We start from the raw sequence: 57,671 nt of genomic DNA, 5'->3' as shown, positions 1-57,671 counted from the left end.
ACCGAACAGGATCCAGAGCGGCAGGGCGAGAGACAGGATATGGAGGATGATGAGCCCCTGGATTACCATGAAGACCCCCATTCCGGACACCGAGACATAAAGCGGCTTGATCCCTGACCTGCTGAGGCGGGCGGCCAGGGCCCCGATCAGGACAAATCCCACCACCATTGACGCGGCAATCAGCAGCAGTCCCCGGGCCATGGCCATCCGGCCATAACCTGCCACATCCCGCAGCCAGGGACCTGCCCACAGCGTCTGAATTGCCATAAACGTGGCCTGGGACGTTACGGACCAGGGGGCGATGCGCCAGAAAACAGGGCTTTTATATACGGTGCCGATGCCGCGCACCTGTTCCTTGAGGGTGGCGCCGCTCCCCTCGGCCCTGCGCTCAGGGACAATGAAAAAGATGGCCACCGCTACCCCGAGGGTGAGTACGGCCAGGAGGGTGAATACCATTCTCCAGTCGGTGATCTGTAACGCCGCCTCCACGGGCATCGTGCCGGTGAGTGCGCCCAGCCCCCCCACCGCCACCTGAATCCCGTTGACAAGAGGCAATCGTTCTTTGGGAAACCAGATCACAAATGCAGTAAAGGCGCCCATCAGGCATGAGGAGACCCCAAAACCGATGAGGGCGCGACCGATAATGAGGCCCGGCACGCTGTCGGCCGTCGCAAAGATGAAGGCGCCCACCGCGGCAAAGAGGAGGAGGGAAGCCTCGGTTTTTCGCGAACCGAACCGATCCAGGAGCACCCCGAGGGGGAGTTGAAAGGCGGCAAACGTCAGGAAATAGGTGGAAGTGAGAAGCCCCAGATCACCGGGATTCAGGCCGAGATCCGCCACCAGGTTGGGGGCGATGACCGCATTCACCACGCGGTAGAGATACGAGAAGAAATAGCCGATGGCAAAGGGAATGAAGACACGCAGCAAGGTGGTTCGTGAAGGGGCCAAAGGGGGTGTTGAGTTCATTGAGTTATTGGGTTTATTGAGTTATTGGGTTTACTGGGTTGTTTCTAAGATGTTCAAGCCGTTGAATGCCGGAACATTCAATCCCTCGTTCCAATGCCCTGCGCAGGAACAACTTAAGCGATGCGCTGCTTGGTCCGGGGTTGTGGATGTCGCCTAATGAAACCCGATGGCCGCCTTGGGCGCCTCTGCAAGCTGGATTTCACCAAACATCTTCTCATATTTTGAAACATTTTCCTGAAGGGCACCGAGGATTCGTTTCATATGACCCGGACTCACAATCACCCGTGAGGTGACGCTGCCTGCGGGCGGCGCTACCATCAGAAAGTCCATGACAAATTCCTCTTTGGTGTGGGAGACCACCATATTATTGGCATAGGCGCCCGGCTGCAGGTGATCCGGGAATTTTACCTGCATTTCCTTTTTTCCATTCGGCATTGACCATCACTCCTTATTATGTGCGGTTGAATCGATTATAAGATACGTGGATCCAATTTGCGAGTCATTATTCACCCCGGCCGCTTCCCTCCGGGAGAAAGCCCCTGCTCACCGGAGATCAGTCCGGATGTTCCGACAGGCGATCCTCTACTTTTCCGAGGATTTGTCCACGAAGGAGATCCAGGGCCTCCTGGATGCCGGGAGTGGGGATCATGCCGCATCCCTTGGCGGGCCGGATATGCCAGCCCGTGGCCTTCCGGACGATCTCGATCCAGATATCCTGGGAAAGATGCGTTTCTATGACGATCACCCTCACCATTGCACGCTCCCGGACCGGGTCATAGAGGGTCTCCTTCGGGACGACAGTGGCTTGTCCCCTCATGGGCGTCAGCTTCAGATCCTCCATGCAAAAGGATGACACAACGCGGGTCTGCAATTCAACTTCCTCCTTTTCGGGAATAGGGATATGCGCCACCTTGTTAAAAGAAATCCTATAGAAATGATCCTGCCCCTTCTTTTGCCACTTTTTTTCGTACATGGTGCCGAATTGCGGAGGGATTATCTCGCTGCCGATCCGGAAACCCGTTTTCATTCCTTCTTTACATATCCATCGGGCATGGGCCGGATCATCGGTTATCACAAAGGCCTCGCCTTCCGGGACCAGTCTACTGTTGAGAAGGCAAATAAAGGATTTTGAAAAGAGGCGCTTTTTCCCATGCCGCACCTTGGGCCACGGGATGGGGAACATGGTCCAGGCCTTTTCGATGGATTCCTGCCTGAAGAGGCGGTCCAGGGCCATGGGGGCGCCCGCCTGAACCAGGGCCACGTTTTTCACCCCGGCGGTGGTGAGCTTCTGAAGGGTGCGGCGAATCACAAACCAGTCTATTTCCACCCCGACAAAGTCCTTATCCGGGCTTTCAGCGGCCGTACGGATGAGATAGTCCCCTAACCCAAACCCGAGTTCTACGGCGAGGGGGGCCGATCTCCCGAAGACCCGCTCCCACAGGATGGGTCTCGAAAGGGCCCGCCATGGGACCAGCGGGGCGAGGGAGAAGTGGTGATCCACTGGACGTTTATACAGCATAGGATGCCATTTATCCCCTTGACCTCGAAAGGGCGGATTGGAACCGTTTCATCCGGTAAAGATGGGTCTGGTCCGTCATTCCGGCCCCTTGAGCGGGATATCCCATTTTTTCATGTACTTCCAGACGGCGGTCCTGCTCACGCCCAACCGTCTTCCCGCTTCGGCCTTGTTCCAGCCGCATTCATGAAGGATCTCCATCAGCATGTCGCGGGAAAGCCTTATATTTGAAGAAAAACGGTCAGGGGGAGGATGGGGTGCTTTGGATGAGGCGCCGGGCTGGTAGGGGAGCTGGCGGATTTCAACCGGGAGGTCAAAAATATCGATCTGCTCGCCGACGCAGAGGACAAAGGCATGCTCAATGGCATTTTCCAACTCACGCACGTTGCCGGGCCAGTTGTAATCCATGAGGATTCCCATGGCCGACGGCAGAACGCCCTTGATCCGCTTCCCGGTTTTTTCATTCTGGCGCCTGATGAAATGGCTTGTCAGGAGCGGGATATCTTCTCTCCGCTTTCGAAGGGGCGGAATATGGATGGGAAATACCTTCAGGCGGTAATAGAGATCTTCCCGGAAATGGCCGCTCTTGATGAGACCGTAGAGATCCTTGTTGGTGGCCGCAATGATCCGGATATCGATGGTCCGCTTTTGGGATTCGCCGACCCGCTCAATCTCCCTCTCCTGGAGCACACGAAGCAGTTTCACTTGAATAAATGGGCTTATCTCACCGATTTCATCGAGGAAAATTGTCCCCCCACTCGCCTCCTCAAAACGACCGACACGGTCCCGAACCGCCCCTGTAAATGCGCCTCTGGCATGTCCGAACAATTCGCTCTCCAAAAGCGACTCCGACAGGGCGCTGCAGCTTACGGGTACAAACGGCATGCCGGCCCGGTTGCTGTTGTAATGAATGGCGCCCGCAACCAGTTCCTTGCCTGTGCCGCTCTCCCCCTGCACAAGAATGGTTGCATCGCTCGAGGCCGTGGCCCGAATAGCTGAGAATACCTGCTGCATGCCATGGCTCTTTCCGATGATGTTGTCAAACCTGTGAATTTCCCCAAGACGCAGGTTGGCTGCTTCCGCCCTTCGTCTGGCCTTTTCAAGTTCCGTGAGATCGGTGACCGTTTCAACGACGCCCTTTATGGAACCATCACCGTCCGTCACAAGTCTTGCGCTCTTTACAACAGGTACGTCATCCCCGTTTTTGTGCCGCAGAAAGCATTCCTGGGCCTGAATCGGTCCATTTTTGTAGATGCCGCACTGGCTGATGCCCGATGGACAGCTTTTGGAAAAGCAGAGGCTGAAATTAAGCATACTGCAGGTATTTCCGACGGCCTCTTCCGCGGTGTAGCCGCTGATACGCTCCATGGCCGGATTCCATGATGTAATATGACCCTGGTCATCCAGGGTAAATACGCCGTCCGCCATGCATTCCAGGAGCAGGCTCGCAAAATTGGGGTCTAATATGGTTTTTTCTGCCATGGCAGTTCTATGTTGCTTGTATTCCTGATCCCAACACACATGGAGAAGGTATTCTCACCGAGCCGCAAAGACACAGGATTTTCCTGAAAAGTCTGGCACCTATCCAATCTGTTATTTCTAAGTTCTCTGCCTCTGTAGCGGTGTTGAGGCATTCTCTGTTTAGGCGCCATATTAAAGATGATCACCTGACAATCACTAACCACTGAAAGAGATCACATAACGTTACCGAAACGTTACCAACCAGTATAAGTAACGCTCTCAGAATTTGTCAACCGGTATTTTTTAGGGATAGCCGTGTCCCGGTCTCCTGTAATATTTGGATTTGTATAATATAATTAATGACTTATTTGAATTCCCACATGACATGGACCCAGGAGCGCCATGATATCACAAGGTGGCACGATTATTGATTAAATGAGGTACAGGCCTCTGTTACGGGACAATCATACAAACGAAAATCCGCTTCAATGGCAAAGGAGATGACTGAAATGGAAGTTAAACAGATCGGATCGGCCGATGGATTCCAAAAGACCATCGAGGATGGGGTTACGCTTATGGACTTCAATGCGCCCTGGTGTGCACCCTGTCGGTCGCAGGAGCCGATTCTCGAGATCCTGGCCCAAAATTTTGAAGGCAAGGCAGTGGTGGCCTCCATGAATGTGGATGAAAACCGGGACGTTGCGGCCAGGCTGGGGATAATGAGCATTCCTACTCTGGTCATTTTTAAAAACAGCAAGGAGATTCAACGGTTTGTGGGGCTTCAGCCCGAGACGACCCTATCAGAGGCCCTGAACAGGCTGGTGAAATAGGGGTGCCGGGCAAGCATAACGTATCGAGACAGTGAATTGTGACTGGGGTGGTCCCATGGTCGAAGGGACGGCCGATGGATGGGCAAGCTCTGTGTTGTCTGGCCGGGATAAACAGTGGGTGACATCGCGCGAACACGCACGTCTGAACACATTCAAAAAGGGAGGATTCCATGGAAAGGATGTTTGAGAAATTCAGGTTGGGGAGCGTGGAACTTGTAAATCGGTTTGTCTTTCCCCCGATCAAGCTCGGGATTGGGAACCCGGACGGAACCGTGACAGAAAGACAGATTGCCTCTTATCGTCAGATCGCAACAAACGGGCCGGCCGTCGTGATCCTGGAGCCTGTTTCCGTAACCGCGAACGGGAGGGAGCATCCCAAACAGCCGTGCGTGCATCTGGATAACAGCGTCCATGAACTCAAGAAGATTGTGGACCTTATCCATGAGCAAGGCAGGCTTGCCTGCCTCCACCTGAATCATGCGGGTGCGGCCGCCCTCCCCAAGATTATCGGGGGCCCTCCCAAGGCGCCGTCGGTCATGACATGTGTGGCCAGGGAAGAGACGGTGTCGGAGGCCCTGAGCGAGGAGGAGATCCAGAAGATCCTCGAGGGCTACGGATCAGCGGCTGCAAAAGGCTGGGAGGCGGGTTTTGACCTGGTAGAAATTCAGGGGGGCCATGGATATCTGATATCGCAGTTCCTGAATTCTAAGCTGAACAAACGGGACGATCGTTATGGCCAGGATCGCACCCTCTTTGCCGGGGAGGCGTTTTCACAGGTGAGAAAGGGGGCCCCCGACCTTCCCTTAATCCTTCGCATATCAGGAAATGAGATGTCCCCTGAGTTCGGCATCAGCCAGGAGGATCTCCTGCCGGTGGTGGAAGGGGCCGCTGAAATGGGATTTTATGCGATACATGTGGGTATGGGAAATGCCTGCTTCAGTCCCCCCTGGTATTTCCATCATGGCAGTCTGCCGGATAAGCCCCAGATGGATGCCCTGGCCTGGGTCCGTCAGCACACCCAGCTCCCCCTGATTGTTGCAGGCAGGATGGGGAGAAAGGAAAAGATCATGCGCGTCCTCGAGGCCGGGACCGCGGATCTGGTGGCCCTGGGGAGGCCTCTTATCGCGGATCCTGAATTGATAGAGAAGTGGCGGAAGGGAAAAGATGAGGAGGTCGTTGCCTGCGGGTACTGCCTCCAGGGATGCCTCCACCGTATGAAGAGCGGAGAGCCCGTAGGGTGCAATCTGAATCCGGGGCTGGGACTGCCTGAACTCGAACAAACCCCAAGCGCCTTGAAGGTCCTGATCGCAGGAGGCGGGCCGGCAGGGATCAGTGGGGCCCTTTATCTGACCAAGAGGGGACATCGGGTAACGCTGGCGGAAAAGGCCGACCGGTTGGGCGGGCAGTCTGCCCTTGCATGGCAGGCCCCTGGAAAGGGGACCATGAAAGAGGGACTGGATGGATTGGAGCACGCTGTTAAGGCAAGCGGGGCCACCATCCTCTTGAATCGTGAGGTGGATGCGGGGTTCATTGAGAGGGAAACGCCGGATCTACTGGTCTGGGCCACTGGGGCGGTTCAGAATGTTCCTGACATCGAGGGGCTTTCGGATCAGTACGTCATGACATCCCTTGAGTATTTTCAAGGCGAAAAGCCGGTGAAAGGCCCAAGGGTTCTGGTCATCGGGGCTGGAAGGACCGGGGTTGAGATTGCCGAGAAGCTGGGAAAAGATGGTTACGAGGTAGTAGCCACCAAGCGGACCGACCCCATCGGCAGCATGATGGAGATGATCACCAAGAAACTGGCCCTGATGCGGATCAATAACATGGAGAAGGTGACCCTGATGCCCCATACCGCGGTAAAGGCGTTTAAGCCCGACCGGGTAGAGGTGGAAAAAGACGGTGAAAGCCTCTCTCTGGCGCCCTTCCAGACCGTGATTCTTTGCTCGGGCATGCTGTCGGCGCCGGGACCGGATGGAGATTGGGTGAAAGGGATCCCGAAAATAGAAGTGATCGGAGACGCCAGGGAGGTCCAGGATATCTTCACCGCCGTACATGCGGGATACGACATGGCCCTCATGTATTAAGCGTCGTAACCATCTCACCAGATTCATTAAAAGAAGGAGATATCTATATGACTTCAATATCATTTGCTGATATTGCCATTGTATCATGCGGGACGTTGAGCATGGAACTGAACCACCTCAGAGACGAAGGCTTTCTGGATACGTCCCATCTTTTTTTGACCACCCCTGGACTTCACGAGGATATCCGTGAACTGGAGCGACAGCTGATCGCTCGGATCCAGAAGGCCAAGGAAAAGGCGGATAAGGTCCTTGTGGTGTACGGCGGCAAGTTCTGCTACGTGAATGCGGATGAGCCTACCCGGACCATGCGAACGATCATTGCCGAGCAGGGACCGGGGGTGACGCGGATCGAGGCGACCCATTGCATGGACATGCTCGCCAGCCAGGCGGATCGGGACAGGATCGCGCAGGAGGTGGCGGGCGGTGAAAAGGTCTGGTGGATGACGCCGGGATGGGTCAAGTTTCGTCATCAGGTCTTCAAGGGGTGGGACAAGGGACTTGCCAATGAGAATTTTCCCAGACACACGGGGGGGGCCGTGGTGCTGGACGGCATCGGATACCTGGACCGGTATATGAATGAGCAGCCGGAGGAATTCCTGGAATACTGCGATTGGATGGGAATCCCCATGCAGGCCTATCCGCTGACCCTGGACCGTTTCAAATCACTCCTGCTGGATCAGGCCAAAATTCTGCTGGGGGCTTAAGCAGGGGGTCGAACCATGGATTCCATTTGGGGAAGGGGAGACTGCAGAAGACAACAGGGGTAAGGACAAAAGCCCATGGCAGGAGGGTCTTCATGTTCATTACAAAACCGGTACTGTCCCTCCCCGCGAAGGGACATTATCGATTAGGCCCGGATGCTCCGGCAAACAGCAGAAGAAGGGAGGAGGATCGCAGCTTACGACCTGAATGAAATGACCAGCACTCCTTTTCACCCCGTAGCCCCCTTTTTGCGGATGGCATCGCCGGAACGTTTTGAGGCTGTGATCCAAAGTATTAGCGATGGGGTCTTTACGGTTGACAGGCATTGGCGGATTACCTGCTTCAACCGGGCTGCCGAGAAAATCACCGGTGTGCCAAGGTCCGAAGCCATGGGAGGAAAGTGCCATGAGGTTCTCGATTCCAATATTTGCAGGAGTGCCTGCCCCATCCAATATACCATTGAAACGGGCCGTCCGGTGGTGGATCTGACGGCAACCTTTACCAGCAGAAATGGTAAACAGATTCCTGTGAGCGTATCTACGGCCCTATTTAAGGATAACGAGGGCGAACTCATCGGAGGCGTCGAAACGTTTCGGGACCTTCGGCGGGTTGAGGCCTTGCGCAAAAAGATTAAAAGGAGCTATTCTTTTGAGGATATTATCAGTAAAAACAAAAAAATCAGGGAGATCCTGGATGTCCTCCCAACGGTTGCCATCAACGAAAGCAGCGTGTTGATCACAGGAGAAACCGGGACAGGCAAGGAGCTGTTCGCCAGGGCGCTTCATAACTTGAGCGGGCGTTCCGGAAAGGCATTTATCGCAGTCAATTGCGGCGGTTTCCCTGAGACCCTGATTGAATCAGAACTGTTCGGCTATGAAGCGGGGGCCTTTACGGGCGCTGTCAGGGCCAAGCCGGGGCGTTTTCGATTAGCAGAGGGAGGGACTCTTTTCCTCGACGAAATTGGTGAATTGCCTTATCCCTTGCAGGTCAAACTTCTGAGAGTGCTCCAGGAAAAGACCTATGAGCCGCTTGGGAGCATACACCCCCGGAAGGCGGATGTCCGGATAATTGCAGCGACCAACCGCAACTTAGAGGGAATGGTGGCTGAGGGCACGTTTCGGCAGGATCTCTTTTATCGGGTCAATGTTATTAAGCTTCAAATCCCACCGCTCCGCGACCGTATGGAGGATGTGCCCCTGTTGATCGATCATTTTATCAAACATTTTTCGGCACTTCATAACAAGGATGTGGTCGGCATTTCTCCCCGGGCCATGAAACTTCTTATGAGCCATGACTATCCCGGGAACATACGGGAGCTGGACAACATCATCGAGCATGGTTGCGTCCTCTGCCAGGCCGGATTCATCAGGACGGAGAATCTGCCGGACTGGATACGTCAACCCACCGAAAATCCGGACCCCGGTGGAAGCCTAAAGGAGGTGGAAAGACAATTCCTCTTGTCGGTTCTGAAAAAGAATGAGTGGAACCGGCTGGCAACCGCCCATCATTTGAAAATTCACAAAACCACCCTGTTCCGCAAGATCAAAAAGCTGGGGATAGAGCTCCCCGAACAGGATGGCCGTTCCTCCAGAAACAGCAGGAGTCGCATATCCGCATCTGAATAAGAGATATTGAGTAGCACTTTTGTTTCAATCTTTCGAATCGCATTTCTTTCTTATCGTTTCATTATATTCCAACCATATAAAAATATTGACTAATTAATTTTGCTCGACGAAATGGAGGGGCCTGGCACGCGTCATGCCTATACAGATCAGTAAAGGGCACATTGGTTTTAACCCATTCATACGAAAGGAGATCCTAATGGCTGAGAATGAGAACAGGGAGATTATGTCAACGGATACCCATACGCCAGCGCGTCCCCTGAAATTCTTCAAGGATGCGGCAGGAAATGGGTGGCTCTGCGACAAGGATATTGATCCTGGGAAGGACTTCAGGATGCAGGGTTGCTGGAGCTGTGATGAAATGGCATTTCCGGATGGTGGGCGGTGACCCATGGGTGGACCTTTCCTGAGAAATGCACGAGGCCCGGCAGATTCCCTAAAAAAGGAAAGGTCTGCCGGGTCCCCGGTTCGGTTATGTGGACGGATAAGTAATGAGTGGCTTTACAGACTTTTTCGGGATGCCAGGCGTATGCTCATAATGGTATAGATCAGAAATGAAATAAGCAGAAGTGCCCCGAGCATCTTGGGATCCTTTACCTTTATCAGAAATGAGATGGTAAAGACGACGACAAAACCGAAAATAACCACGAAGATCCTGGGAAAGTGGCGCAATATGACCCTTCCGAAATGGACGAATCGGATACTGCTTACCAGCAGATAAGAGGTCAGCAGAATCACGGCCCATACAATCCATACATTATCCCAGAATAGAACGGCCCCCAGAGAGACCATGGCGCCGGCAGGACTGGGCAATCCTTTGAAAATTCCCGGGCTCAGCGTAGCATCCTGCTTGTCACGGGCAATAAACCGCCACAGCCTGAAAGCTACTGCGACAAAATAGGTGATGCCGACAGCAAAGGCCAAAATGCTCCAATTGCCTTTTTGGAGAATCAGAAACGCAGGACATCCTCCGAAACTGACCAGATCGGCGATATCGTCCAGCCACGGCCCAAAACGGGTGCCGCCGTGTTTGTCGGCCATTCTCCCGTCGAAAAGATCGAATATCTGGCCGGCCAAAATGGCGATCGCCGCATAAACCGGACGCATCTGAAGGGCGAAGAATATTCCAATGATGCCGCAGCATAGATTGAGGAGGGACAGGATGTCGGCATAAAACCTGTTGGCGATGAGCTTGAAGACAATGGACGAAATCGAAAGGATGATACAGAGGTAGAGTATTTGATTTGCGAATTTGGGAAGGCCGATATCATCGGTCAGCAATGCACAGTAGATGATCAAGGCGAAACAGAGGACCGCTTTGATCTTTCCGAAATTGTTGGCCGCCACGGAGAAATGAGTAAACCGCTTAATAATGTATCGAAATAGAAATTGTCCGCTGGCTTCCACAGCCACAAGTATCCATACCGAAACGACATCCAAACGACCTGCATAGGCAAAAAATAACATGGGCGGGAGATAGGTCAGCTTGTCGCAGAGGGGATCGATTTCTTCTCCAAAAGGGGTCACCAGATCGCAGTTTCTGGCGAGAAGACCGTCCACGCCGTCCATGACTGCAGAGAGGGTGAAGAGGAGAATGCCCAGAAACTGTTGCTCGGTCCGGAAGTAGAGGAGGATGCCTGACAACCCGATCACTACCCGCCACACGCAAATGGCGTTTGGATGGTAATACCAATGTTCACAGAGGTGTCTCTTGCCCCTTTGAGTCTTGAGGGCGAAGACAAAACCGAGGTACATGCCCAGCGACACGACAAGAGAAATAAGAATGGCGATGGTGTTATTCATGGGGAGAGTTTCGCATGATCACGTCAGGTCCTGAAAATGCAGGCGCCTGGTTTTTATATATCCGGTAACGACAATGCCTATGGTCACGCCGGCGCTGTTTGCAAGAATATCGAAGAAGGAAAACTCTCTGCCGGGCACGTAACATTGGGCGAATTCAAGTCCAATGCCGAGAAGTGCCATCAAGAGCGCCCCTGTGAGGGCCGTCCGCCTTCCTGCAAATCCGAAAAAAGGAAGCATCGCCAGCCAGGCATAGGCCGCAAAATGCGCCAACTTGTCTGCACCGCTGAAGTGATAAGGGATTTCCATGCGGGGCGTCAAAGAGAGACAGACAACCAGAAGAATAGAGATAACCCAGATAAACTGAATGGTCCATTTCATCATGTTTTTGAATTATCTCATTTAATATGTATGGGAATGCCGGCCACGCTCATGATCACTTTGTCGGCCAGTGCAGCCAGTTTCTGGTTGAGGGTTCCGGCCAGATCCCGGAATTCTCTCCCTAAGGGATATTCCGGGACAATACCGGTGCCAACTTCATTGGATACCATGATCACCGCCTGTCTTCTTCGGGACAATACCTTCAGCAGCCGATCTTGATAGGCATTCACGGCCTCCCGCCCTTTCTGAAGAAGGATGTTGCTGAGCCAGATGGTCATACAGTCGATGAGCGCGACGTCCGCATCGCCGATGTCGGACTGCAAGGTCTCCGCAATGTCCAGAGGTTCTTCGATCAGACGCCATCCGGGTCCGCGGGATGCCTGGTGCAGTCGTACCCGTTCGGCCATTTCATCATCCTCCACCTGGGCGGTAGCCACAAAGAGACAGGATGCGTAGGTCTCTTCGGCATACCTGAGGGCCCAGGAACTTTTGCCGCTCCGAGCGCCGCCCAAAACCAGAATGATTTCTTTGTCAGTCGATGGGTCCATGTCGGGTCAAGTAGCGTGGAAAATGCATTAACCAGGAAAATCTGTTGAGATACGGATCAAAGCGTGAACTCGCTTCCCTCTTTAGCCGCATCAATGACGATGTCGTGGTTGCCGTCCATCGCGGTATGGCGGCATTCTTCAACGACGGCCGATAGATCCGCATCTTTTCTGGCAGGTGCATGATGAAAGAGAATGAGTCGTTGTGTGCGGGCCTTCAAGGCCAGATCCACTGTAGAGGCGCTGTCTGAATGGCCCCAACCCCGGTGACGGTCGATTTCTTCAGGCGTAAATTGGGCATCGTGAATCAGAACATCCGCTTCTTTGCAGAACCGGACATAATCATCCATCTCTTTTCCCGCCGGGCCATCTGTTACCAATTCGTTGTCCGTTATGAATACCAGTTTCTTTTTTCCCTCTTGAAAGCGGTAGCCGAGGGCGCCCTGGGGATGGTTCAGGGGAATGGCATCGATGCGTGTATCGTCTATGGTAACGGGGCCGCGGCTCAATTCCCCAATATAGTCGATCCGGGCCTTGAGGTCCTCGAAGCTGACGGGGAAAAACCCATCGCCCATCTTGTTGTCGAAAATCACCCTGAGCCCTTTCATCCCGGCAGGAAACCCATCCACTGCGATTCTGGAGGAGGGGTTGAAAATCGGCTCGAAGAATGGGAATCCCTGCACATGATCCCAATGAATATGTGTCATCAGAAGGAGGATGTCGACGGTTTCTCTCTTCGCAATAAAGTGTTCCCCCAGGGGCCGCATTCCGGTCCCTGCATCAATGATGATCCTTCGACCCGATTCAAGAGTAATCTCGAGACAGCAGGTATTGCCGCCATATATGATGGTATCTTTTCCCGGAGCTGCAATGGAGCCCCTCGTCCCCCAAAATTTGACTTTCATTTTAGTAGTCTTACCTGTCTACAGGGCCTCTGTGGAGGCATTCAATTGCCGAAAATAAATATGGACGCATCTGGGTGCGGGTTCGCAGGTTACGTGATCTCGTCAAGTGTGTCAATCCAAAAAGCCACGGGGCTGAAACGGTTCATAGGCGCTCTCTCCACTATTTACCATGAAAATCTCACTGGGGCAGTCATCGGTTATTTGTTATCGGGTGTAGGTTTGTGAGTCTTTCTGACCCCGCCTATTCGCGGGATTAACCGGTAACGGCCAACCCACTCTCATTTGAATCTCCGTGGGGGCGAGGTCTTCCTCATGCGTATTTGCCCTGATACAAAGAGGCAAAGACCTTTGCATCCGTCATGATATCCGAAATCCGGCAATATTCATTGGGCTGATGCGCTGTATCGGGGCAGGTTGACCAGACAGCAGCCGGAAGATCCTTTTCACGAAAAAAGGCGGCCACCGTACCGCCGCCGATCCCCATCGGTCTTCCCTGATTGCCTGTGACCGCCTCGATGGCCTTCGCCAGTTCAATTACCACCGGGGCCTCCGCAGAGGTAGGCGGCGCAGCGTCCTGACGATGAACCGTCTCCACATCGATCTGGAGCCCGGTTTGTTCTGCGATCGGCGCCACGATTTTCTTTGCCGCGGAAATGACATGGTCCACACGGTATTGCGGAAGGATCCTGCAATCCATATAGAAGATGTCCTTTCCAGGGATGGTATTGATGTTGGGGACGTTCTCTTCCTTTCTGGTGGGCGCAAAGGTGGATCGCGGGGGGCTGAAAAGGGGGTCTGAAAGATCGAATCGATTATCCAGATCCCCCAGCGCGACAATCATTTTTGCAGCGCCATAAAGAGAGTTTTTTCCCTTTTGGGGGGTGCTCGCGTGACACTGATGGCCTGTGACAGTGAATTTCAGCCAGAGCATGGACTTCTCCGCCACCTCGATCATGGTGCCCTCCTCATTGCCGCTGTCGGGCACCACGATGAGATCTTGGGGAGTGAAAAAATCCTTATGATGCTTCAGGAGATAGCTCAGCCCAAAATGGCTTCCGGTCTCTTCATCGGCAACAACGATCAGTCCCACCGGCCTTTCCAGATTCTGACCTGAATCGAGGACCGCCTTGAGGGCCAGATAGGAGCTGACAAAGCCGTGCTGGTTGTCTTCGACCCCCCTTCCCACAATCCGGTCTCCATCCACGATAACGGTATAGGGATCGTTGTTCCACAAAGAAAGGTCGCCCGGCGGCACAATATCCGAGTGACTCAGGACCCAGACGACCGGACCCTTGTGCCGGCCTTCCCATTTGGCGATCAGATTGGGACGATACCCGTCACGGGCCCGCTCATCCGGGGCATTGATTTCCAGCACTGAATCGGGATTCAAGTCTTGGAGAAGACCTTTTATGTAATCGGTCTTTTCGTGTTCGCCCGAACCCCCGTTGTCCGGCCCCAGTGCTACGCGGGCCGTCAGCTCCCGCTGAATTTGTATGATCTCGTCTTTACTGCCGTCGATATGCTGAAAGACGCTTTCCGGATCGGACATGTCGGTTTCTCCTTTTGCCGGTCGAAGCGAAACGCAGATCCCGCGACACGCGGGATTGCTGGTTTCCGGTTACTCCTTGTTGCCCACTCCTTGCTGCCTACTCCTTACTGGTTGCTGGCCCCCACGCCCCACGTCTATCCCAAGGCGGCCTGACGGCCGCAACCAAAAAGGTATGGGTGCAAACCCTTTTCTCTGTGTTCTTTGTGGCTCCGTGTGAGTCTATAGAATAATGCGTGCTGAGATACAAACAGATTTTCTTGTTCTTTGTTACAGGGTTATTGGAAATAGGGGACTAAGGGCCTAATCCCGAGAGTACGGCAATCCTCTGCATTACCGTATTGAGAACCGACTCGGGCGGGATGTTGTTGTCCGGATAAATCGGGGTGCCGAAAGAAACCCGGACTGCGGTCCTCAAATACATTCTTTTGTAGTGGACCCCTGTGGGAATCAGGGGGAAAGACATCCGTGAGATGATCAACCGCAGCATTCCGGATTTGCCGGGACCCATCCTGTTTTCATAGTAGGTGCCCTCGGGAAAAAGCACGACCCCCTCACCACCTTTCAGAAACGCCATCATGGCCTTTATGGACCCTCTGCTCTTCATCGGTTGTTTCCGATTCAGGGGAATTCCCCCGAGGGATTCCAGTAGCCAGGCAGCCAGCCGGTTGGTGAACAACTCATGTTTGGCGATGTAATAGAGGGATCGGGGCGTGGCAAGGGCAATAATGGGGATATCCTGCCACCGCTGGTGCTTGGGGAGGAGGATAAAGGCATCTTTTAGAGGCAGTCGTTCCCGGCCTTCGATTTTAATGTCGTAGAACGGATACAGGACGATCCTGATGAACCCCGTTACAAATCGGCACATGCGGTCTTTCCTTTGGAGCACCTGGTATTCCCCAAAAAAATTCAAGAGGCGGTCTGTTTAGCCATTCGATGTCCACCTTGGATATTTCTATCCCATAAGTGCACCCTCTGGCGGGGCAGTCAGACTGAGACAGTCATCTCCATATGAGTGCCCGAATCGGGTCCGGCATCCACCATCGCGCCGCTGTCCCATATCTTTTTCGTACAGGGCGTCGCTTTTGTTCTGAATTCAAGAAAATATGGAAAAGGGATTCGGGTGTCAAGTGGATATTGACTTGACACATCTCCGGATATTCTTTTAGAGTGACCCACTATTTCTTCTCACATGATGATAACCCAAGTTACCCCCTACACAGAGCATCTGATGACGCGAAGAGAATACCTCGAGGAACAAAAAGAAAAAGGCCGCCGTCTTATCGGCGTTTTCCCTGCACATTACCCGAAGGAGATCCTTTGGGCCTTTAATTGTGTGCCTGCGGAGATTTGGGATCCGCCGCTTGAGGTTTCCGGCGCCAATGCCCACCTTCAGCCGTATATCTGTTCCGTGGTCAAATTGGGACTGGAGCTGATCCTTCAGGGCAAGGGCGACCTATTGGACGGATTTCTGTTCCCTCACACCTGCGACTCTATCCAGAATATGGCATCCATTGTCTATGATTATCTGGGAGTGGATAAGCCCTGCTATTTTTTTTATCACCCAAAGGCCCCGTATCGGCCATCGTCCCGCCGCTATTATCTGGAACAGCTCAAGTCCCTGGTCTCCCGACTAGAAAGCGATCTAGGGCCCATGAGCAAAACCGAGCTGAAACGACGGGTGGATGAGGGGTATCATTTGGCGTCCCTTCTGAGAGAGATCTATGATGAAAGGCGTCATGGGATGCTTTCAGCCTCTAATGCCGATTTTTATCGCATGATCCGTCAGGGGGAGTATCTCCATCCCGATGATTTTATCCCCGTGTTGGAGGATTTTCTAAAGGCGTACAGGGGAGGAGACCGGAGGGGACCCGGTGTGATTCTGAGCGGTATTCTCCCCAATCCACCGGAGATCCTGAACCTTTTGGATGAACTGGGGGTAAGGGTGGCGGATGACGATCTCTTATGCTGCGGTAGGAGGATTCCGCTGAATTCAAACATGGATCAGGACCCCTTTGAAGCGCTTGCGGACAGCTATTTTAGCATGCCGCCTTGTACCACCAAGGACTCGCCGTTGGAGGCGCGGATAGATTACCTCATGGAAAAGATAGCGGTCAGCAAGGCCAGGGGGGTGATTTTTTATCTGGTAAAATTTTGCGAGCCCGAATGGTTTGATGTCCCCCGTATGGCAGAGGCCGTGAAGAAAGGCGGTGCAGCCGTGCTGACAATGGATGTGGACCTGAACCAGGGATTGAGCGGTCAATTGACCACACGGATTGAAGCGTTCGTGGAGATGATCGGCCGGCGATGAGAGGCGCAAGGCGTGAGGTAGAAAAGTGCTCCGTGAGGCGTTGAGGGTTTAAATCGGAATTCTTCCTCTTCAACTTCAGGCACCCTAAACGCTTAAGTCCAAATTTGGAAACACCAGCATCCAGCATCCAGAATCCAGTATCCAACAACCAGAGAGAGATTTCACCATGTCGCTTGCCAAGCGTGTCCGTTACCATTTTATGAAAGATGTCGGGGCCCCCGCTGTCATGCGTCTTTCCGCCGCCGGAAAAAAGAAAGGCCATAAAAGGTCCAAACCCGGTTTCGGTCCCGGGCTCAATTGTGCCACCCGGCTGAAGGAGATCATGACCCGCCACTACTTTCTCTCCCGCTACGCGGAAGGGGCAAAGCCGGTGGCCTGGGTCACCAGCGGCGCGCCCGTGGAAATCCTGAGACCCTTTGGATTTTATACCATCTATCCTGAGAATCACGGCGCCCTCTGCGGGGCACAGAGGCTTGGACCGGAGCTTTGTGCAGAGGCGGAGGCGCGTGGCTACCACCAGGATCTTTGCTCCTATGCCCGCATTGACCTGGGTCATTTCCTTTCGGGCAAGACGCCGGTCGGCAGGTTGCCCAGGCCCGACCTCCTCTTTGCTTCCAACAACATCTGCCAGACCGTTGTTTACTGGTACCGGGTCCTGGCCCATCAATTGAAAATCCCCCTCCTCCTTTTTGACACCCCTTATAATTTTGAAGATATTGCTGAGATGGATGTGGTCTATATGGTGCAACAGTTGGAGGAGATGATTCCGGTCCTGGAACAGGTATCGGGGCGCCGCTTTGACCATCGCAAATTTCAGGAGATGATTCGTATCGCGAGGGATTCATCGTTTGCCTGGGGCGAGGTCCTTGCCACCATGAAGACACACCCTGCGCCGATGACCATCTTTGATGCCTTTATCCATCTGGCGCCGATCGTCTCCCTTAGAGGACTTCCGGTGGCCCTGGACTACTACAATATACTACTGGAAGAACTGCGGGAAAGGATTGAGAAGGGGATCGGGGCCATTCAAAATGAGCGAAAGCGATTGATGTGGGACAACATCGCCATATGGTACAAAGTCCGCGAGTTTTCAAACCTGTTCGCCGATCGGGGGATGAACTTCGTTACGGCCACCTACACCAATGCCTGGGCGGAAACGACTTCCCTCATGGATGCAGATCGTCCGTTTGAATCCATGGCCAGGACTTACAGCCTTGTAGTGCTCAATAACAATCTGGACCACCGTCTGCGGCTGATGGAAAGACTCGTCAAGGAGTATGATGTGGACGGACTGGTCATCCATTCGGCCAAAAGCTGCAAACCCTATTCCGTAGGACAGTACGACCTCAAACGGCTGCTGATGGATCGCCTGCAAATACCTTCAGTGATCGTTGATGCGGATATCACCGATTTTCGGGCGTATTCCGAAGAACAGACGAACACGCGTCTGGAGGCCTTTTTCGAAACCCTGGAAGGATGACGTCAAAAGATCAGGAAGCAGTATGCAGCAGGCAGTAGGCAGTTACAACCCAATGACCACAGTCTGGCGCGGAGCATGGCGGCCCAAGGTATAATGACCGATGACTGATGACCCCCTAACAAGCATCAAAGGCGGTATGAAAAGCCGGGACTATGTTGCAGGAATAGATGTCGGCTCGCTCAGTACGGAGGCCCTTATTCTCGATAGGGAGGACGGAACCGCGGGTTACGCGATTGTTCAGACCGGCGCCAACAGCACGGATGCGGCGTCCTCCGCCTTAAAAATGGCACTCACCGCATCGGGGATAGCGCGTGAGCAGATCCGGCGAACTGTGGCAACCGGTTATGGACGCGTCTCCATCCCATTTGCTGATAGGCGGGTCACCGAAATTTCTTGTCATGCCATGGGGGCCTTTCACCTCTTTCCGGACACGGGGGTCGTTATCGACATCGGCGGCCAGGATTCAAAGGTGATCCGCGTTGGAGAGGGAGGGAGGGTCCTGGATTTTGCCATGAACGACAAGTGCGCGGCCGGCACGGGCCGTTTCCTTGAGGTTATGGCAGATAAGTTGCAGGTTGAGCTGGAGGATATGGGGCCCCTCTCCTTAAAAGCAGGGGGAGAGGTGGGCATCAGCAGTGTCTGTACGGTCTTCGCGGAAAGCGAGGTTGTATCCCTTGTGGCACGGAACCACCCCAGAGAAGAGATTATCCGGGGGCTCCACCGCGCCATCGTAAACAGGGTATGGTCAATGGTGACGGGGATCGGCATTCACGGCGCGGTGACCATGAGCGGCGGAGTTGCCAAGAATACCGGCGTGGTGAGGCTCATAGAGGAAAAACTCGGCCAATCGATTCATGTTTATTCCGAACCGCAGATCATCGGCGCTCTGGGTGCGGCACTTATGGCCAGGAGAGATCTTCAGGGCCAGCAGCAATAGGAAATATCCGGTGTACCTGCTTTAGTCAGACGACAACATCTTCTTCGTTCCCTTCATTATCTTCTGTAAAAATCAAGAACCAAAAGGTATGCTTTTTTTTAACGATCTGCAATAAATCGATTGACAACATGCGGAAAAGACTATAATAGAAGCCCAATATACGGGTATGTCATGTTCATGTTTGTTTTTGCCGCCTTCTGAGCTGTTCCGATGCTCAGAAAGGAAAGTATGTAAACTTCAATCTTCAAGGAAAGGAGCATTTAATGGCTGCCAAAGAGACGGGCAAGAAGGATGCGGGCAAGAAGGGGAACACCAGAAAGACCACGGCGTTAAAGAAACCAATGACCAAAACGGAGCTGATGAGTGAGATTGCACAAAACACCGAGCTTACCAGAAAACAGGTATCATCGGTATTCGAGGAATTTGCTTTCCTCATCGAGCGTCATATCAAGAAGCGGGGTCCCGGTCAGTTTACATTTCCCGGTCTTTTCAAAATTGAAGTTAAGCGTAAACCCGCGACCAAGGCGCGCAAAGGGATCAACCCTTTCACTAAAGAAGAGACCGTGTTCAAGGCCAAACCGGCTCGCCGGGCGGTCAAAATCCGCCCCTTGAAGAAAGTCAAGGAGATGTCTGCCTGATAGAATGGTCCACGTTTCATCAGGGTCCTTGTGCCCGTATAGTTTTCTTTGATGATTGTGTCAGACGTTGTTGAATAACACAAAAGCCCCATAGATCCAAACCGGTCCATGGGGCTTTTCTATTCACTTCGGCCGTCAATCGCTTTGGGCCGGTGCTTTGCGTGGGAGGGTGTCTCGAAAGCGCTTTCAAGAGTACTCATCATCATATTGTGATATTTTCCCTTACCGCGCACAACACGCTTGATATGGATGTGCAGAGAGCAAGAGAGCTGATTCACACCCCCGGATGGATCGTAAATGCCTTTGCATGCCTCAGCGTGCCGGAAGGCGTCTTCAAAGATAATCTACGAATTGCCGGCTGAGGCGGGCGCTCCGTTCTTCCCATCCCAGGGTCTCGCCGCCTTGTTGAAAAAGCGATTCTCCGGGATCTTCTTTCCACCGTTCCTCTCGTTGTCAGGTCAATCCCTCGAAAAAATTACTGTCCGGCACGGTTCAATGCATCCAGCTTTTCCCTTGCCTTTGCTGCATACGCGCTTTCGGGATGTTTTTGGATTAATTTGCGGTAAAGTTCTTTTGCATGAGCATGGTTTTTCTGCAGCTCCTCCAACTGAGCGGTTTCAAAAATTTCCTTGGCGTTCTCTCCCGAACAACCGCCAATCATCAGTGCGGCAAACATCGTGAAAATCATGATGAGTCTCTTCATCGCTAAACCTCCAGTCTTGGATTCCGGTGTCAGTGGGAGAAACAATAAAAACAGTGTGGGATCGGCTCATGGTGACTCTGGAATAATTTGCCTATAATCTCATAAATCCATGCAGGAATGTCAATTCAAACCTATAGGATTGAATGTTCTAAAGCGGATACCCGCAACCAATTCCGCCCAGGCGGGGCTCACACAGAGACACAGCGCACACAAAGGTTTTTTTGTAAATAAACGGGAACATGCCCTTTTCTCTGTGTTCTTTGCCTGCCCGGTGAAACTTTTTCTGTGTTGTTTCACTCGGGGTGGCTCCGTGTGAGTCTATAAAATAAGGCGTACTGAGAAACAAACAGATTTTCTTGTTTTTTGTTACAGGGTTATTGGAAATAGGGGCCTAAGGAGCAGAGATGGTATTTAAACAACGCAGGAATGAGGTTGCCAGGAAGTTCAGAGCTCTCTATAAGACAGCGCGCCCCCGAAGAATTATAGGGGCGCCTGGTTCGAATTAACGTCGAAGCTTGAAATCTGAGATTTGGCCCTTAATATTGGGTTTTGATGAAAGGACGCGTGAGGGAGGCAACATGAAAACATCAGATAATTCTTCTCGTCAGTTGGCACTCTGGATTTTGGTTTGGTTTCTGGTTTTGGGGATGGTGCTCGCCGGTGTCGGGTATTGGGAATTGGGACTATTCAAGGAGAGTCTGGATACACACCAACAGAAGGTCCTGGATCCTCAATTGTTGGCTGAAATTGAACTTTCCTGGCGGCATATAACCCTGAGAGTTGCTTCGGTTCTGGCAGCAGGTCTCGCGGTTATCGGATTTCTTGTCTGGTTGAACCTTCGTTCGGCGATTCGGAAGGGGAGGACAGGAGATACCCGGGTCGCACCGTCACCACCGGTCAGGGCAGGGAAAGAGATGGCAATACCCCCTGAACAGTCATCCGAGGAGAAGAAAGCGCAGGCAAGGATCGATCAGCGGAGATCTCTTCATCTCCTTTCTCTTTTGCAGAGGGAAGGGCGGCTGGTGGATTTTTTACAGGAGAACCTTCAGGCCTATGATGACGCTCAGATTGGGGCTGCTGTCAGGGGGATACAGGAGAGCTGCCGGGAAAGTCTGAATAAATATGTGGCCCCCAAGCCCGTCATCGACAGGGACGAAGGGGAATCGATAATGGTTGACGCCGGGTTTGACGCCAACAGCATCCGGCTCACAGGCAATGTGTCCGGCCGGCCCCCGTTCAGAGGGACCTTGCAGCACCGGGGCTGGCGGACTACCGGTCTGAATCTCCCTACCCTGTCAGGTTCTCAGGATCCCACCATTATCGCACCGGCAGAGGTGGAAATTGAGTAAGGAGTATTCCATGTCTGAACCCGTTTATGTGATAGGGATAGACCTGGGCACCACCAACAGCGTGGCAGCCTTTGCCAAAATCCCGGTCGATGAATATGATGAACCCGCCATAAACATTTTTAAGATTCCTCAACTGGTGGGGCCCGGCTCGATCGGAGAAAGCGCGGTGTTGCCGTCTTTCCTGTTCCTGCCGGCTCCCCACGATCTTCCGGAAGGGAGTCTTGAATTGCCCTGGGACAAGGGGAATTCCCTGGCAGTGGGAGAATTTGCGCGGGACCGGGGAGCCGAAATTCCTTTACGGGCGATTGCCTCCACCAAGTCATGGCTTTGCCATACCGGTGTAGACCGAAACGAGGCGATCCTCCCGTGGGAGGCCCCCGAGGACAGCCCCAAGCTGTCGCCGGTGGAGGCCTCTGCAGCCATTCTGAGGCACATCAAGGATAGCTGGAACCACGTCATGGCCGAGCATGATGAGAGGTTGCGTCTGGAGAACCAGGAGGTGTTCCTGACAGTCCCCGCGTCTTTTGATGCGGTGGCCAGGGACCTGACGGTCAAGGCGGCAGAACTGGCGGGTTTCCCCAAAAGCACCCTTCTCGAGGAACCCCAGGCCGCCTTTTATGCATGGCTGAACTCTGCAAAGGAAGGGTGGCGGGAACTGGTAAGCGTGGGGGATCGAATCCTGGTGGCGGACATAGGGGGTGGAACCACGGATTTCAGCCTGATCGAAGTCTCCCAGGAAGAGGGAGGACTGGCATTGGAACGGGTCGCCGTGGGGGACCATCTCTTGGTGGGCGGGGATAACATGGATTTGACCCTGGCGTATACCGTGGCCAACCGGCTGGCTGTGAAGGGGCAAAAGCTGGACGCCTACCAGATGAGGACCTTGTGTCACAGTTGCCGTTCAGCCAAAGAGCACCTATTCAGGGAGGAAGGGCTTGATGTCTGGCCCGTTACGATTCTGGGCAGGGGAAGCCGGTTGATCGGCAATACGATCAAAACCGAGTTGACATGGGGAGAGGTGGAGGAAGTCTTGACCCGCGGTTTTTTTCCGGAGTGCGACCGGACGGTTCGTCCACGGGAGCAGCTTCGCACCGGGATGAGGGAGATGGGCCTTTCGTATACGTCCGACCCGGCCGTTACTCACCATCTGGCCCGGTTTCTGGGCCAACAGGACGCTGCGTATGCCGAGGCCGGAGAGGGGAGGTTTGTATGCCCCACTGCGGTTCTTTTTAACGGGGGCGTTATGAAGGCCGGGGGCTTGAGAAGACGTGTGCTCGACCTCCTTTCATCATGGGCGGACAGCGAGAAACAGCCGCGACCTTCGGAAATTGAAACCCATGATTTTGACCTGGCCGTGGCAAGAGGCGCGGCATATTATGGCCTGGTCCGGCGGGGTAGAGGGGTGCGCATCCGCAGCGGGCTGTCAAGGACGTATTATATCGGGATTGAAGCCGCCATGCCGGCGGTTCCAGGGGTCCCTACACCGGTCAAGGCCTTATGCGTCGCCCCTTTTGGCATGGAAGAGGGCGCCGAGGCCCGGATCCCGGACAAGGAGTTCGGTCTGGTGACGGGCGAGCCTGTCAGGTTCGACTTCTTAGGCTCCACCACCCGCCGTCATGACGCCGTCGGTACGGTGGTGGAGGACTGGGGCGGAGAAATTGCACCGGTCGCCACCCTTGAAACCCGGCTGGAAGGGGAAACCGGGGCCGTTGTTCCCGTAACCCTTCAGATCAAGGTCACAGAGGTGGGGACCCTGGAGCTGTGGTGCGTCGCCCGGGAGACGGATCGGAAATTCAAGCTGGAGTTCAATGTGAGGGAAAGGGGAGGGCGTTGAGACTTGAGCATTGAAAATCGAGTATTGAAAGGCCCGCGGCCGACCACTGAACGCCAACGGAGTGACCGTCTCCGGGACGCGGAGCTCGGAACGCGGAGTGGGGAGATCGAAAATAACCTCATGACAATGAAGCGAATGACGGCCCCAGGCCTGATGACCCATGACCACTAACTACATCGTAGGAATCGATTTAGGCACCACCAACTCAGCAGTCAGTTATATTGATCTATCTCGTGCGGACCGTGAAGCCCCTCCCCGCATAGAGGGCTTTGAGATCCCCCAGCTTACCGCTCCGGGTGAAATCTCAATGCTCAAAGTCCTCCCCTCGTTTTTGTACCTCCCCGGCGATCATGAACTGGACAACAATGGACTGCAGGCGACCTGGACCTCTGAAAAAAAGGGGGTTGCAGGCGCATTTGCCAGGAACCAGGGGGTAAAAGTCCCCAAACGGCTGGTCTCCTCAGCCAAGAGCTGGCTCTGCCACGGCAAGGTGGATCGCAGGGCCCCTATCCTCCCCTGGGGGGGGGACGGTCAGATAGCGAGGATGTCCCCGGTTGCTGTAACCGCCGCCTATCTGAGACATATCAAAGAGGCCTGGAACCAGGATAAAAGGGAAGACAAAGGGCGCTATCTGGAAAATCAGAATGTGCTTATTACCGTGCCTGCCTCCTTTGATGAGGTGGCCCGGGATCTGACCATGGAGGCCGCTGCCCAGGCCGGATTAAGACATATCACCCTTCTGGAAGAGCCGCTGGCCGCCTTCTACTGCTGGCTGAGCATGCATGAAGGTGGGTGGGACCGGTTTGTCCGGCCCGGAGAATTGATTCTGGTGTGTGACGTGGGGGGAGGAACCACCGACTTCACCCTCATCACCCTTCGAGAGAGGAACGGCCATCCGGTCTTTGAACGGATTGCAGTGGGCGATCACCTGATCCTGGGGGGCGACAACATGGACCTTGCCCTGGCCCATCGGTGTGAAGCACGTCTCCAGGGAGAAATGGGCAGGCGGTTAAGCCTGGACCGCTGGCAGGCCCTTTGCAGTCAATGCCGCCAGGCCAAGGAAAGGCTACTTAACTCCCTTTCCGAGTCAGAGACCATCACCCTGTTAGGCGAAGGGAGGAAGTTGATCGCCGGTACGGTATCCACGCGATTGTCTAAGGAAGAGGTGGAATCGGCCATCCTGGACGGCTTTTTCCCCCTGATCGCGCCGGGGGAATCCCTGATTGAGAAGCCCCGGCAGGGGATGATCGAGTTCGGGCTGCCATATGCCCAGGATCCGGCCATTACCCGTCACCTGATCCGATTTCTGGAACACCACAGGGAGGATGTCAGGGAGATGCTGGGAAAAGCGACGCCGAGGCCGGACCTGATTCTTTTTAACGGCGCCGCGTTGAAGCCTCCCCCTGTTCAGGAACGGATCCGAGAAGCGGTTTCAAGATGGTGTGGTGTGGAAGAGGGACCTCTGCCCCGTATCCTTCAAAATCCTGACCTGGACCTTGCCGTATCCGTGGGGGCCTCTTACTACGGTCTGGTCAGAAAGGGTCAGGGGGTCCGGGTAGACAGCGGCAGCGCCCGGGCCTACTACCTGGGAGTTCATCTTGAGACGGATATGCCGGAGGAGGGGATTGCCCACCCCTCTCTCCCGCAGACAGCCGTCTGTCTGGTGGAGCGTCACATGCCGGAGGGGACCGCGAACGCGCTGACAGATAGAAAATTCCATGTACTTGCCAATCAACCGGTACAATTTTATCTATACAGCTCCAGTTACCGGACAGGAGACCGGGTGGGGGAGTTCGTTCCTGTCGATGATACCCTCACCCCGCTGCCCCCCCTTTACACAGTGATCAAGTTCGGCAAAAAGGCCGGGGAGACTGTGATCCCGGTGGAGGTGGAGGCTGATTACACGGAGATGGGGACACTGGCCGTCTGGTGTCGATCTGCTCGGAGTCCCCACCGGTGGCGGTTCCAGTTCCGGTTGCGGCAAACGGACCCGCCACCTGAGGTGTCGGACAGAGAGGTTTTTGAGGAATCATTGGTGAATGAGGCCTTGGAAGCAGTGAGAAAGGCCTTCTCTGCCAAGGACGGGAACAGAGAGACCACCCGCCTCATCAAGACGCTCACCGCTGTAGTCGATCGCCCAAAGGAACTATGGCCCCTCGGTTTGATACGCCGAATCGCCGATGAACTCCTGTCTCTCAGATCGGCCAGGGGGCGAAACCCGGACCATGAGGCCCGGTGGTTGAACCTGATCGGATTCTGCATGCGACCGGGATTCGGGGACCCCCTGGATGGGCACCGTCTTGAAAATCTCTGGAGGATCTTCCATGAAGGGTTGGTTCATGACAAACATGCCCAGATCCGGTCCGAGTGGTGGGTGTTGTGGCGCAGGGTGGCAGGGGGACTTTCCGCGGGTCAGCAGGTTAAGGTATTACAGGAAATTTTGTCGCGGATCAAGCCCGGCAAGGGGGACAAAAAGAAGAGGCTGGCTCCGCAGGAGCATATGGAGATCTGGATGACTGCGGCCAACCTGGAACGAGTCCCGCAGAATGACAAGGTCGTCTTGGGAGGCCTTCTTTTAGAGAGTCTTCGGCCCGGCAAAACCCGACCTCAATACTGGTGGTCTCTTTCAAGGATCGGCGCCAGAGAACCCCTTTACGGGCCTGTTGACAGGGTGATTCCGCCGGACGTGATTGCCTCCTGGGTTGACAGAATTTTAAAATCCGGATGGCGGGACCTCAGGCCGGTGGGCGCTGCTCTGGCCCACATGAGCCGCCTCGTCGGGGACCGGAAGCGGGACTTGGATCCGGAACTTGTGCAACGCGTAATAGCCTGGATCGCCCCCCATGAATGGTCAGAACAGTACATAACGCCTTTGAAGGAAGTGGTTCCTCTGGACCGGAACGAAGAGAGCGTAATCTTCGGTGAATCTCTCCCCTCGGGAATACAGTTGCGGATGGACTGACACGGATCACTGATCAGAAGGGCGGGATCTGTTGGTGCATGATTTTCGTTCGAGGATTTTCAGGAAAGGGAAGGTTAAGTGTACGGAATTCCCTTCATACAAAATATCTCGTATGTTCAGATAGTTAGGCATTTTCACCCCTCCTGCTGCGATTCTCTCCCTGAAGGAAAAACCCTTCACAACAGTCTTTCCCCTCGCTGCAAATATTAGAATATATCTCCATATATCAATAAGTTAACCTCGTCATCCAAGGGTGGCACGCCAGTTGCTTAAAGGAGGGCTAAAGGCTGTCTTATAACTAACGCCGATAACCGCAACAAAAACAGCCGTGTGCTGTCCCGTCATTCCGGCATGCCCTCAGCCGGAATCCAGTCTGCCGGTCTTCTGGATTCCGGCCGGAACCGTGCCGGAACGACAAAAGGGTAAACGTGCAGTGGAAGGATGGCCATATTTTCTTGTCTTTCATGACAGAAGACCGGCGAATAGGATATTAACATCGCAAGCTCCTTTCCTGGACAGGGATGGATGGGATTGCGGCGAAAGGGTGAACACGGAGATCTAATGATGAGGATATTGATTGTTGATGACAATGAAGCCTTGACCGTTCTCATGAAGGAGATGCTGGAGACAGAAGGGGTTTATGATGTGGAGACGGCGGAGAATGGTGAAGATGGCTATTTAGCCTTTCTAAACTTTAAACCTGATGTCATTCTCACGGATATCGAGATGCCGGTTAAGAACGGTATTGAAATGGTAAGAGACATTCGGGTGCACTATCCCAGCGTAAAAACCATCTATATGAGCGGTGACTTAAACAGATACCGAATGCTCCTTGAAAACGAAGAAACCGAATACAAGGCAGATCTCCTAAATAAGCCCTTTTCGTTTTCAAAGGTAATGGGTCTGTTTCACGAATATCAAAACGAAGCAACTGATATGAGATGCCACTCTCAGGGCGATCTTTGTCAGTAGGTGCACCACGGGGACAGACCACAGCGGTCTCAGCAGCGGTCACCCTTTATTGTCAGTGGCAAACCCCAGTCTTTTCAACCTACCGGCGATTTGATTCTTCATGATCCAGTCCCTTGAAAGGGGATGAGTCGACAGGCACCCCGATCACCGGCAAAGTCGTGTGTGCCGCAATGGCCCCGGCCAGATGAGCGGCCCACCCGGCACCCGCGATAATCACTTCAATTCCGCGATCGGCCGCAGAAACGGCATACGCCCTGGTCAGATCAGGGGTCCGGTGAGCTGAGAGCACCTTTACCTCATGCGGCAGCTCCAGTTCTCTGAGGAGTTCCAAACATCCCTTCATCACTTCTGAATCAGACGCGCTTCCCATGATTACAGCCACTTGTGGTTTGCCTTGCACCATCGGATTCTTGGCCCTTCGGACAAAGGCGTCCAGATAGAACTTGCCGTCCGGTACCTCCTGATAAGCGATCCATTGGTATCGATCGAATTTGAAAAGCAGTACAAAATTGTTTGACAGGTTAATAAACATGCTTATAGTTGCTACGAGATGGACCATCATGCAACAATGTGAACACATGCAAAACGCTTCTATGGAAGAGACCAAGGAACGAATGCCGTGAAAGGAACGTCTAAATGGGTGACTCGGGAGAACTGCGGCAGGGTTCTCAAGGAACTGCGACAAAGGTTCGGCAGCATGTCAGTGGCCGAGCTTGCCAAAACGCTGGGCGTTGCTCGCAGTACGATCATGAGGATCGAGGCGGGACAGACGGCGCCCTCAGACGACATTTTGAACAGATTGAAGGCGATCCAGGTGATTGGAATATCCAGATTTCAGAGTTTGTCAGAAACAGACAAGGACCGGTTTTCACAGATTATCGAGGAGTTGGGCGAGAATCCGGAGTTGTTTGCCACCAGTGGAATGTTAAGGGAACTGACGCCTGCGGGGATACTTGCCGGTCTGGGGACCATCGCAGGCGCGTCCCTAAATGTATCGTCATCCGTGGTCAGTTCCATTCCGATCCTGTCCAGTCTGGCCGGGTACGGTCTGGTGAAGGGACTGAAATCGGTTCTGGAGGCGAACAAGCTGTTGTGCGTCGAGAATCGGGGGGTCTGGGAGATTCAAACACCAAGGGCCGCAGAGCCAGAGAAGGAGGCAAAAGAAATGGACGGAAAAAGGAAAAACGAAGAGAAGAATGGTGGGGTCGGTTTTGATTTTGGGCTTGGCGGGTTGTTCAAGGGCCTGGGCAGTCTGATCGATGCCGCGAACAAGCTGGCGGAAAAGGGCGAAGAGCTGTCCAAATCGGGTGAAATCGATTTCAGCGGACTGGACAAGATCAGGGGGCTAAAAGACCTCAAGGGCGTCTACGGGGTCAGGGTGCGCACCCTGGCTGACGGCAGGCCGTCGGTGGAACCGTTCGGCAATATCAAGCGGACGCCCAAAGGGCCGGTGGTCGAAGAGGTGCGGGAGCCCATCGTGGACGTGTTCGACGAATCCGATGGGATTCATGTGGTGGCCGAGATGCCTGGGATCGACGAAAAAGACATAACCCTCGGTATTCAAGGGGACATCCTCAATATCAGGGCGGAGGACCCGAATCGAAAATACCAGAAAGAGGTGCTCCTGTCTCGAGAGGCCAATGTAGAGGATATGAGGTGGACGTACAAGAATGGGATCTTGGAGGTCAAGATAGCGGCGAAGGGTAATTAGTCATTTGACCTTGGACGTTGGACTTCGGACCTTGGAATACCGCATCATTGGCTTCACTGTCATTCAATAGTCATTCAATAGTCATTCGGTGGTCATTTGGCCTGCGGCCGTCATTCCATCGACATCGGATTTTGGACTTTCAACATCTATGAGAAGCCTCCTTTACATCCCAATGATTCACGCGGACGCCGATCTGGGAAGCATGGCCCCATCCCTTAACAGAAGAAGCCTCGAAATATGCGGGAGGGAGAGGTGGCTCAGACATAAGGAAATCGTCGCGCAGTTCTGGGAGAGGATCCGTGACTATTTTAAAGGGATGGATCCAGCAGGCCTGAAGATTTACCAGGACGGGCTGATGGCCGACGGCGAATTCGGGAGAAGGATCATCGAAGAGGGGGCCAGAAGGGGGAGCCCGAATCATCAGATTGTCCTCGATTTGATCACGCGGGGCGCCATGCTTCGTAAAACTGAGGATGTCGAACTCCTCAAAAGGGAATTCGATCGCATCCTGCAACTTGCGGGAACCGGGTCCGAACCGGAAGAGGGGCTCGTCGCCTCCTACAGGAATGAAGGAGCGCGGCTCATGGCGGAAAGGGACCGGTTCATCGCAAGGACCATCAACCAAACCCTGAAAGAAGGGGAGACGGGGGTGCTTTTTATCGGCGCTTTTCATAACGTCATTGCCGAACTGGAGGATGACATCAAGGTCAGCGAGCTGAAGCGTTTGGATACGGTGAAGGCATATTTTGAGACCGTGCTGGCCGGTGGCGATGACGATGCGTTCGAGCGGTTGGCCTTGTATATGGTTTCAGACAGTCCAAAGTCCGAGGTCCTAAGGCCAGTAGGCAGTAAGCAGTAGGCAGAAAGCAGTAAGAAACGAGTGACGCGTTGGTCCAACGTCCCCCGCCCGGAAACAACCGAATGCCCACCGAATGACAACCAATGACGGCCGCAGGCCAAATGACAGCGAAGCGAATGACGCCTGAAAGGCTAATGGCGGGGCCCAGCTCATTGCGTCTCTGTTCCTCTATTTTCTTGAGATTCGATGTAGCCGGTGGTATCATTCATGCGTCCTTTTGGGACATATAGTCCCCCTAAAAAAGACCATTTGATTCGATATACCAGGATCTCCAGGGTCCCTGATCTATTATTGACCGTGATATTGGCCATTGCTCGAAAATACAATACTCCCTTCATCATGATGTTGAACTTCCATAAGATGGAACTGGCGGGGGAAGGCTCTGAGGATGTTCGATGAAAAAGATACTTATAGTGGATAACGATCGTTTTTTTCTTGAGGTGATCAAGGACCTCCTTAAACATGAGGGGCACGAGGTATTGACGGCGGAAGACGGCCTTTCTGCACTCGACATTCTGGAATCATTTACCCCGGATGTCATATTCCTCGATATGGTTATGCCCAATATCGATGGCAAACGGCTGTGCCGGATATTGCGCAACATGAAGGATTTCAAGGATGCGTACATCGTCAGTCTTTCCGCAACGGCCGCGGAAGATTCCGGCGATATTATGCGGGCAGGAGTCGATGCCAGCATCGCCAAAGGCCCCCTTAACGAGATGGCCGTAAGAATTCTAAACGTTATTGACAAAAGAACGGATTCTCTATCCGAGCTGTTTTCAGAAACGATGGGGCTTCCCGGGAGGATTCGCGAAAGAGGCATTACCCGGGAACTTCTGTCGATCCAAGGGCACTTTGAGATCATTTTGGGGCAGATTGACGAGGGCGTCTTCGAACTGGCCGCGGACGGACGGGTTGTTTATGCCAATTCGGGTGCGGCGTCTCTGATGCATTTGGCCGAGGAAGATATGTTGAGGCGTCCATTTCTGGATCTATTTCAGGAAGAAAGTCGCAAGGCGGTCAGGATATTGCTCGAAGGCGGCGCTGAGAAATTCAAACAGGTATCTGATGACAACCCGCTGATACTGAATGAATATCAGGTGCACATGGGCATGTATCCGATCCCCGACAGCGAAGGAAAGCGACTTGTCATCTTCCGTAATGTCACCGAGCAGAAGAAGGCGGAGGCGGCGCTGAGGAAAAGCGAGGAGAGGTATCATCTCCTTTTTGAAAACGCGAGCGATGCCATATTCGTTTTACAGGATGACGCCATTAAATTCCCCAACAAGCGCGTTTCTGAGATGTTTGGATTCACCGCAAACCAGTTGCTGGACCTTCCATTTTTCGACCTTGTCCATCCAGAAGACAGAGATGCCCTCATCGAGAGATGTCGTCAGATCCTGAGGGGTGATGAGGTATGGGGCATCTATCCGTTAAGGATGTTGAGCCGGTCCGAAGAGGAATTGTGGGTTGAATTGAATGCTGTTCCGATTCAGTGGGACGGGAGGCCTGCCATCCTCAATTTCGTGAGGGCCGTTACCAAGAAGAGACTGCCCGGAACCCATTTCCGCCAGGATGTAACCCGGTCTTAGCAACCTGCCGGGCTCACCACGCATCTCCGGCATGAGTACGTCCGAGTTATTAGCTGCTGACCGAAAAAATGGACTAAAGAAGTGACTTTCGTTAAGGCTTGAAGATCCACATGGTTATAAAAAAGCGACCTGTTAATACATTTTTGATGGATTAGGGCGGAGAAGCTGATCATGCTTGGAAACAGCATTTTAATCGCGGATGACGAAGATTCGGTACGCAATATACTCGCGCGATTCATTGAGGCTGAGGGGTGCCAGATATTTCTTGCCTGTAATGGCAGGGATGCAGTGGAAATGGCCAAGAATCACCCGATTGACCTTGCGATCTTGGACATCGTCATGCCGGACATGGATGGGGTAGAGGCCTTGAAACAGATCAAAAAAATCGATGAGACGACAGAGGTCTTGATGATTACCGGGAACGCCCAACTTGAGTCCTTGAGAGAGATTCTATTCAAACATGGCGCCTACGACTACCTTTTGAAACCGTTTGACGTCATGGAAATCAAGCTTTCCATTCGAAGAGCTCTGAGGAACAGGGAGCTTGTTCTCAAGGGGAATGTCGTCAGAGATGATATGCCGGGCCGAATCCAGGAAATGGAAAGGCAATCCAGGGAGAGAACCTTTAATCTGAGACAGTCCCAGATCCAATACAGAAACATGGTGGAAGGCTCGGCGAACATGATCTTGATTTCCCAGGGAGATCAGGTTAGATTCGCGAATGCGGCATCGCTTGAGATGACAGGATACTCGAGGGATGAAATTATGGAAATGAGCCTAATCGATTTTGTACACCCCGATGACTGGCAGTCGGCCATCAACGGCGACTGGGAGCAATCATCGGGCAAAGGGATACCGCATGCCAGGGCTTTCAGGTTGATCAAGAAGGATGGGTCATCCATATGGGTTGAGGATCGTACGACGGAGACTCTGTGGGCAGAAGCTCCTGCATCAATGCATATGATCCAGGATATCTCGGAGCGGCTGAAGAACGAAGAGTCCCTGAGAATCAGGGATGCGGCAATGGCCACCTCTATCAGCGGGATTGCCCTTGCGGACCTTGAAGGCAATATGACCTATGCCAACAGGGCCTTTCTTAAAATGTGGGGATATTCCAATCCGAATGAACTTATCGGGGAACCGATTCGAAGGCTCTTCCACAGCCAAATCAAGGGTGAAAAGGCGGTTGAGGCCTTACGGACGAAAGGCGGGTATGTGGATGAGGTTGCTGCGGTCCGGAAGGACGGCGCCACCTTTCCGGTTCAGGTCTCTGCCAGCGTGGTTTTGGATGAGTCGGACAGCCCGATCTGCATAATGGGTTCATTCCTTGACATCACCAAACAAAAAAAGGCCGAGGAAATGATGATGCGGACAGAGAAGCTGTCGTCATTAGGCCAGCTCTCTGCCGGTCTTGCCCATGAGTTGAGAAATCCATTGGCCGTGGTCAGTTCCTGTTCGCAATTCTGTCTTGAGAATATGAAACTTGAGCGTTTGGTGCGTGAGAACTTTGAGGTCATATATCGAAACAGTCAACGCGCGACTAAACTCATCAATGACCTGATGGCGTTTGCACGGCCCGGTGACTTAGTGCATAGCGAGGTGGACATCAACGAGGCGCTGACAAGCATATTGAAGATGAGCAGACTCGAGGTGGACCCCTCCCGCGTCGGCTTTGTACGCCGTTTGAGAAAGGGGCTTCCAAAGATCGTTGGAGACAGAGAGAAGCTGGGACAGGTCTTCCTGAATATCATCCAGAACGCCATTCACGCGGTTTCAGACAGGGGGGCCATCGTTCTTGAGTCGCGGTTCCTCGCAAAGGAACATATGGTGGAAGTGAGCATTATCGATAACGGGCATGGCATCCCGGAAGACTGCATCAACAGAATCTTTGATCCCTTCTTTACCACTAAAGCCAGCGGGACCGGCCTGGGTTTGAGCATCTGTCATTCCATCGTGGAGAAACATCATGGGACTATCGCTGTGGAACGTGCCGAGAAAGGGGGCACTCGGGTATGCGTGCGGCTGCCGGCGATAGTATACAGGGAGGATAACGATGCTGAGTGAGGGCCATGTGCCGAGTCACAGGCAGATTCTGATCGTGGATGATGATCATGATTTTCGCTGGGCAACTGGCAATGTCCTCGAGGCAGCGGGATACCAGGTCATTCATGCAGAGAATGGCGATGAAGCACTCGCTTACCTGGAGAAGGATATCCCCCACATGGTCCTCCTGGATTACCGGATGCAGGGGCTGAACGGTTTACAGGTGGCTGAGGCGATGAAACAGCGGATCCCCGCCGTACCTATTGTAATGATCACGGCCTATGCCCAGATCGATTCTGCTGTCAAGGCGATGAAGATGGGCGTATATGATTACGTCACCAAGCCTGTGGACAACAACGATCTCCTCTTTACCATCCGGAGCGCCCTGGAAAAGCGGGACCTGATGGATGAAGTGGCGCGGCTGAGGAGCGTCCTGGATGAACGTGCCTCCCTGCATGAGGCGATGGGGAAAAGCGACCCGGTCAGAAAGCTGATCCGGCATGTGGAAAAGGTTGCGCCTACCTCATTTACGGTACTGATAGAGGGAGAGAGCGGGACGGGCAAGGAGCTTGTGGCTCGTGCTATCCACCATCTGAGCGAGGTGAAAAAGGGTCCGTTTGTGGCCGTGGACTGCGGGGCCATCCCTGAACCCCTGATCGAAAGTGAACTCTTTGGTCACATGAAGGGCGCCTTCACCGGGGCCTCCGGCGACAAGCCGGGACAATTCGAATTGGCCGACGGCGGCACCCTTTTCCTGGACGAGGTAGGCAATCTCCCCTATACGGTACAGCAGAAGCTGCTGCGGGCGATACAGGAACGGGTGATACAGCGACTCGGGGGCATAAAACCGGTGGAGATTGATGTCCGGATCGTGGCTGCGACGAACCAGTCCCTCGAAAAAGACGTGGGGTCGGGAAGCTTTCGGGCCGATCTTTATTTCAGATTGAGCGAGTTTACCATTCGGGTGCCTTCCATGAGGGACAGGAAAGAGGATATCCCCTACCTGGCCAAGAAGTTCGTGGATGAAGCGGAAGGGGAACTCAACAAAAGATGCGGCGGGTTTTCCAGGGAGTCCCTGATTGCCCTCTCTTCATATCACTGGCCCGGGAATGTACGCGAGCTGCGGAATGTGATCCGCGAGGCCGTTCTCCTCTGCAAGGAGAACGCCCCGATGCAGTCTCGACACATGGCCTTCAGCCCCCATTCGATGCCAGCCTCGAAGGGGGAGGCCCCCGGTGTAATGGAAGCGGGCTGCGATGGAAAGAAGTCCCTCAGGGAGATGGTGGAATCCTATGCTGCTGCCGTTGAAAAAGGGATTATCGAGGAGGCCTTGGCCGAATCAGAAGGAAACAAAAGCAGGGCTGCCAGGAAACTCAAGGTAGATTACAAGACCCTCCTCAGAAAGATGAAGGCGCATGGGATTAGGTAGTGCCTGAACGAAAACCCCATTCAGGCACAATTTTGGATTGGCAGTCCAAAGGCAGGAGGCAGTAAGCAGCGAACAACTGAATGACGGCGAAGCCAAATGACAACCGAATGACAACTGAATGACGGCCGAAGGCCAAAGGACGCGGAAGATTTGCTGCAATCCAATGACCACAGAATGACCATGAATGACGCCCGAAGGGCAAATGACGGCGCAGCCAAATGCCCCACGACCAAATAACCACCCTCCATCGCCCAACGTCAGAAGATCCAAAATCCGCGATCCAAATTCCAAATTCCGAAATCCCGCGCCCACCTATTGCACGCGTGCCATAATTGGGGTTGCGATGCCATACCTTTTTGTTGTTCCCCGGGCCTCCTTTTGCTCGCCCCATTCCGGATAATTCAATCAATTCAGATAGGTTTGACGTCCCATTGCCTATGGCACAGAAAATGCTTAATAAGAGGCAAAACCTGTATCGATCTGAAATAGAAGGGAGGTGAAAAGGCATGGCAATGGAAAAAGCGATGGCATCCTCGAGTCTGGCAGAGGTTGTCGACAGGATTCTGGACAAGGGTGTTGTGGTAGATGCATGGGCCAGGGTATCCCTGGTGGGCATCGAACTGTTGGCCGTTGAGGCCAGGGTCGTGGTGGCTGGTGTTGAGACCTATCTCAAATACGCTGAGGCCATCGGTCTCACCGCAACCGCGTAGGGGTTGGTGATCCGTCTGAGAACGGGCTGTCTTGCAGCTCGGCGCATCAACAGAAAAGGCACATATCGCAGCCTAAAAGAGTGAAAGGAGATTTTATTATGGCAATGGAAAAAGCGATGGCATCCTCGAGTCTGGCAGAGGTTGTCGACAGGATTCTGGACAAGGGTGTTGTGGTAGATGCATGGGCCAGGGTATCCCTGGTGGGCATCGAACTGTTGGCCGTTGAGGCCAGGGCCGTGGTGGCTGGTGTTGAGACCTATCTCAAATACGCGGAAGCCATCGGTCTCACCGCGACCGCGTAAGAGCGTTTCGATTCACTCACAACTGAAGGGAGATTGCCAGGTATCCTTGAGATCTCAGAGGCGTCATGCACCCCTCTCAGAGCAAATCAGATTATAGCAGACACATCTTGAGCATATCTGAAATCTCCGGCCCCATTACTGGAAGACCGTAAATAAGTCTGACAATACTCCCTTCTTCGATTTGAAGGCTTGAAGCAATTGTCCGAGTTATTTGCGGTTTTTTATGGAAGAGGTGCGACAGTGGGAACAGGCGACGAACTGAAGGCTTTGGCAAACAGCGTGATTGACTCCTACGAAATGCGGGTGAGGACCGTTAACGGGCTGATGGAGCAGGCCTATGGGTTTCTCAGGAGTTTTCAAATGGAGTTGGAGGAAATGATCGAGCGACTGAGGGACAACCTTGCCAAGGGAGAGAGCCTGCGGAAAGCGGATTTCGACCGGATGATGGCTGATTTAAGCGAAAGCCGGCTTTCTCATCAACTGATAGCGGAAGATGTGCTGAGCCGCTTTCAAAAGGAAGAGACGGAGATGATCGACCGACTCAGGAAGATCGTCATCTCGGGTGGCCGCTCGAACCTCAAGGATATGGAGTCAATTAGGGACGACATCCTCAGACGCCAGAAGGAACGGGAGACCGGCGTCATCCGGGCGCTTAAACGGGTCCAGGTGGAGCAGGAAGAACTCAAGGCGGCCATCAAACGCCTTCTGAGCAAGGGAGAGGACGTGAAGATAAGTGATTTCAAGCTCATGCTCACATCGCTCAGAATCCAGCAGGGCGACCGTGAGATACAGCTCTGCCGCATGCTGGAGGATCTTGATCTGGCACGCAGCAGGGTTCAAAGCCAGTGGCAGGCGGTGGCGGGGTGCCATTAGTCATGGGTCATTGGGTCTGCGGCCGTCATTCGTTGGTCATTCGGTTGCCATTCACTTCGCTGTCATTCGATAGTCATCCATTGTTATCGTGGTCAGGGACCTGCAATTTTACCAATGACCAATTACGCCAATCTGCATCCCCTAAGGGTCAGGTTCGCAAACAGAAACCTTCAAGACGTCCTTGAAGATATGATCGGGATGTAGCAATACCCCCCTTCTCGCGGAACGTGGAATCTCAAGCATGTCTTTATTCACGACCAAATGGTCGAAGGAGGATCCCCCATGTTAGCAGAGAATATGACAAGATTGGCAGAAGAGATTGCCGATGCCTACGAAGAGAGGGTGAGAAGCATCTCTGAAATAAAGACAGAAACTGCCGAGAAACTGGCCGGGTTCAGAGCGGACCTTGAGGACTCAAACAGGGAGCGGGCCGAAAGGGTTCAGGCGGAACTCAAGGAGATGGGCGACACCCTGAGATCTGATTTGAATGCTTTCAGGTCCGGGCTGGCCCAGTTCAAGGACGATCTGGATGAAGCGGAGAGAGGGCGCAAGGCCGAGGCCAGCGAGGAGATATCCGAACGATCTCAGCACATCGCCAATCTGCGGAAAGATACCCTGAACCTGGTCGATGACTTTGAGAATGCGCGGAAAGATATGTGGCGCCGTCTGAAATCAGACCTGGAAGATTTCACATCCGCCCTGACAAGTTTCAGGGTAGATCTTGCCGGGGCTCATAAGGAGCGTGTGGAGATGATCCGCGCTCAGCTCAAAGAGATGGGCGACAGTCTCAGGTCGGACCTGAAAGCGTTCATGTCATTGCTGACGCAGTTCAAGGCGGATCTGGATAAGGCGGAAAGGGTCAGAAAAGAAGAGGCCCTGGGCGAAATAGCCGAGCGTAGAAGGGATGTGGGCGCCGCGCTGGAAGGTACACGGGACCTGCTGAAGGAATTCGGGACGGCGCGACAGGAGATGTGGGACAGCCTGAAATCCCAATTAGAGGTCTTCACATCCGAGCTGGCGGAGTTCAAGGCGGATCTGGACAAGGCGGAAACAGACCGGCAGGAAACCATGGGACAGGAGCTGAAAGAAAAGGCCCAAGAACTCAGATCAACCCTGAGCGGGTTTGCATCGGAACTGTCTGCCGGCGTTGCAGAAATGATGGGGCAACTAAACAAGGACCGCGGCGAGGCGACCCGGGCGTGGAGCCAGATTCTCTCTGCCATGCGAATGTCCAGGGGCGAAAAGGCGATGACACCTCCGATAGAGGCGAAACCTGTGGTGATACCAGAGACCGTTCCGGAGGCATTTCAAGAAAAGACGTCGGAAAGTCGCCCCGAGGAGGTGGCGGCAGAAAGAGCGCCCATGCCGGAACCCGCCGTCGAGACCGATGTCAAGGCAGAACCGGAAGAGGAGGTGGAGGAAGAATTGGATCAAAGAGAGGGCCTGATCAGCGAGATCCTAGGCCTATTGGAAGAAACCCCGGGCGGGTTGAGGATGGTGGAACTTGCCGAGACCTTGGGTGTGGAAAACTGGCGTTCCCTGATTCCGATTATGAGAGAACTCCTGGACGGGGGGGATGTTAAGAAAGAGGACTCGACCTATTTTATCGTCTAACCGTATCATCTCAATAAATAGGGGCGGCAGGAAGAAATGATGTCTCACCGCGGAGACGCAAAGGTCCAGAGTGAACAAAAACACAAGTCCCTTTGCGTTCTCTGCGCCTTGCGGTGAAAATAAGGTCGGAATGGATGTGCAGCCTACGGGTGGTATCGATCCCCGAATGGCGCATACCGTCTGCTGTATGTTGCCGGGCAAGGCAGTGCCCGGAAGGAGAGAGACAATGACGTTTAAAGCAGACCTGCAGGTTGAGGGGAAAGATCCCCTGAAGTGCGCCTTTTGTCAAGGCACCGGGATGGACCCGTTTGAACTTCTATCCGACCAATCTGCCTGTCAGGTCTGCGGAGGGAAGGGCAGGGTGACCATCCGGGGGCCTTTCATAAAATGCGCATATTGTAAGGGGACCGGTGTTCAGCCTCAACGCCGTCTGGTCTGTACCGTTTGCGGCGGTAAGGGGGTAGTGAAGGCAACGGCGCCGGCAGAAGATTGTCCCCATTGCCATGGGAGGGGATGGGCCCCGGGCCAATATCTCCCCTGTCTGACATGCGGCGGCAGGGGAGTGGTTAGTGGTCGTTGAAGAAGAAAGGAGGCATTTATGTCAATCGATGGAAGCATAACGGTTCTGGAGCCTCGCTCCCTTCCGAATTTTGTGGAAACGCCCTATGTGCGTGATATTGCGGAAAGGGCCATGTCGTATATTGCGGCCGGTTTTCCGATCCATTTTCGGGGGATTTCCGGGACCGGCAAGACCACTCTCGCCATGCACGTGGCGGCCATGATCGGCCGGCCCGTGGTCATGATCCACGGCGACGAGGAATTTTCCACATCCGATCTGGTGGGCGGGGAGACCGGTTTTCGCAGCCGCAAGGTGGTGGACAACTATATTCATACGGTCCTTAAGACCGAAGAGGATATGCATAAAAGATGGGCGGACAATCGTCTCACCGTGGCCTGCAAGAACGGATTTACCCTCATATACGATGAGTTTACCCGAACACGGCCCGAGGCCAACAATATCCTTCTGTCGGTCCTTCAGGAGAGGATGCTGGATCTTCCTGCCCCGCGCCATGGAGAGGGGAACTACCTGAAGGTCCACCCGGATTTTACAGCCATATTTACCAGCAATCCGGAGGAATATGCCGGGGTTCACAGGAGTCAGGACGCCTTGCGGGATCGGATGATCACGCTCGACATCGATTATTTTGACGAGGAGACCGAGGTGCGGATCACCGAATTCAAGTCAGGCCTTGTCAATGGGGATGCCACCAAGATCGTCAGGATTGTAAGGGGGCTGAGAGATTCCGACGCCTATGAATTTGCCCCGACCATCCGCGGCTGCATCATGATTGCCAAAACCCTTGCGGTCCGCCAGGCCAGTGTGGACAAAAAGGACCCGGTATTCAGGCAGGTCTGCATGGACATCCTCTCCTCCGAAACCAGCCGGATCGGCATGGCCGGGAGCCATGCGAAGGTCAAAGAGGTCATTAATGAATTGATCGATCAGATCTGCTAGGAGGCAAAGGAGGGATTCCATGGCAAAAGAGATTCGAACGCTTGGGCACATCAAGACGCTCATGGGAATGAAACACCGTTCCCTGCCTAAGGCCGACCGGGCAAACGATGCGGAAATCTATCTCTTGAGAAACAATCTGGCCCTCTCCATCAAGGAATTGGTCAGTATCAACCAGAGAAGAAAGACCATAGAAGAGAGGATTCAAGACATCGAGACGAGGATCGCCGAACTGGAGGCCCAAGAGAAGGAAAAACGGACTCAACTGGCGGACAATACCGGCGAAATAAGAATCAAGCCCAGGGGCAATATGAAGGTCATGAAGGTCGATTATTGAGAGGGGGAGCTATTGAGGAGGCACACTCAAAGGAGCGGCGACATATGACCAAAGAGGGAAAATATGTGTACTGCATCATAGAGGGGAATGAAGGGCGTAACTTCGGACCCATCGGCATCGGAAAAAGGGGGGATGTTGTCTCCACTATCGGATTCAAAGACATCAGTGCAGTCATCAGCAGCTCGCCGGTAAGCAAATATGTGATAGACCCCGAGAACCTCGTGGCCCATGAAAAGGTCATCGAAGAGGTGATGAAGGACTATACGGTGTTGCCCCTCAGGTTTTGTACGATCGCAAACAGCGCCGAAGAGATCCGAACCTTTCTGAGGAGGCGATACGGCGAATTCAAAGGAATGCTCCGGGATTTGGACAACAAGGTGGAGATGGGCCTCAAGGCCAGGTGGACTCACATGAAGGGGATTTTTGATGAAATTGCCAGAAACGACCCGGGTGTGAGGGAGGGAAAGAAAAGGGCTGAAGGCCATGCCGGTGACCCGGACAGCGATGAAAAGATCGCCCTTGGGAAGGCGGTCAAGGCGGCCCTGGCCAGGAAAAAGGAAGTGGAAGAAGAAAAGATCTTAAACAAATTTAAGCGGGTGGCCCTGGATCTCCGCAGGAACGATCCCGTGGGCGACGATATGTTCCTCAGCGCGGTATTCCTCATCGACCGGACACGTGAAAAACAGTTCGACTTTCTCGTGGAAGACCTGGCCAAGATCTACAAAGACACGGCCGATTTCAAGGTGGTGGGACCCGCGCCCCCCTTCAACTTCGTCAATATCGAGATGAAACTGGTTTGAAGCTTAAAACTGGAAACTTGAAACTCGGAACGGGGAACCCTGACGCAACGAACCCAACGAACCCAATGAACACCGAATGCGAACGACGGCCGCAGGCCAGAGGAATGACGAAGGGCGAAGGGCGAATGACGAAGGGCTAAGGGGAACCAAGGAGCACGATTAGAAAAGACAATGAGTGAATCATAGAAACACGTAAAGGCGAAAAGGCCGAGAACCTGTATTATGATTCCTTTTTGCCGGCTTTATGTCTCTTTCTCCAGTCATTATAAATAATTGGCCCTGTAAACAAAATCACAATGACGCTAAGAATCAAGAAGGTCCAAGCTAAAGATGACATTATTTGTCACCACCTTTCAAAATAAGATAAGCAGTGAGATAGCAGAGAAACCAAAGTACAACGCCAAACAGAAATGAGGGAAAGCGGAACAATTCTTTTGAGAGGAATTGCCCAAATATGAGTCCGCCCACGGCCACATTTCCCAATGTACCGAGTTTGTCTGAAAGGAATTTTCTTTGATTATCATTCATTGTACACAAATTTACCCTTGTTTTATGGAAAAGTCAATTTGAAAAGGAAGTCCAAGGTCCGAAGTCCAAGGTCCTAAATCTGATGACAATTGAATGACCACCGAATGACGATGAATGACGGCCGCAGGCCAAATGACCTCTTGAACGCGGAACGCGGAACGGGGAAAATCGAAAATACCCTCCTGCCAATCCCATTTCCAGAGTCGGGGCCTGAATGACCACTGAATGACTATTGAATGACGCCGAAGGCCAAATGACAACCCAATGACAGCGTAGCGAATGACCAATGACCAAAGGTTCTGTCTATGAATACTGAAAAACCGAGAGGGAAAAGTGGAACGATCGTATTAAAGGTCGCCGAGGCCGGCTCAAAGGATGTGGGCCGAGGCATTGTGCGGCTGGACCCTGCCGATTTCGAGAAGATCGGCGTTGAAGTGGGCGATGTGGTTTCACTGACGGGAAAAAGGGAAACCGTGGCCAAGGTCCTGCCCGCTTATATGGAAGACCGGGGCCAGGGATTTATCCGCCTGGACGGCATTGCCAGGGAAAACGCGCAGGTGGGGATCGATGAAAAGGTCACGGTCGGCTGGTGCGACTTTCAACCGGCGCAGAAAATCGTCGTTGCTCCCCTCACGCTGATGCGATCCTACGATGCCCGGTATATCGGCAGCCTGTTGGAGGGGCTTCCCCTGATGGAAGGGGACCTGGTGCGGGCAAGACTGATCGGTTCCCGCACACAGGATTTCAAGGTGGTCTCCACAAGACCTGCCGGGGTGGTGATGATCCATCCCAAAACCGCCATGGAGATCGAGCAGAAGAAAGAGCCGGGGGAGGGGAGGAGTCGAATCTCTTATGAGGATATCGGCGGCCTCGGAAAAGAGATCCGCAGGATCAGGGAGATGATCGAACTCCCTCTGAAATATCCCCAGGTCTTTGAACGCCTGGGCATTGATCCTCCCAAGGGAGTATTGCTGCACGGGCCGCCGGGGTGCGGCAAGACCCTCATTGCCCGGGCTGTGGCCAATGAGACCGATGCCTTTTTCCGGACCATCAGCGGACCGGAGATTATGAATAAATTCTACGGACAGAGCGAGGCCAACCTCAGGAAGATTTTCGAGGAGGCCTCGGCCCGGGCCCCGAGCATTATTTTTCTGGATGAAATCGACGCGATTGCGCCCAAGCGGGAGGAGATGGGGGGCGAAAAGCAGGTGGAAAAGCGAGTGGTGGCCCAGCTCCTGGCTCTCCTTGACGGCCTTTCCTCCAGGGGCCAGGTCATCGTGATTGGCGCCACCAATATCCCCAATGTCCTGGATCCTGCACTGAGGAGACCGGGCCGTTTTGACCGGGAGATCGAGATTGGCATCCCCGACATGAACGGCCGTCTGGCCGTCCTGGATATTCATACCCGGGGGATGCCCCTGGCCGAAGATGTGGACCTGAGGCGTCTTGCCGAAATGACCCACGGCTTTGTGGGGGCCGACCTAGAGGCCCTTTCCAGGGAGGCGGCCATGGCCACCCTGCGAAAGATATTTCCCCGGATCGATTTTGAACTGGAAGAGATCCCATATGATACGTTGATGCAACTGCAGGTCTGCATGGATGACTTCAGGGAGGCCTTCAAAGAGGTGGAACCTTCTGCCATTCGGGAGGTGTTTACCGAGGTCCCGGATGTCAAGTGGGAAGATGTGGGGGGGCTGGAGGAGGCAAAGCGCGTGCTCAAGGAGACCATTGAGTGGCCCCTGAAATACGGCGACCTGTTCAAACAGGCCGGAACCAGCCCGTCTAAGGGGATACTGCTCTACGGTCCCCCTGGGTCCGGGAAGACGCTCCTGGCCAAGGCCGTGGCCTCGGAATCCGAGGTCAATTTCATTTCTGTCAAAGGGCCCGAACTCATGTCCAAATGGGTGGGAGAGAGTGAGAAAGGGGTCCGGGAGATCTTCAAGAAGGCCAAACAAGCATCGCCCTGCATCATCTTTTTCGACGAAATCGACAGCGTGGTGCCCAGACGGGGTTCGGATGCGGCATCTCATGTGGCAGACCGGGTCATCAGCCAGTTCTTGACCGAACTGGACGGGATTGAGGAGCTGAAGGGGATCGTGGTTCTGGCAGCCACAAACCGGCTGGACATCATTGACCAGGCACTGCTTCGGGCCGGAAGATTTGATTTCCATCTTGAAATCCCTGTGCCGGACAAAGATGCCAGACTCGAGATCCTCAAGGTCCATTCACGGGGGAAGCCCCTGGCCGGGGACGTGGATCTGGTCGGGCTTGCCGACGCCCTGGAGGGTCTTGTGGGCGCAGATCTGGAGTCCATTTGCCGGAAGGCAGCCATGAGGGCCATCCGGGAATTCATAGAAAGTGGAAAGGATGATTATTCTGATTTGAAGATTTCAGACCGCCATTTTCAGGAGGCGTTGAAGGAGGGGCGTTAAAAGCTTAAAATGTCATTCAGTGGTCAATGAATGACAATCAATGACGCCCGAAGGGCAACTGACGGCGAAGCCAAATGACAGCGAAGCGACTGACGCCCGAAGGCCTAATGACCGTGAAGCGAATGATGGAGAACGAATGCCCACACACGGAACATACCTCTACGGCTTTATCGGTGCAGATCGGCTGCAGAGCTTCGGCCCCATAGGGATCGAAGGGGTAGAGGTCTCCGCCGTCCCTTACCGGGATGTTGCCGCAGTGATCAGCGCCCTTCCCCCTATGGCGTTTGATGCCATGCCCAAGGAAACCCTTCTGAGATATCTGACGGTATACCAGTCGGTCCTCGAAACTGTCTTAAAAACCCAGCAGATCATTCCTGTCAAATTTGGAACCGTCTTGGAGGGGGGGGCTTCGATCCAGATCGCCCTTGAGCAGGGACATGACCAGGTCCTTGCCGCGCTCAGGGAGATGGAAAACAGGATCGAACTGGACATCGTTGCCCTCTGGCCGGACCTGGCTCCTGTCCTGGCCGAGATAGGAGAAGCCGAGGAGATCAAGGCACAGAAAAAGGATGCATCTCCGACATCGGAAGCTGAACGGTTTGATCTAAGGGTGAAGGTCGGAAGGCGCGTCAAGGCCTTGCTGGACCAGAAGAGAGAGGCGTACCGTCATGAGATCATGGATGCGATTCTGCCTCAGACGGAAGCACATCATGTTCACCCCCTGATGGACGATTCCATGATCATGAATGTGGCTGCCTTAGTACGGAAAGACCACGCGGTTTCACTGGAAGCCCGTATCGCCCAACTGGATCAGCAATATGAGGACCGGATCAATTTCCGAATCATCGGTCCCCTTCCGCCATACAGCTTTCGAACCCTGGAGATCAGGCATGTGGATTATGTTCTGTTAAATGGGGCAAGAAAAACGCTTGAACTTGAAGAGAGAACAACCATTGCCGCAATCCGTGACGCCTATTGGAAGCTGACCAAGAAATTCCATCCAGACAGGTGTCCGGGAGACGCGAATGGGCACAAGCATTTTGAAAAGATCAATGCGGCATACAAACTGGTGAACGACTATTGCGCTGAAAACGGCTGCTCCTTCAGGGAAAAGGATGTCAGAAAGTGGATGAGGGTGCAGCCGGTGGAAGACCAGGGTCCGCGGTCCGAAACCCCTTGATATTGGTGATTGTCGATTGATGATTGTTTATTGAAAAGACGACCTCCTACTGAACGCGGAACGCGGAACGCGGAATGCGGAAAATTAAGAAACAACCGAATGACTACTGAATGACCATGAATCACGGCCGAAGGGCAAATGACGGCCGTAGGCCAACGAGGGAATCGTATGACAGAAGCAGGCCAATACATTTACGCGATTATCGAAACCGATCAAGACAAGGGCTTCGGCTTCACGGGCATCGGAGATGGGAACAATGAGGTCTATACGGTCCGGCACCGGGATGTAGGCGCAGTCATCAGCGATTCTCCCATTTCTCAATATCCAGTCACCCGTGCAAATACCATGGCCCATCAGAAGGTCATGGAGGAAGTGATGAAGCAATATCCCATGCTGCCCGTTCGTTTTGGCACCGTGGCTGAGGGGACGGATCTGATTGTGGAAAAGCTCCTGAAGGAAAGGGAAGCGGAATTCAGGGGTATCCTCCATTATATGCGGGATAAGATAGAACTGGGCCTCAAGGCCATATGGAAGGATATGAAGCCTGTTTTCGAGGAGATCGTGGCTGACAACAGCGACATAGGCCGGTTGCGGGACCGGCTAATGAAGCGGCAAGGAGGGCCGCAAAGAGACCAGGTCCGTCTTGGGGAAATGGTGAAGAAGGGTCTTGAGGCGAGGAAGGATCTTGAGGAACAGGCCCTTCTCGATCCCCTTGACGGGCTGTGGGTAGAGCGAAAGCTAAACGATCCTTTTGGGGATCGGATGATCACCAACGCTGCATTTCTGGTGGAAAGGGACAAGGAAGCGGCCTTTGATCTCGCAGTGGAAAAGATGACCGCTCAGTACGACGGCAGGATGGTTTTCAAATATGTGGGGCCTATCCCTCCCTGCAATTTTGTGGAGATTGTGGTGAATTGGTGAGGAGCGTTATGGCTTTTATTTTAGACGATATTCTTTTTTCGCCCCTCAAATTCACCGTCTGGCTGGGTGAAAAACTGAGGGACGCCGCTTATCAGGAGATGACCGATGAGTCCAAGATCCATGAGGGATTGCTCCAGCTCCAGATGCGCTTTGAAATGGATGAAATCAATGAGGATGAGTATCAAGAACAGGAGCGTCAGCTCATGGAACAGCTTGAGACAATTAGAAAGATGAAGGAAGAAGGCTAAGCGCAAGCAAGAGAGCAGGTCATGCGCAGAACGGAGGAGAAAATGGGCATGGGGATGGGAGAAATTGTGAAGAGAGCACGGGTTGAGTTGAATGTACTTACTGGTCTGGATATCTCATCTACGATCCGGGTGGAAAAGGGAGGAGATGGGTGGCTGGTGGCCCTGGAGGTGGTGGAAAAGCATTCCATACCTGAAGGGATGGACATATTGGCCGTTTATGAGACCCGGTTAGATGAAGAAGGGACTATGCTGGACTTCCGGCGGACCGGCATGCGAAGGCGGATTGATACTGAGGGGATTGAGAGTTAGGAGATGGCTTGATGGTTACGGGAACGGAAAGGAAGGCATTAAAGACGGTGGGAAAGGAAGACGGACGGACCTCCACTCGCCTTGTGAGCCGGCAGTTAGGGATCGATCCCGCATACGCGAGGGTCCTCTGCATGAATCTGATGAGGGACGACTATCTTGACCAGGAAACACACGGGCATTTTCAGATTACGGTGAAAGGGCAAAAGGCCCTTGGCTGGAACTCCGGCACCCGCCGGACCCAGTCACCGGATGGCGGTACGGGAAAGGCGCAGGTGGAGGAATTCCATTGGCGGTCGTTTTCAGCAGCCAGAGCAGTGAAAAGCGAGAGCGCGGCTGTTTTTTTTAAGCCAGGCCAGGAAGAGATCCCGTGGCATGCCGTATGCGTGGGCAATAATGGCTGCATCCGGGTGAACGGAGGAAACGGAACCGTGTCCTTTTCCGTCATGACCGAAACCAGCTATGTATGTGGATTTTGCAGGGGAAGCGGGCAAAGACAAAGGGGCGTCCGTTGCCAGGTGTGCAAGGGGACCGGCAGTGTGTCCGTGATCCCTCCGGCTGTTATATGCGCCTATTGCAAGGGCACAGGAGAAGCTCAGCGCCGCACCCCGCTGAAATGCACGGTATGCGGGGGAAAAGGCGTGGTGGCTGTATCATCGCCGGCAACCTCGTGCATCCGGTGCCGAGGAACCGGCGAAGATCCCAACAGCAAACTCCCCTGCATGGCATGCCAGGGGAAGGGCGTGGTAAGGGTGAAGAAGAATGGAAACAGGGCTCAAACAAGCCGGGGTTGACGTCTTCGATCAGGCTAAGAGGACGCTGGTTGTGGCCGATCTTCCCGGCTTCTGCGAGGAAGACGTGCAGCTTGATCTGGTAGATGATCTCCTCAGCATTTTTGCGACCCAGGGAAACATCACCTATTACCGGATAGTGAAACTCCACAGGCGTGCTGAAAAAATTATCGGCAAGGTCTTCAGCGGGGGCATCCTGGAGGTCATTTTAGGCTAAAGCTGGCGCGCCCTTAATCCACAGACGGGTTACAGGTTGTTGGGTGGAGGTTCTGAGGGCAAAGTTTCCAGTTTCACCACTCCATTAATTGACTAATCGACCAATCAACCTGCCCAACCACACGAGGCTTCATTATGGCATTGGAACCGTCGAGAGAAAGCGGAGCCGGATTAGCTGACGTTATTGACAGGATCCTTGACAAGGGCCTGGTGATCAACGCAGATATTGCGGTATCGGTGGCCGGGGTTGAGTTGTTAGGGGTGAAGATCCGGGCCGCCCTCGCAAGTTTTGAGACAGCCGCGAAATACGGGCTGGAGTTCCCCTCCGGGACAGACCTCCAAGTGCCGGTCTGGCAGGAGGCGGTAGTCCCTAGAGAAACCTGCCCGCAGTGTGAAAAGAGGGTCTCCGTGGAGGATCTTATGGGTACCGGCTGCCCCTGGTGCGGCTGGGTGAGCGCCAGGGCCAACGACCGTGAAAGGATCATTGGTCAATAGCCATGGTTATTCGGCTTCGCTGTCATTCGTTGTGATCCGATTGCCCTTCAACCTTTGACGTTGGCCATCCAACTTTGAACCTTGGCCCCTGGACGAATGCATGCCCATAGATATTGACGAAAAGAATCTGAAACATGGGGTCCTGGGGCTGGTCGTGGCCTTGGTGGAGATCATCAAAGACGCCCTGAAGCTCCAGGCGTTGAAGAGGGTGGAAGGGGGAAGCCTGACAGAGGAGGAGATAGACCGGTTGGGAGAGGCCCTCATGGATCTGGACACGGCCATTGAGGAGATGAAAACCGAGCAGGGGATTGCGGAATCGGTCAAGTCGGTCCGGGACGGCCTCGACAACATTGTGGATGAACTCCTGGATAAGATGATGGGCGGTCCCATGTCCGAAGGCCAGGATCCAAAATTGAATGACAACCTTTTGAACGCGGAGCTCGGAACGCGGAACGCGGGAGATTAAGAAACAACAAAATGACCATGAATGACGCCCGCAGGCGAAATGACAACGCAGCGAATGACGCCCGAAGGGCAACTGACGGCGAAGCCTAATGACAGCGCAGCCACATGACAACAAAACGGGTGACAATCGAATGGCGACGAACCTGAAAGATGTCATCAAAACGCTTGTACGACAAGAAATCAAGATGGTCATCGGCGAACATGACGACTTGATTAAGGAAATGGTGAAGAACTCCCTTCTCCCCGAACTCAAGGCAGCCGTTCACGAATCGGTATGCAAGGCATTAGGAGATTTGCAGGGAGAACCTTCTGAAATAGCGGAGAACCAACCCGTTGTTGATCTGTCCCCTGGTCTTGGACATAGGACATCGGACATCAGACCTCAGACCACGGACCCTGGAAATCCAAACTCCGCGCTCCGCGCTCCCCATTCCGCGTTCGGAAGGTACCTCTACTGCATTGCCGACAGCACCGAAGGTGGGAGCCTTGGCAACATAGGGTTAGAAGAAAATGCGGTCTATTCAATCCCTTATAACGGTCTCTCCGCAATCGTCCACAATTGTCCTGCCAGGCCATACCAATCAGAAGACCCGGAGATTGTGAAAGGGTGGGTCATAACCCATCAGAAGGTTGTGGATGCAGCCTGGGACAGGTTCGGAACGGTCATCCCGATCGGCTTCGACACCATCATTCAGGGGGATGCCGCGCTTGATCCGGAGGAGACTATGAAGAAATGGCTCGACGATGATTATGACAATCTGAAGGCAAAAATGGAAAAGGTCAGAGGCAGGGCCGAATACGGCGTTCAGGTCCTGTGGGATAAGAGAACGGCCGCGCAAAAAATGGCCGATGAGAATCCGGAAATTAGGAACCTGAGCAACGAAATAGAGTCAAAGCCGCGCGGCCTCGCCTATATGTACCGGCAGAAACTGGAAGGGCTGTTGCGCAACGAAATGGAGAAGCGGGCGGATCAGTATTTCAGGGAATTTTATGAAAAAATAATTCCTCATGCGGATGATATTCGTGTCGAAAAGACCCAGAAAACCGAAAATGAAGAGAAACAGATGCTCCTGAATCTATCCTGCCTGCTTCCAAAGGGAGGGAGCAGGGAATTGGGTGATGAATTGGAAAAGATCGATGCCCTTGAAGACTTTTCAGTTCGATATACAGGACCCTGGCCCCCCTATTCCTTTGTGTGAGCGCGGAACGGGAAAGGCGGAAGATCTGTTGCCACCGAATGACCACCGAATGACCATTGAATGACGGCGAAGCCAAATGACGCCCGAAGGACCAATGACAGCACAGCGATATGACCCCTCAACGCAACACAAATGGAACCCTGACAGACCTCCTTGACCGGGTCCTGGACAAGGGCCTGTTGATCCATGCCGATGTGATTGTTTCAGTGGCGGGCATCCCGTTGATCGGCGTCAACCTGAGGGCGGCCCTGGCCGGGATGGAGACCATGCTCAAATACGGGATCATGCAGGCATGGGACGAAAAGACCAGGGCATGGGAAAGGGAAAACAGAAAGAACAAGAAGGATGCCTTGATGGCGGGGGAAAAGGTGCTCCTTAAGATGCTGGGGGCGCTCTATTCAAAAGAGGGAATCTACACGGCCTGGAGATACGCCTGTTTCTATTTGACTGACGAGAGGTTGCTCCTTTATCATCAGGATTTCAATAAGATACTTTTTGAAGTCCCCCTGAGCAAGATCCGGGGCCTGATGGTCAGGGTTGGGGATCGGGTTCGCGATGAACGGGTGAAGGATGAACTGTGTCTCCTGCTTGAAGGAGAAGACGTGCGCAGGCTGACTGCGCTGGATGTCCGTCAACTGAAAGAGGCTATAGAAAACAGGATGGAAGAAGCAGGGCTTCGTCCTCAAGGACCTCTGACGCTGCCCCCTGTTGAAGAATATGCCGAAGGAGAAGAAACAGAGACCTGCCCCCAATGTGGAAAACGGGCCTTGATAAAGGAGCTGTTGCAGGAGGGGTGTGGGGCGTGCGGCTGGATCAGCCCGGTTAAGAGGGCTGAAGGAATCGAAGCGTTGACATGAGGCTCGGTAAGCGTGGGAGGAAGAAGCAAATGAATGAATTAGGGCATGACCGTTCGAGAGAACAGCTTAATCGTGAGGATGAATCCATTTTTTCGGAACGGCTTGCGTTCACGGGGAGAATCGCTGCCAGTATTGCCCATGAGATCAGAAACCCTCTCAGCAACGTGTCCCTTTCGGTCAAGCAACTCAAGGAGGCCTTTCCGGAAGACAGCCCCTGGGCCAGGCATGTCGATATTATCATCAGAAATACGGAAAGGATCAATTTCCTGATCACTGAACTCCTCAACTGCGCCCGACCGCCAAAACTCAATATCCAGCCTCACGATATCCACGATATCCTGGAAGGCATCCTGGACTCCATAAAGACCCAGACAGCCTCGCAGCGCATAGACGTTCGCAAGAGGTTTACGCCCGGAGCATCGATGTCAGATGTCGACAAGGAGCGGATCGACCGGGTCTTTTCAAACGTGATGATCAATGCCGTTGAATCGATGCCGGAGGGGGGGAAGATGACGATCACGACAGGAATCGAGGGGGATTTTTTTGTCACAAGGATTCAGGATACGGGCGGAGGAATCCCTGAAGAGGATATTATCCGGATATTTGATCCGTTTTTCAGCACCAAGCCTTCTGGAGTGGGACTCGGCCTGAAGACTACCTATGGAATCGTTGTCAGCCACGGCGGGACCATCGGCGTTGAGAGTGAGTGGAAGAATGGAACGGTCTTTACGATTTCCTTGCCGGTGACGTAGGGTAAAAGAGGGACGATGAAAGAGCTCAAATATGACGTCAGACGAGGGGCCGATACCTACCGGATGATCTATCACTCGAGGCTCAAGAGCTGGATTCTGAGAGACATCATCAAACGGGACGAGGCGCTCGTCTGGCGCAGTGGGCTATCGGGATGGCGCAGGCCCGAGGATCTTCCAGAGCTGAAGCCCTATTTTGAGCAGCGGGAAGCGGCGCACCTGCAAAGAGAGGATTTTGAGGAATCATCTCTTCCTTTTCCCAAAAAGGAGATAGAGAATATCCTGATCGTGGATGACGAAGAAGACCTGTGCTGGCTCCTTTCCACTTCCCTGAAAAACAGGGGATACAGCGTGGCCACGGCCAACACCATCGGTGAGGCCGTGGCCTGCCTGAGGGAACCCCCGGATCTGATATTCCTCGACCTGAAACTCCCTGACGGCGACGGCATGGATGTCCTTCCTGAGATCCAGTCAATGAGCCCGGATGCGGTCGTTGTGATTATTTCTGCCTACGGGAGCGAGGAGAGGAGGCTGGACGCAAAGAAAAAGGGCATACACAGTTTTATCGACAAGCCATTGAGTGAGGAAAAGATTATGAATGCCATTGGGCAGTTTTCCGGCGGAGGTGAAAATTGACACGAGCGGTCGGCATAGACCTGGGGACTACATACTCAGTGGCTGCGATCATCGAGAACGGCCGGGCAAGGGTGGTGAAGAACGCCGAAGGCGAGAACCTGACCCCTTCGGTTGTCGCAGCGACTGCCCGGGGCGACCTGTTGGTCGGTTCGGTGGCAAGGCGCCAGGCCGTTTCGAATCCGGAACAGACCGTCATGTCCATCAAGCGGCACATGGGAACGGATTACAGGGTTTCTCTCAACGGGAGACCCTATTCGCCGCAGGAGATATCGGCCTTTATCCTGCGGAAGATAAAAAAAGATGTGGAAACCCATACCGGAGAAGCGGTGAAAAGGGCGGTCATAACGGTGCCTGCCTACTTTAATGATGCTCAGCGTCAGGCCACTAAAGAGGCCGCCCGCATGGCCGGTCTGGAGGTGATGCGAATCATCAATGAGCCTACTGCCGCGTCTTTGGCCTACGGGCTGGATCGCGAACATATCCAGACCATTCTCGTGTGGGACCTGGGCGGGGGAACCTTTGATGTGTCCATATTGGAACTCGGGGACGGAATGTTTCATGTGAAGGCCGTCAGCGGCAATACCCGATTGGGCGGAGATGACTGGGACGAAAGACTGGTGGCACATTTCCTCGGTGAGCTCAGACACGAATACGGAGTGGACATAGGATCAGACCCGGTGGCCCTTCAGTGGCTCAGGGAGGCGAGCGAGAAGGCCAAGCGGGAATTGTCATACAGAAGGAATTCGACGGTTTGTCTCCCTTTTGTAAAGGCTGGCGGCCAGACCCGGACCTTCGAGGCAAGGATGGATCGAACGCAGTTTGAAGAGCTGACGGCCGACTTGAGGGAAAGACTCCTGGGTCCGACACGGCAGGCCCTGGCCGATGCCGGATTGACGCCGGACGGAATTGACCGTGTGGTGCTGGTGGGCGGCTCTACCCGCATGCCTTCGGTGAGAGATCTGGTGGAAAAAACCTTCCGTAAAAAGCCGTTTATAAGGATAAACCCCGACGAAGTAGTGGGCATCGGGGCTGCGGTTCAGGCGGGCGTCCTGATGGGGGAGATCGATAACGTAGTACTGGTGGACGTGACGCCGCTATCATTGGGGATAGAAACCGAGGGGGGCCTTTTTGCCAGGATCATCCCCCGAAACGCCACTATCCCCACCTCTGCCAGTCAGATATTCACCAATGCGGAGAACAATCAAACCGTGATGGATTTTCATATCCTCCAGGGTGAGCGGGAGATGGCCATCGACAATATCAGCCTGGGAAATTTTCAGTTGAGCGATATTCCCCCCCTGTCCAGGGGAAAGGCCCAGGTAGAGGTAATGTTTGAAATCGATGTAAACGGAATGGTGAAGGTTTCTGCCGAGGAGCTTCATACTGAGGAAAAAACCGGCATAAAGATTGACGCCTCATTTCTCCTGTCCGAAGATGAGGTGGAACAGGCGGTCAGGGAAGCAGAGGCCCATGCTGAAGAGGACATGAAAATGCGGGAAGGGGCCGAGATCAATATCCGGGCCGACGGCATGATCCACGGGGCTGAACTCTTCCTTGAGGAGAAAGAGAAAAAGCTTGCCACGACTTCCAAACGACTGATTGAGGGGGCTGTCTTAAACCTGAAAGAGGCCCTGAGCGAAGGGGAAAGTCAAGTGATTGCGGAAAGGACGGAGCAGTTGAGGAAGATGCTGGAGAGATCGTGATGGTCCAAAGTCCGAAGTCCAAGGTCCAAAGTCCAATGACGCCCGAAGGGCTAATGACAGCGCAGCGAATGACGGCCGCAGGCCAAGTGACGGCGAAGCCCAATGACCAATGATGAGAAGAACCCCCATAGCCCTGAAGCCCGCAAGGCGGAGCATGCCCCCGCAGAAGAACGCAGCGCCTGAATTTCTCCATGGGGAAGAGGTGGTTTTGGAGGCCCAGGGCGGTTACAGGGAACGGCACGTGAGGGGATGGCGGCCTGTTCAGATCTTTTTGACCAATCAGCGATTGATCTACTACCGGCGACCCCAGATCAAATTTCAGATTGCCGTTGACAGGATAAGGGAGCTTACCGATGAGCGACACTACTACGTTCTGAAGGTCCGAGACGCCCTCTGCATCACCTATGATGCTATTGAAGGATCTCGGGGCGGAAAGGTCCTGCTGATCACGAACCGTATTTCAGAGTGGAAGGCAAAGATCCAACAGCTCTGTTTCCTCAAGATCGATTTTGAAACCATCCAACGGATTGCGGATCAGTTAGACGCTGACGGGAGAGAAATTGCTTGGCACCTGTGGGAGTACCGCCATGCGAGGATCAACCGGCTGGCAGACCTGATAGCGGCCCCGGACCATCTGCACGTCCTCTCTCTGATCACGGAAACCATCAACCCCATCTCCCAGAAACTCCTCGGTTGCCCCATTTTGTCCTTTGAAAGGAAGCGGGTCGATCCCGAAAGCGGTGAAACCGTCACCTTCAGTTGGTGGCTGATCGGTCAAAAGACGCCCCTCCTGCCGAGTGAAGAACGGTTGATGGACATCTTTGAGGAGGGAGAAACGATCCGGGTTATTATGGAGGTGCGAGGCGTTGAACTGAACGACCTGAAATTGGATTTCACTGGCGATCAGGTGTTGGTGCGATGCCATAAGCTGGGAGCCTCCCTGCGGGTGAAACTGGACCTGCCCTGCGAGGTGACGCCGCATGACCCTATGATGCACATCAGAAACGGCTTTCTGGAAATCCGCTTGACAAAAGTGCAACGTCCGAAGTCCAAAGTCCACGGAATGGCGATCCAATGACCACTGAATGAGACCTCCTTCGAACGCGGAACGCGGAGCTCGGAACGTGGAAGATTAAGAAACAACGGAATGACAATAAATGACCCCAGTGAAATACGCTGCGCTGTCCCCATCGGGAATTTCACGGGCAACCGAATGACCACCGAATGACCACTGAATGACGCCCGAAGGGCAAATGACAGCGAAGCCAAATGACAGCGAAGCGAATGACGGCCGCAGGCCAAATCCTCAATCCTCAATCCAAAGGGGGGCGCCATGAAAACGATGCAAGCGTTACGACACCCACAACGGGGCCAGGTCATGGGAACCCGCCTGGTCACTCCCGGCGATGTGGCGAGCCGGCAGATCCCGATTCGTCATGTACGAAACATCCGACGGGGGCACCTGATTGGCGGCATGCGGGATATCGGTCATATCGGGTGGAAATCGTGGGAAGAGTCGGTGGCCGATATGCAGCGGCTGTGGGAAAGGCGGATGCACAACAAGGCCAATCGGTTCCACGAGGCCGTGCGATCCGCCCATACACGGTTGGGTCATGTTCAGAAGCATAAGGATTCGTTGGAGGCGATTCTTAATTCCGTCAGGCACTGTCTCAAGCAGGCAGGCAAAAAAGGGAGCGGGCATGATTCCGTCCCTCTCCTGTCGCTGCTGTCGCCGGTGGATGTGTCAGACAAAGATGCTTATCAGATGGAGAGCTGCACGGCGATCTGCGCCCGTGTGATCGACCTCCTTTTCTCCCGTGCCGATAAGGAAAAGGCGTCTATTCATCGGCATGCCGCCAGAGGGACCCCTCGAATCTGGATGCGGCCCAGCCAGATTCAGCAGGTAATTTTCAATTTGATTGGCAATGCCCTGGACAGCGTAAAAGAGACCCGTAAGAAAAAGATCGATGTGGATGTGCGGCGTAAAGGCGGGTTTGTTCAATTGACCATTTCGGATACCGGTTGCGGCATCCCCGCGGAACACCGCGATAAGGTGTTCGAGCCTTTTTATACCACCAAACCCGCAGGCCAGGGAACGGGTCTGGACCTCTTCATCAGCCGCCGCATCGTCGAGGCACACGGCGGAAGCATCGCCTGTGAGAGCGAGGTCGGCAAGGGAACCACCATCAAGGTCCTGCTGCCCATAAAGAAAGGAAGGCGCTAAAATCGTAGTTCAGGCGTGAGCCTTTTACCGGCCTGCCCGCCATGCCGGGCGCGCAGACAGGCCAGGACTAAACTCTTGACCTTGGACTCCGCCGCATTTTCATGGCAACTGGAGACGAACCCATGCCTAAGAACGCAGAATATGCCATCCTTATTGTCGATGACGACGCCGATTTCAGGGGGAACCTCTCCGGAATACTCAGAAAAGAGGGGTATGTGCCCGTGATCGCCGCGACCGGAAGGGATGCCTTGAAGTGTGCCGAGGAGAACGAGGTCGCGGTTGCACTCATAGACCTGAAACTGGGGGACATGTCCGGCCTCGACGTGCTGAAGGGGATCAAGGAGCGTTCCCCCGCGACAGAAGGCATCTTTGTGACCGGATATGCGTCCCAGTCCTCGGCGATCGACGCAGTCAATCTCCATGCGTACCGGTATGTGGAGAAGCCTTTCGATGCAGGAAAACTGCTCGGGGTGATTCGCAGGGCCGTTGAAAAGCGGGAACTGGCCAGCGCCCTTCAGGAAAGCGAGGAGCGCTATCGGACCCTTTTCGAGGGTTCCAGAGACGCCATCTTCATTACCTCCAAGGGCAATGGATTCATTGAGTTTAACCAAGCATCACTGGATCTTCTGGGGTATGCCAGGGCAGAGCTGATGCACATGAGGGCCGACGAAGTATTCCTTGACCCCAATGATTTCAATGAGATCAGACGGGACATCCTGGACATGGGGTATGTCAAGGACCTTGAAACCCGATTTCGCCGGCGGGACGGGGAAGGGGTGACATGCCTGATCAGCTCGACCGGCCGGTTGGCCCCTGACGGCAGCGTCCGGGAGTATCAGACAATTGTCAAAAATATTTCCAGACAGAAGCATGACCAGCAGAGGCTGGAAAAGATCCTGGAGATGTTGCGGGGGAATCTCAATGGCGTCATCAAGCTCGTGGTGCAGGTGGTTGAAAAGAAGGACCCCTATACGGCCGGCCATCAACGGCGCGTCACCGAACTGGCCCGCACCATCGCCCAGGAGATGAACCTTCCAGGGACTCAGATCGATGCCATCCGTATGGCGGGCAGTATTCACGACATCGGCAAGATCTCTGTTCCGGCTGAGATCCTCAACAAGCCGGGTCATCTGTCAGAAATAGAGATGTCTCTCCTGAAGGCCCACTCCCGTATCGGCTACGACATTCTGAAAGAGATAGACTGGTCTTATCCGATCCCGGAGATTGTGCTGCAGCATCATGAACGGATGGATCATTCCGGCTATCCCCAGGGATTGTCCGGTGAAGATATCCTCATTGAGGCAAGGATCCTGGGCGTGGCCGATGTGGTGGAAAGCATGAATTCCTTCCGGCCCTACCGACCGGCCCTGGGCGTCGAGGTGGCGCTGGAAGAA

55 protein-coding genes (1 of these 55 running past the window's edge) are annotated in these 57,671 nt (G+C 53.8%); 43 read left to right on the top strand and 12 right to left on the bottom strand.

Annotated elements, in window-relative coordinates; genetic code table 11:
* The 4 genes from K9N21_14880 to K9N21_14865 all read right to left on the bottom strand — a co-directional run.
* On the bottom strand, nt 1-966 hold the 5' portion of the coding sequence (locus K9N21_14880; GenBank protein MCF8145198.1) for an MFS transporter. It extends 288 nt beyond the left edge of the window; 966 of the gene's 1,254 nt are visible here — the first part of the coding sequence; it begins with the start codon at nt 964-966; its stop codon lies off the left edge, out of view.
* 153 nt (nt 967-1,119) lie between these two features.
* On the bottom strand, nt 1,120-1,401 hold the full coding sequence (locus K9N21_14875) for a DUF3467 domain-containing protein (protein MCF8145197.1): 282 nt from the start codon (nt 1,399-1,401) through the stop codon (nt 1,120-1,122).
* A gap of 118 nt (nt 1,402-1,519) precedes the next feature.
* Nucleotides 1,520-2,485 carry a hypothetical protein gene (locus tag K9N21_14870; GenBank protein ID MCF8145196.1) on the bottom strand — a complete coding sequence of 322 codons (966 nt, stop codon included), beginning with the start codon at nt 2,483-2,485 and terminating at the stop codon, nt 1,520-1,522.
* Nucleotides 2,486-2,560: 75 nt separating this feature from the next.
* A complete protein-coding gene (locus K9N21_14865; protein MCF8145195.1) occupies nt 2,561-3,964 on the bottom strand; it encodes a sigma 54-interacting transcriptional regulator in 1,404 nt (467 codons plus the stop codon).
* A gap of 488 nt (nt 3,965-4,452) precedes the next feature.
* On the opposite strand from K9N21_14865, the gene K9N21_14860 reads away from it, so the two are divergent.
* From K9N21_14860 to K9N21_14840, 5 genes are all read left to right on the top strand, one after another.
* Nucleotides 4,453-4,773: a thioredoxin fold domain-containing protein gene (locus K9N21_14860; protein ID MCF8145194.1), complete on the top strand. Its 321-nt coding sequence runs from the start codon at nt 4,453-4,455 to the stop codon at nt 4,771-4,773.
* A gap of 170 nt (nt 4,774-4,943) precedes the next feature.
* On the top strand, nt 4,944-6,857 hold the full coding sequence (locus tag K9N21_14855) for an FAD-dependent oxidoreductase (GenBank protein MCF8145193.1): 1,914 nt from the start codon (nt 4,944-4,946) through the stop codon (nt 6,855-6,857).
* Nucleotides 6,858-6,904: 47 nt separating this feature from the next.
* The gene (locus K9N21_14850) at nt 6,905-7,561 is read left to right on the top strand and encodes a DUF1638 domain-containing protein (protein ID MCF8145192.1); all 657 of its coding nucleotides are present in this window, start codon (nt 6,905-6,907) and stop codon (nt 7,559-7,561) included.
* A gap of 252 nt (nt 7,562-7,813) precedes the next feature.
* Nucleotides 7,814-9,184, top strand: a complete 1,371-nt coding sequence (locus tag K9N21_14845) for a sigma 54-interacting transcriptional regulator (protein ID MCF8145191.1) — start codon at nt 7,814-7,816, stop codon at nt 9,182-9,184.
* 196 nt (nt 9,185-9,380) lie between these two features.
* Nucleotides 9,381-9,569, top strand: coding sequence for a hypothetical protein (locus K9N21_14840; GenBank protein MCF8145190.1), 189 nt, complete (start codon nt 9,381-9,383; stop codon nt 9,567-9,569).
* Between the two features lie 113 nt (nt 9,570-9,682).
* Here K9N21_14840 and K9N21_14835 read toward each other — a convergent pair whose 3' ends face one another.
* The 6 genes from K9N21_14835 to K9N21_14810 form a co-directional block, all read right to left on the bottom strand.
* A complete protein-coding gene (locus K9N21_14835; protein ID MCF8145189.1) occupies nt 9,683-10,936 on the bottom strand; it encodes a CDP-alcohol phosphatidyltransferase family protein in 1,254 nt (417 codons plus the stop codon).
* Nucleotides 10,937-11,002: 66 nt separating this feature from the next.
* The gene (locus tag K9N21_14830; protein MCF8145188.1) at nt 11,003-11,365 is read right to left on the bottom strand and encodes a VanZ family protein; all 363 of its coding nucleotides are present in this window, start codon (nt 11,363-11,365) and stop codon (nt 11,003-11,005) included.
* A gap of 14 nt (nt 11,366-11,379) precedes the next feature.
* Nucleotides 11,380-11,910, bottom strand: coding sequence for a bifunctional adenosylcobinamide kinase/adenosylcobinamide-phosphate guanylyltransferase (gene cobU / locus K9N21_14825; GenBank protein MCF8145187.1), 531 nt, complete (start codon nt 11,908-11,910; stop codon nt 11,380-11,382).
* Nucleotides 11,911-11,966: 56 nt separating this feature from the next.
* On the bottom strand, nt 11,967-12,812 hold the full coding sequence (locus K9N21_14820; GenBank protein MCF8145186.1) for an MBL fold metallo-hydrolase: 846 nt from the start codon (nt 12,810-12,812) through the stop codon (nt 11,967-11,969).
* Between the two features lie 310 nt (nt 12,813-13,122).
* Entirely contained in the window at nt 13,123-14,361 is a 1,239-nt protein-coding gene (locus tag K9N21_14815; protein ID MCF8145185.1) for a M20 family metallo-hydrolase, read from the bottom strand.
* A gap of 292 nt (nt 14,362-14,653) precedes the next feature.
* Complete coding sequence (locus tag K9N21_14810) at nt 14,654-15,226, bottom strand: 1-acyl-sn-glycerol-3-phosphate acyltransferase (GenBank protein ID MCF8145184.1); 573 nt, start codon at nt 15,224-15,226, stop codon at nt 14,654-14,656.
* A gap of 363 nt (nt 15,227-15,589) precedes the next feature.
* Here K9N21_14810 and K9N21_14805 point away from each other — a divergent pair, with 363 nt between their 5' ends.
* From K9N21_14805 to K9N21_14790, 4 genes are all read left to right on the top strand, one after another.
* A complete protein-coding gene (locus tag K9N21_14805; GenBank protein ID MCF8145183.1) occupies nt 15,590-16,669 on the top strand; it encodes a 2-hydroxyacyl-CoA dehydratase family protein in 1,080 nt (359 codons plus the stop codon).
* 166 nt (nt 16,670-16,835) lie between these two features.
* Nucleotides 16,836-18,149: a 2-hydroxyacyl-CoA dehydratase gene (locus K9N21_14800; protein MCF8145182.1), complete on the top strand. Its 1,314-nt coding sequence runs from the start codon at nt 16,836-16,838 to the stop codon at nt 18,147-18,149.
* A 136-nt stretch (nt 18,150-18,285) separates the two neighbouring features.
* Nucleotides 18,286-19,086, top strand: a complete 801-nt coding sequence (locus K9N21_14795; protein ID MCF8145181.1) for an acyl-CoA dehydratase activase — start codon at nt 18,286-18,288, stop codon at nt 19,084-19,086.
* A 263-nt stretch (nt 19,087-19,349) separates the two neighbouring features.
* A complete protein-coding gene (locus tag K9N21_14790; GenBank protein ID MCF8145180.1) occupies nt 19,350-19,724 on the top strand; it encodes an HU family DNA-binding protein in 375 nt (124 codons plus the stop codon).
* Between the two features lie 475 nt (nt 19,725-20,199).
* On the opposite strand, the gene K9N21_14785 is transcribed toward K9N21_14790, so the two are convergent.
* The gene (locus K9N21_14785) at nt 20,200-20,427 is read right to left on the bottom strand and encodes a hypothetical protein (GenBank protein ID MCF8145179.1); all 228 of its coding nucleotides are present in this window, start codon (nt 20,425-20,427) and stop codon (nt 20,200-20,202) included.
* Nucleotides 20,428-21,005: 578 nt separating this feature from the next.
* On the opposite strand from K9N21_14785, the gene K9N21_14780 reads away from it, so the two are divergent.
* The 4 genes from K9N21_14780 (at nt 21,006) to K9N21_14765 (ending at nt 27,544) form a co-directional block, all read left to right on the top strand.
* On the top strand, nt 21,006-21,776 hold the full coding sequence (locus K9N21_14780; GenBank protein ID MCF8145178.1) for a DUF2760 domain-containing protein: 771 nt from the start codon (nt 21,006-21,008) through the stop codon (nt 21,774-21,776).
* A gap of 10 nt (nt 21,777-21,786) precedes the next feature.
* Nucleotides 21,787-23,610 carry an Hsp70 family protein gene (locus tag K9N21_14775; GenBank protein MCF8145177.1) on the top strand — a complete coding sequence of 608 codons (1,824 nt, stop codon included), beginning with the start codon at nt 21,787-21,789 and terminating at the stop codon, nt 23,608-23,610.
* Nucleotides 23,611-23,770: 160 nt separating this feature from the next.
* Nucleotides 23,771-26,572, top strand: a complete 2,802-nt coding sequence (locus K9N21_14770) for a hsp70 family protein (protein MCF8145176.1) — start codon at nt 23,771-23,773, stop codon at nt 26,570-26,572.
* A gap of 561 nt (nt 26,573-27,133) precedes the next feature.
* Nucleotides 27,134-27,544 carry a response regulator gene (locus tag K9N21_14765; protein MCF8145175.1) on the top strand — a complete coding sequence of 137 codons (411 nt, stop codon included), beginning with the start codon at nt 27,134-27,136 and terminating at the stop codon, nt 27,542-27,544.
* Between the two features lie 79 nt (nt 27,545-27,623).
* On the opposite strand, the gene K9N21_14760 is transcribed toward K9N21_14765, so the two are convergent.
* Nucleotides 27,624-27,947, bottom strand: a complete 324-nt coding sequence (locus K9N21_14760) for an AIR carboxylase family protein (protein ID MCF8145174.1) — start codon at nt 27,945-27,947, stop codon at nt 27,624-27,626.
* Between the two features lie 216 nt (nt 27,948-28,163).
* Here K9N21_14760 and K9N21_14755 point away from each other — a divergent pair, with 216 nt between their 5' ends.
* From K9N21_14755 to K9N21_14610, 30 genes are all read left to right on the top strand, one after another.
* Entirely contained in the window at nt 28,164-29,255 is a 1,092-nt protein-coding gene (locus K9N21_14755; protein ID MCF8145173.1) for a helix-turn-helix domain-containing protein, read from the top strand.
* 148 nt (nt 29,256-29,403) lie between these two features.
* Nucleotides 29,404-30,114, top strand: a complete 711-nt coding sequence (locus K9N21_14750; protein ID MCF8145172.1) for a hypothetical protein — start codon at nt 29,404-29,406, stop codon at nt 30,112-30,114.
* Nucleotides 30,115-30,509: 395 nt separating this feature from the next.
* Nucleotides 30,510-31,706 carry a PAS domain S-box protein gene (locus tag K9N21_14745; protein ID MCF8145171.1) on the top strand — a complete coding sequence of 399 codons (1,197 nt, stop codon included), beginning with the start codon at nt 30,510-30,512 and terminating at the stop codon, nt 31,704-31,706.
* Nucleotides 31,707-31,877: 171 nt separating this feature from the next.
* The gene (locus K9N21_14740) at nt 31,878-33,770 is read left to right on the top strand and encodes a PAS domain S-box protein (GenBank protein MCF8145170.1); all 1,893 of its coding nucleotides are present in this window, start codon (nt 31,878-31,880) and stop codon (nt 33,768-33,770) included.
* On the top strand, nt 33,760-35,178 hold the full coding sequence (locus tag K9N21_14735) for a sigma-54 dependent transcriptional regulator (protein MCF8145169.1): 1,419 nt from the start codon (nt 33,760-33,762) through the stop codon (nt 35,176-35,178). The genes K9N21_14740 and K9N21_14735 overlap by 11 nt, the downstream gene beginning before the upstream one ends.
* A gap of 506 nt (nt 35,179-35,684) precedes the next feature.
* Nucleotides 35,685-35,888, top strand: a complete 204-nt coding sequence (gene gvpA, locus K9N21_14730; GenBank protein ID MCF8145168.1) for a gas vesicle structural protein GvpA — start codon at nt 35,685-35,687, stop codon at nt 35,886-35,888.
* A 98-nt stretch (nt 35,889-35,986) separates the two neighbouring features.
* Complete coding sequence (gene gvpA / locus K9N21_14725; protein ID MCF8145167.1) at nt 35,987-36,190, top strand: gas vesicle structural protein GvpA; 204 nt, start codon at nt 35,987-35,989, stop codon at nt 36,188-36,190.
* A 240-nt stretch (nt 36,191-36,430) separates the two neighbouring features.
* On the top strand, nt 36,431-37,063 hold the full coding sequence (locus K9N21_14720; GenBank protein ID MCF8145166.1) for a hypothetical protein: 633 nt from the start codon (nt 36,431-36,433) through the stop codon (nt 37,061-37,063).
* A gap of 282 nt (nt 37,064-37,345) precedes the next feature.
* Nucleotides 37,346-38,677 carry a hypothetical protein gene (locus K9N21_14715; GenBank protein MCF8145165.1) on the top strand — a complete coding sequence of 444 codons (1,332 nt, stop codon included), beginning with the start codon at nt 37,346-37,348 and terminating at the stop codon, nt 38,675-38,677.
* A gap of 226 nt (nt 38,678-38,903) precedes the next feature.
* The gene (locus K9N21_14710) at nt 38,904-39,257 is read left to right on the top strand and encodes a hypothetical protein (protein MCF8145164.1); all 354 of its coding nucleotides are present in this window, start codon (nt 38,904-38,906) and stop codon (nt 39,255-39,257) included.
* Between the two features lie 18 nt (nt 39,258-39,275).
* Nucleotides 39,276-40,193, top strand: coding sequence for a gas vesicle protein GvpN (gvpN, locus tag K9N21_14705; GenBank protein MCF8145163.1), 918 nt, complete (start codon nt 39,276-39,278; stop codon nt 40,191-40,193).
* 19 nt (nt 40,194-40,212) lie between these two features.
* On the top strand, nt 40,213-40,527 hold the full coding sequence (locus K9N21_14700; protein ID MCF8145162.1) for a hypothetical protein: 315 nt from the start codon (nt 40,213-40,215) through the stop codon (nt 40,525-40,527).
* 44 nt (nt 40,528-40,571) lie between these two features.
* Nucleotides 40,572-41,327 (top strand): GvpL/GvpF family gas vesicle protein, encoded by a 756-nt coding sequence (locus K9N21_14695; protein ID MCF8145161.1) that lies wholly within the window; start codon nt 40,572-40,574, stop codon nt 41,325-41,327.
* 833 nt (nt 41,328-42,160) lie between these two features.
* Nucleotides 42,161-44,287, top strand: a complete 2,127-nt coding sequence (locus K9N21_14690; GenBank protein ID MCF8145160.1) for a CDC48 family AAA ATPase — start codon at nt 42,161-42,163, stop codon at nt 44,285-44,287.
* Between the two features lie 136 nt (nt 44,288-44,423).
* On the top strand, nt 44,424-45,467 hold the full coding sequence (locus K9N21_14685) for a GvpL/GvpF family gas vesicle protein (GenBank protein ID MCF8145159.1): 1,044 nt from the start codon (nt 44,424-44,426) through the stop codon (nt 45,465-45,467).
* A gap of 168 nt (nt 45,468-45,635) precedes the next feature.
* Nucleotides 45,636-46,388: a GvpL/GvpF family gas vesicle protein gene (locus tag K9N21_14680; protein MCF8145158.1), complete on the top strand. Its 753-nt coding sequence runs from the start codon at nt 45,636-45,638 to the stop codon at nt 46,386-46,388.
* A gap of 8 nt (nt 46,389-46,396) precedes the next feature.
* Nucleotides 46,397-46,636: a gas vesicle protein GvpG gene (locus K9N21_14675; protein ID MCF8145157.1), complete on the top strand. Its 240-nt coding sequence runs from the start codon at nt 46,397-46,399 to the stop codon at nt 46,634-46,636.
* 21 nt (nt 46,637-46,657) lie between these two features.
* On the top strand, nt 46,658-46,945 hold the full coding sequence (locus K9N21_14670) for a gas vesicle protein (GenBank protein ID MCF8145156.1): 288 nt from the start codon (nt 46,658-46,660) through the stop codon (nt 46,943-46,945).
* An 11-nt stretch (nt 46,946-46,956) separates the two neighbouring features.
* On the top strand, nt 46,957-47,736 hold the full coding sequence (locus K9N21_14665) for a hypothetical protein (GenBank protein MCF8145155.1): 780 nt from the start codon (nt 46,957-46,959) through the stop codon (nt 47,734-47,736).
* Complete coding sequence (locus K9N21_14660; GenBank protein ID MCF8145154.1) at nt 47,705-47,950, top strand: hypothetical protein; 246 nt, start codon at nt 47,705-47,707, stop codon at nt 47,948-47,950. Before K9N21_14665 ends, K9N21_14660 begins: the two co-directional genes overlap by 32 nt.
* Before the next feature lie 131 nt (nt 47,951-48,081).
* Nucleotides 48,082-48,444, top strand: coding sequence for a gas vesicle protein (locus tag K9N21_14655; protein ID MCF8145153.1), 363 nt, complete (start codon nt 48,082-48,084; stop codon nt 48,442-48,444).
* 100 nt (nt 48,445-48,544) lie between these two features.
* Nucleotides 48,545-48,910, top strand: coding sequence for a gas vesicle protein K (locus tag K9N21_14650; protein ID MCF8145152.1), 366 nt, complete (start codon nt 48,545-48,547; stop codon nt 48,908-48,910).
* Between the two features lie 130 nt (nt 48,911-49,040).
* Nucleotides 49,041-50,108 carry a GvpL/GvpF family gas vesicle protein gene (locus K9N21_14645; protein MCF8145151.1) on the top strand — a complete coding sequence of 356 codons (1,068 nt, stop codon included), beginning with the start codon at nt 49,041-49,043 and terminating at the stop codon, nt 50,106-50,108.
* A gap of 110 nt (nt 50,109-50,218) precedes the next feature.
* Entirely contained in the window at nt 50,219-50,965 is a 747-nt protein-coding gene (locus K9N21_14640; GenBank protein ID MCF8145150.1) for a gas vesicle protein, read from the top strand.
* A gap of 29 nt (nt 50,966-50,994) precedes the next feature.
* Nucleotides 50,995-51,717 carry a hypothetical protein gene (locus tag K9N21_14635; protein ID MCF8145149.1) on the top strand — a complete coding sequence of 241 codons (723 nt, stop codon included), beginning with the start codon at nt 50,995-50,997 and terminating at the stop codon, nt 51,715-51,717.
* Between the two features lie 15 nt (nt 51,718-51,732).
* Nucleotides 51,733-52,350 (top strand): response regulator, encoded by a 618-nt coding sequence (locus K9N21_14630; protein MCF8145148.1) that lies wholly within the window; start codon nt 51,733-51,735, stop codon nt 52,348-52,350.
* The gene (gene dnaK / locus K9N21_14625; GenBank protein ID MCF8145147.1) at nt 52,347-54,053 is read left to right on the top strand and encodes a molecular chaperone DnaK; all 1,707 of its coding nucleotides are present in this window, start codon (nt 52,347-52,349) and stop codon (nt 54,051-54,053) included. The genes K9N21_14630 and dnaK overlap by 4 nt, the downstream gene beginning before the upstream one ends.
* A 154-nt stretch (nt 54,054-54,207) precedes the next feature.
* Nucleotides 54,208-55,131, top strand: coding sequence for a hypothetical protein (locus tag K9N21_14620; GenBank protein ID MCF8145146.1), 924 nt, complete (start codon nt 54,208-54,210; stop codon nt 55,129-55,131).
* A gap of 255 nt (nt 55,132-55,386) precedes the next feature.
* On the top strand, nt 55,387-56,277 hold the full coding sequence (locus K9N21_14615) for a HAMP domain-containing histidine kinase (GenBank protein ID MCF8145145.1): 891 nt from the start codon (nt 55,387-55,389) through the stop codon (nt 56,275-56,277).
* A gap of 122 nt (nt 56,278-56,399) precedes the next feature.
* A partial coding sequence (locus K9N21_14610) for a response regulator (GenBank protein MCF8145144.1) occupies nt 56,400-57,671 on the top strand: 1,272 nt, incomplete at its 3' end.

The sequence above is a fragment of the Deltaproteobacteria bacterium genome (assembly GCA_021737785.1).
Taxonomy (GTDB): domain Bacteria; phylum Desulfobacterota; class DSM-4660; order Desulfatiglandales; family Desulfatiglandaceae; genus AUK324.
This window is presented reverse-complemented; position numbering and strand designations above follow the sequence as displayed.

Bases quoted from the DNA above. Each gene is read 5' to 3' on its own strand.
- K9N21_14815 (MCF8145185.1), bottom strand. From the start codon at position 14,361: ATGTCCGATCCGGAAAGCGTCTTTCAGCATATCGACGGCAGTAAAGAC.
- K9N21_14845 (MCF8145191.1), top strand. From the start codon at position 7,814: ATGGCATCGCCGGAACGTTTTGAGGCTGTGATCCAAAGTATTAGCGAT.
- K9N21_14690 (MCF8145160.1), top strand. From the start codon at position 42,161: ATGAATACTGAAAAACCGAGAGGGAAAAGTGGAACGATCGTATTAAAG.
- K9N21_14715 (MCF8145165.1), top strand. From the start codon at position 37,346: ATGTTAGCAGAGAATATGACAAGATTGGCAGAAGAGATTGCCGATGCC.
- K9N21_14620 (MCF8145146.1), top strand. From the start codon at position 54,208: ATGCCCCCGCAGAAGAACGCAGCGCCTGAATTTCTCCATGGGGAAGAG.
- gvpA (MCF8145168.1), top strand. From the start codon at position 35,685: ATGGCAATGGAAAAAGCGATGGCATCCTCGAGTCTGGCAGAGGTTGTC.
- K9N21_14865 (MCF8145195.1), bottom strand. From the start codon at position 3,964: ATGGCAGAAAAAACCATATTAGACCCCAATTTTGCGAGCCTGCTCCTG.
- K9N21_14665 (MCF8145155.1), top strand. From the start codon at position 46,957: ATGGTTACGGGAACGGAAAGGAAGGCATTAAAGACGGTGGGAAAGGAA.
- K9N21_14635 (MCF8145149.1), top strand. From the start codon at position 50,995: ATGAATGAATTAGGGCATGACCGTTCGAGAGAACAGCTTAATCGTGAG.
- K9N21_14745 (MCF8145171.1), top strand. From the start codon at position 30,510: ATGAAAAAGATACTTATAGTGGATAACGATCGTTTTTTTCTTGAGGTG.
- K9N21_14645 (MCF8145151.1), top strand. From the start codon at position 49,041: ATGGCGACGAACCTGAAAGATGTCATCAAAACGCTTGTACGACAAGAA.
- K9N21_14650 (MCF8145152.1), top strand. From the start codon at position 48,545: ATGCCCATAGATATTGACGAAAAGAATCTGAAACATGGGGTCCTGGGG.
- K9N21_14770 (MCF8145176.1), top strand. From the start codon at position 23,771: ATGACCACTAACTACATCGTAGGAATCGATTTAGGCACCACCAACTCA.
- K9N21_14675 (MCF8145157.1), top strand. From the start codon at position 46,397: ATGGCTTTTATTTTAGACGATATTCTTTTTTCGCCCCTCAAATTCACC.
- K9N21_14805 (MCF8145183.1), top strand. From the start codon at position 15,590: ATGACGCGAAGAGAATACCTCGAGGAACAAAAAGAAAAAGGCCGCCGT.
- K9N21_14750 (MCF8145172.1), top strand. From the start codon at position 29,404: ATGAGAAGCCTCCTTTACATCCCAATGATTCACGCGGACGCCGATCTG.
- K9N21_14875 (MCF8145197.1), bottom strand. From the start codon at position 1,401: ATGCCGAATGGAAAAAAGGAAATGCAGGTAAAATTCCCGGATCACCTG.
- K9N21_14850 (MCF8145192.1), top strand. From the start codon at position 6,905: ATGACTTCAATATCATTTGCTGATATTGCCATTGTATCATGCGGGACG.
- K9N21_14795 (MCF8145181.1), top strand. From the start codon at position 18,286: ATGAAAAGCCGGGACTATGTTGCAGGAATAGATGTCGGCTCGCTCAGT.
- K9N21_14685 (MCF8145159.1), top strand. From the start codon at position 44,424: ATGCCCACACACGGAACATACCTCTACGGCTTTATCGGTGCAGATCGG.
- K9N21_14855 (MCF8145193.1), top strand. From the start codon at position 4,944: ATGGAAAGGATGTTTGAGAAATTCAGGTTGGGGAGCGTGGAACTTGTA.
- K9N21_14765 (MCF8145175.1), top strand. From the start codon at position 27,134: ATGATGAGGATATTGATTGTTGATGACAATGAAGCCTTGACCGTTCTC.
- gvpA (MCF8145167.1), top strand. From the start codon at position 35,987: ATGGCAATGGAAAAAGCGATGGCATCCTCGAGTCTGGCAGAGGTTGTC.
- K9N21_14775 (MCF8145177.1), top strand. From the start codon at position 21,787: ATGTCTGAACCCGTTTATGTGATAGGGATAGACCTGGGCACCACCAAC.
- cobU (MCF8145187.1), bottom strand. From the start codon at position 11,910: ATGGACCCATCGACTGACAAAGAAATCATTCTGGTTTTGGGCGGCGCT.
- K9N21_14760 (MCF8145174.1), bottom strand. From the start codon at position 27,947: ATGGTGCAAGGCAAACCACAAGTGGCTGTAATCATGGGAAGCGCGTCT.
- K9N21_14740 (MCF8145170.1), top strand. From the start codon at position 31,878: ATGCTTGGAAACAGCATTTTAATCGCGGATGACGAAGATTCGGTACGC.
- K9N21_14830 (MCF8145188.1), bottom strand. From the start codon at position 11,365: ATGATGAAATGGACCATTCAGTTTATCTGGGTTATCTCTATTCTTCTG.
- K9N21_14700 (MCF8145162.1), top strand. From the start codon at position 40,213: ATGGCAAAAGAGATTCGAACGCTTGGGCACATCAAGACGCTCATGGGA.
- K9N21_14680 (MCF8145158.1), top strand. From the start codon at position 45,636: ATGACAGAAGCAGGCCAATACATTTACGCGATTATCGAAACCGATCAA.
- K9N21_14780 (MCF8145178.1), top strand. From the start codon at position 21,006: ATGAAAACATCAGATAATTCTTCTCGTCAGTTGGCACTCTGGATTTTG.
- K9N21_14835 (MCF8145189.1), bottom strand. From the start codon at position 10,936: ATGTACCTCGGTTTTGTCTTCGCCCTCAAGACTCAAAGGGGCAAGAGA.
- K9N21_14840 (MCF8145190.1), top strand. From the start codon at position 9,381: ATGGCTGAGAATGAGAACAGGGAGATTATGTCAACGGATACCCATACG.
- K9N21_14735 (MCF8145169.1), top strand. From the start codon at position 33,760: ATGCTGAGTGAGGGCCATGTGCCGAGTCACAGGCAGATTCTGATCGTG.
- K9N21_14810 (MCF8145184.1), bottom strand. From the start codon at position 15,226: ATGTGCCGATTTGTAACGGGGTTCATCAGGATCGTCCTGTATCCGTTC.
- K9N21_14710 (MCF8145164.1), top strand. From the start codon at position 38,904: ATGACGTTTAAAGCAGACCTGCAGGTTGAGGGGAAAGATCCCCTGAAG.
- K9N21_14615 (MCF8145145.1), top strand. From the start codon at position 55,387: ATGAAAACGATGCAAGCGTTACGACACCCACAACGGGGCCAGGTCATG.
- gvpN (MCF8145163.1), top strand. From the start codon at position 39,276: ATGTCAATCGATGGAAGCATAACGGTTCTGGAGCCTCGCTCCCTTCCG.
- K9N21_14630 (MCF8145148.1), top strand. From the start codon at position 51,733: ATGAAAGAGCTCAAATATGACGTCAGACGAGGGGCCGATACCTACCGG.
- K9N21_14870 (MCF8145196.1), bottom strand. From the start codon at position 2,485: ATGCTGTATAAACGTCCAGTGGATCACCACTTCTCCCTCGCCCCGCTG.
- K9N21_14800 (MCF8145182.1), top strand. From the start codon at position 16,836: ATGTCGCTTGCCAAGCGTGTCCGTTACCATTTTATGAAAGATGTCGGG.
- K9N21_14695 (MCF8145161.1), top strand. From the start codon at position 40,572: ATGACCAAAGAGGGAAAATATGTGTACTGCATCATAGAGGGGAATGAA.
- K9N21_14640 (MCF8145150.1), top strand. From the start codon at position 50,219: ATGACCCCTCAACGCAACACAAATGGAACCCTGACAGACCTCCTTGAC.
- K9N21_14660 (MCF8145154.1), top strand. From the start codon at position 47,705: ATGGAAACAGGGCTCAAACAAGCCGGGGTTGACGTCTTCGATCAGGCT.
- K9N21_14820 (MCF8145186.1), bottom strand. From the start codon at position 12,812: ATGAAAGTCAAATTTTGGGGGACGAGGGGCTCCATTGCAGCTCCGGGA.
- K9N21_14670 (MCF8145156.1), top strand. From the start codon at position 46,658: ATGCGCAGAACGGAGGAGAAAATGGGCATGGGGATGGGAGAAATTGTG.
- K9N21_14790 (MCF8145180.1), top strand. From the start codon at position 19,350: ATGGCTGCCAAAGAGACGGGCAAGAAGGATGCGGGCAAGAAGGGGAAC.
- K9N21_14860 (MCF8145194.1), top strand. From the start codon at position 4,453: ATGGAAGTTAAACAGATCGGATCGGCCGATGGATTCCAAAAGACCATC.
- K9N21_14785 (MCF8145179.1), bottom strand. From the start codon at position 20,427: ATGAAGAGACTCATCATGATTTTCACGATGTTTGCCGCACTGATGATT.